The organism is Acinetobacter sp. Tr-809 (assembly GCF_011753255.1).
In the GTDB taxonomy this organism is placed as follows: Bacteria; Pseudomonadota; Gammaproteobacteria; order Pseudomonadales; family Moraxellaceae; genus Acinetobacter.
The window spans coordinates 518,377-576,047 of the sequence record NZ_VWVZ01000001.1 but is presented as its reverse complement, the minus strand read 5'-3'; the positions used below and the strand labels follow the sequence as shown (position 1 = coordinate 576,047).

Annotated in this window: 56 protein-coding genes, 1 pseudogene and 1 riboswitch (2 of these 58 only partly in view); of the genes and pseudogenes, 40 read left to right on the top strand and 17 right to left on the bottom strand. The window is 40.6% G+C overall.

What is annotated here, in order from left to right:
• The 7 genes from F3J02_RS02935 to F3J02_RS02905 form a co-directional block, all read left to right on the top strand.
• A protein-coding gene (locus F3J02_RS02935; RefSeq protein ID WP_167247504.1) for a molybdopterin-dependent oxidoreductase crosses the window boundary here: on the top strand, positions 1-1,904 show its 3' portion. Its footprint begins 376 nt before the window's first position; only the last 1,904 of its 2,280 coding nucleotides appear in the window; its start codon lies beyond the left edge, outside the window; its stop codon occupies positions 1,902-1,904.
• A gap of 292 nt (positions 1,905-2,196) precedes the next feature.
• Positions 2,197-3,228 carry a GTP 3',8-cyclase MoaA gene (gene moaA / locus F3J02_RS02930; RefSeq protein WP_167247502.1) on the top strand — a complete coding sequence of 344 codons (1,032 nt, stop codon included), beginning with the start codon at positions 2,197-2,199 and terminating at the stop codon, positions 3,226-3,228.
• Positions 3,229-3,252: 24 nt separating this feature from the next.
• Entirely contained in the window at positions 3,253-3,504 is a 252-nt protein-coding gene (locus F3J02_RS02925) for a MoaD/ThiS family protein (protein ID WP_167247500.1), read from the top strand.
• A gap of 2 nt (positions 3,505-3,506) precedes the next feature.
• A complete protein-coding gene (locus F3J02_RS02920) occupies positions 3,507-4,046 on the top strand; it encodes a molybdenum cofactor biosynthesis protein MoaE (RefSeq protein WP_167247499.1) in 540 nt (179 codons plus the stop codon).
• Positions 4,047-4,063: 17 nt separating this feature from the next.
• Entirely contained in the window at positions 4,064-4,987 is a 924-nt protein-coding gene (gene moaCB, locus F3J02_RS02915; protein ID WP_167247497.1) for a bifunctional molybdenum cofactor biosynthesis protein MoaC/MoaB, read from the top strand.
• Positions 4,987-6,216: a molybdopterin molybdotransferase MoeA gene (locus F3J02_RS02910; RefSeq protein ID WP_167247495.1), complete on the top strand. Its 1,230-nt coding sequence runs from the start codon at positions 4,987-4,989 to the stop codon at positions 6,214-6,216. Before moaCB ends, F3J02_RS02910 begins: the two co-directional genes overlap by 1 nt.
• 181 nt (positions 6,217-6,397) lie before the next feature.
• Complete coding sequence (locus F3J02_RS02905) at positions 6,398-6,880, top strand: winged helix-turn-helix transcriptional regulator (protein ID WP_005315815.1); 483 nt, start codon at positions 6,398-6,400, stop codon at positions 6,878-6,880.
• 1 nt (position 6,881) lies between these two features.
• Here the strand turns inward: F3J02_RS02905 and F3J02_RS02900 are convergent, their stop codons facing one another.
• Complete coding sequence (locus F3J02_RS02900) at positions 6,882-8,279, bottom strand: PLP-dependent aminotransferase family protein (RefSeq protein ID WP_167247493.1); 1,398 nt, start codon at positions 8,277-8,279, stop codon at positions 6,882-6,884.
• Positions 8,280-8,404: 125 nt separating this feature from the next.
• Here F3J02_RS02900 and F3J02_RS02895 point away from each other — a divergent pair, with 125 nt between their 5' ends.
• Positions 8,405-9,268 (top strand): DMT family transporter, encoded by an 864-nt coding sequence (locus F3J02_RS02895; RefSeq protein ID WP_167247491.1) that lies wholly within the window; start codon positions 8,405-8,407, stop codon positions 9,266-9,268.
• Positions 9,269-9,277: 9 nt separating this feature from the next.
• Here F3J02_RS02895 and F3J02_RS02890 read toward each other — a convergent pair whose 3' ends face one another.
• From F3J02_RS02890 to tusD, 4 genes are read right to left on the bottom strand one after another with little or no spacing between them, the layout of a single operon-like run.
• Complete coding sequence (locus F3J02_RS02890; RefSeq protein ID WP_167247489.1) at positions 9,278-9,589, bottom strand: TusE/DsrC/DsvC family sulfur relay protein; 312 nt, start codon at positions 9,587-9,589, stop codon at positions 9,278-9,280.
• Positions 9,590-9,630: 41 nt separating this feature from the next.
• The gene (locus tag F3J02_RS02885) at positions 9,631-9,906 is read right to left on the bottom strand and encodes a hypothetical protein (protein ID WP_167247487.1); all 276 of its coding nucleotides are present in this window, start codon (positions 9,904-9,906) and stop codon (positions 9,631-9,633) included.
• A gap of 9 nt (positions 9,907-9,915) precedes the next feature.
• Complete coding sequence (locus F3J02_RS02880) at positions 9,916-10,266, bottom strand: hypothetical protein (RefSeq protein ID WP_167247485.1); 351 nt, start codon at positions 10,264-10,266, stop codon at positions 9,916-9,918.
• A gap of 43 nt (positions 10,267-10,309) precedes the next feature.
• On the bottom strand, positions 10,310-10,678 hold the full coding sequence (tusD, locus tag F3J02_RS02875) for a sulfurtransferase complex subunit TusD (RefSeq protein ID WP_167247483.1): 369 nt from the start codon (positions 10,676-10,678) through the stop codon (positions 10,310-10,312).
• Positions 10,679-10,745: 67 nt separating this feature from the next.
• Between tusD and F3J02_RS02870 the strand changes: the two genes are divergently transcribed.
• The 4 genes from F3J02_RS02870 (at position 10,746) to F3J02_RS02855 (ending at position 15,518) form a co-directional block, all read left to right on the top strand.
• Positions 10,746-11,753, top strand: a complete 1,008-nt coding sequence (locus tag F3J02_RS02870) for an NAD-dependent epimerase/dehydratase family protein (protein ID WP_167247481.1) — start codon at positions 10,746-10,748, stop codon at positions 11,751-11,753.
• Between the two features lie 115 nt (positions 11,754-11,868).
• On the top strand, positions 11,869-13,263 hold the full coding sequence (gene fumC, locus F3J02_RS02865; RefSeq protein ID WP_167247479.1) for a class II fumarate hydratase: 1,395 nt from the start codon (positions 11,869-11,871) through the stop codon (positions 13,261-13,263).
• 114 nt (positions 13,264-13,377) lie between these two features.
• The gene (locus F3J02_RS02860) at positions 13,378-13,869 is read left to right on the top strand and encodes a hypothetical protein (protein ID WP_167247857.1); all 492 of its coding nucleotides are present in this window, start codon (positions 13,378-13,380) and stop codon (positions 13,867-13,869) included.
• Positions 13,870-14,004: 135 nt separating this feature from the next.
• A riboswitch (glycine riboswitch) is annotated at positions 14,005-14,094 on the top strand.
• 179 nt (positions 14,095-14,273) lie between these two features.
• Positions 14,274-15,518 (top strand): D-amino acid dehydrogenase, encoded by a 1,245-nt coding sequence (locus tag F3J02_RS02855; protein ID WP_167247477.1) that lies wholly within the window; start codon positions 14,274-14,276, stop codon positions 15,516-15,518.
• A gap of 47 nt (positions 15,519-15,565) precedes the next feature.
• Here the strand turns inward: F3J02_RS02855 and F3J02_RS02850 are convergent, their stop codons facing one another.
• A complete protein-coding gene (locus F3J02_RS02850) occupies positions 15,566-16,213 on the bottom strand; it encodes a hypothetical protein (protein WP_167247476.1) in 648 nt (215 codons plus the stop codon).
• A 98-nt stretch (positions 16,214-16,311) separates the two neighbouring features.
• On the opposite strand from F3J02_RS02850, the gene ispF reads away from it, so the two are divergent.
• A complete protein-coding gene (gene ispF, locus F3J02_RS02845) occupies positions 16,312-16,803 on the top strand; it encodes a 2-C-methyl-D-erythritol 2,4-cyclodiphosphate synthase (RefSeq protein WP_167247474.1) in 492 nt (163 codons plus the stop codon).
• Here the strand turns inward: ispF and F3J02_RS02840 are convergent.
• The 5 genes from F3J02_RS02840 to glnL form a co-directional block, all read right to left on the bottom strand.
• Positions 16,791-17,315 carry a protein tyrosine phosphatase family protein gene (locus tag F3J02_RS02840; protein ID WP_167247472.1) on the bottom strand — a complete coding sequence of 175 codons (525 nt, stop codon included), beginning with the start codon at positions 17,313-17,315 and terminating at the stop codon, positions 16,791-16,793. The two genes, ispF and F3J02_RS02840, sit on opposite strands and share 13 nt — an antisense overlap.
• 144 nt (positions 17,316-17,459) lie before the next feature.
• On the bottom strand, positions 17,460-18,380 hold the full coding sequence (gene argF / locus F3J02_RS02835) for an ornithine carbamoyltransferase (protein ID WP_167247470.1): 921 nt from the start codon (positions 18,378-18,380) through the stop codon (positions 17,460-17,462).
• A gap of 112 nt (positions 18,381-18,492) precedes the next feature.
• Positions 18,493-19,134: a TetR/AcrR family transcriptional regulator gene (locus F3J02_RS02830; RefSeq protein WP_167247468.1), complete on the bottom strand. Its 642-nt coding sequence runs from the start codon at positions 19,132-19,134 to the stop codon at positions 18,493-18,495.
• 145 nt (positions 19,135-19,279) lie between these two features.
• The gene (gene glnG, locus F3J02_RS02825; RefSeq protein WP_167247466.1) at positions 19,280-20,773 is read right to left on the bottom strand and encodes a nitrogen regulation protein NR(I); all 1,494 of its coding nucleotides are present in this window, start codon (positions 20,771-20,773) and stop codon (positions 19,280-19,282) included.
• Positions 20,760-21,869 carry a nitrogen regulation protein NR(II) gene (gene glnL / locus F3J02_RS02820; RefSeq protein WP_167247464.1) on the bottom strand — a complete coding sequence of 370 codons (1,110 nt, stop codon included), beginning with the start codon at positions 21,867-21,869 and terminating at the stop codon, positions 20,760-20,762. The genes glnG and glnL overlap by 14 nt, the downstream gene beginning before the upstream one ends.
• Positions 21,870-22,197: 328 nt before the next feature.
• On the opposite strand from glnL, the gene rimO reads away from it, so the two are divergent.
• The 12 genes from rimO (at position 22,198) to lpxA (ending at position 34,821) form a co-directional block, all read left to right on the top strand.
• Positions 22,198-23,541, top strand: coding sequence for a 30S ribosomal protein S12 methylthiotransferase RimO (gene rimO / locus F3J02_RS02815; protein ID WP_167247462.1), 1,344 nt, complete (start codon positions 22,198-22,200; stop codon positions 23,539-23,541).
• 52 nt (positions 23,542-23,593) lie between these two features.
• Positions 23,594-24,322 carry a UMP kinase gene (gene pyrH / locus F3J02_RS02810; RefSeq protein ID WP_167247460.1) on the top strand — a complete coding sequence of 243 codons (729 nt, stop codon included), beginning with the start codon at positions 23,594-23,596 and terminating at the stop codon, positions 24,320-24,322.
• 340 nt (positions 24,323-24,662) lie between these two features.
• A complete protein-coding gene (gene frr / locus F3J02_RS02805) occupies positions 24,663-25,217 on the top strand; it encodes a ribosome recycling factor (RefSeq protein ID WP_167247459.1) in 555 nt (184 codons plus the stop codon).
• 7 nt (positions 25,218-25,224) lie between these two features.
• Positions 25,225-25,974 (top strand): polyprenyl diphosphate synthase, encoded by a 750-nt coding sequence (gene uppS, locus F3J02_RS02800; RefSeq protein ID WP_167247457.1) that lies wholly within the window; start codon positions 25,225-25,227, stop codon positions 25,972-25,974.
• 2 nt (positions 25,975-25,976) lie between these two features.
• Entirely contained in the window at positions 25,977-26,801 is an 825-nt protein-coding gene (locus F3J02_RS02795; RefSeq protein WP_167247455.1) for a phosphatidate cytidylyltransferase, read from the top strand.
• Positions 26,802-27,998, top strand: a complete 1,197-nt coding sequence (ispC, locus tag F3J02_RS02790; protein WP_167247453.1) for a 1-deoxy-D-xylulose-5-phosphate reductoisomerase — start codon at positions 26,802-26,804, stop codon at positions 27,996-27,998. It begins immediately after the preceding gene.
• A 5-nt stretch (positions 27,999-28,003) separates the two neighbouring features.
• Positions 28,004-29,359: an RIP metalloprotease RseP gene (gene rseP / locus F3J02_RS02785; protein ID WP_167247451.1), complete on the top strand. Its 1,356-nt coding sequence runs from the start codon at positions 28,004-28,006 to the stop codon at positions 29,357-29,359.
• Between the two features lie 34 nt (positions 29,360-29,393).
• Positions 29,394-31,925, top strand: a complete 2,532-nt coding sequence (bamA, locus tag F3J02_RS02780; protein WP_216076261.1) for an outer membrane protein assembly factor BamA — start codon at positions 29,394-29,396, stop codon at positions 31,923-31,925.
• 44 nt (positions 31,926-31,969) lie between these two features.
• Positions 31,970-32,470: an OmpH family outer membrane protein gene (locus F3J02_RS02775; RefSeq protein ID WP_167247449.1), complete on the top strand. Its 501-nt coding sequence runs from the start codon at positions 31,970-31,972 to the stop codon at positions 32,468-32,470.
• A gap of 3 nt (positions 32,471-32,473) precedes the next feature.
• Positions 32,474-33,544, top strand: a complete 1,071-nt coding sequence (lpxD, locus tag F3J02_RS02770; protein WP_167247447.1) for a UDP-3-O-(3-hydroxymyristoyl)glucosamine N-acyltransferase — start codon at positions 32,474-32,476, stop codon at positions 33,542-33,544.
• 6 nt (positions 33,545-33,550) lie between these two features.
• Positions 33,551-34,036 carry a 3-hydroxyacyl-ACP dehydratase FabZ gene (fabZ, locus tag F3J02_RS02765; RefSeq protein WP_004807401.1) on the top strand — a complete coding sequence of 162 codons (486 nt, stop codon included), beginning with the start codon at positions 33,551-33,553 and terminating at the stop codon, positions 34,034-34,036.
• Positions 34,033-34,821 carry an acyl-ACP--UDP-N-acetylglucosamine O-acyltransferase gene (gene lpxA, locus F3J02_RS02760; protein ID WP_167247445.1) on the top strand — a complete coding sequence of 263 codons (789 nt, stop codon included), beginning with the start codon at positions 34,033-34,035 and terminating at the stop codon, positions 34,819-34,821. The genes fabZ and lpxA overlap by 4 nt, the downstream gene beginning before the upstream one ends.
• A 45-nt stretch (positions 34,822-34,866) precedes the next feature.
• On the opposite strand, the gene F3J02_RS02755 is transcribed toward lpxA, so the two are convergent.
• The gene (locus tag F3J02_RS02755) at positions 34,867-35,799 is read right to left on the bottom strand and encodes an AraC family transcriptional regulator (RefSeq protein WP_167247855.1); all 933 of its coding nucleotides are present in this window, start codon (positions 35,797-35,799) and stop codon (positions 34,867-34,869) included.
• 189 nt (positions 35,800-35,988) lie between these two features.
• On the opposite strand from F3J02_RS02755, the gene F3J02_RS02750 reads away from it, so the two are divergent.
• The gene (locus tag F3J02_RS02750) at positions 35,989-37,233 is read left to right on the top strand and encodes an alkane 1-monooxygenase (protein WP_167247443.1); all 1,245 of its coding nucleotides are present in this window, start codon (positions 35,989-35,991) and stop codon (positions 37,231-37,233) included.
• 158 nt (positions 37,234-37,391) lie between these two features.
• Positions 37,392-38,744: a glutathione-disulfide reductase gene (gene gorA / locus F3J02_RS02745; RefSeq protein ID WP_167247441.1), complete on the top strand. Its 1,353-nt coding sequence runs from the start codon at positions 37,392-37,394 to the stop codon at positions 38,742-38,744.
• Positions 38,745-38,807: 63 nt separating this feature from the next.
• Here the strand turns inward: gorA and F3J02_RS02740 are convergent, their stop codons facing one another.
• The 4 genes from F3J02_RS02740 to paaZ all read right to left on the bottom strand — a co-directional run bounded on the left by F3J02_RS02740 (position 38,808) and on the right by paaZ (position 44,055).
• Positions 38,808-40,007: an acyl-CoA dehydrogenase family protein gene (locus F3J02_RS02740; RefSeq protein WP_167247427.1), complete on the bottom strand. Its 1,200-nt coding sequence runs from the start codon at positions 40,005-40,007 to the stop codon at positions 38,808-38,810.
• Positions 40,008-40,029: 22 nt separating this feature from the next.
• A complete protein-coding gene (locus tag F3J02_RS02735) occupies positions 40,030-41,316 on the bottom strand; it encodes an acyl-CoA dehydrogenase family protein (RefSeq protein WP_171526019.1) in 1,287 nt (428 codons plus the stop codon).
• Between the two features lie 270 nt (positions 41,317-41,586).
• On the bottom strand, positions 41,587-41,877 hold the full coding sequence (locus F3J02_RS02730; protein ID WP_167247423.1) for a DUF1330 domain-containing protein: 291 nt from the start codon (positions 41,875-41,877) through the stop codon (positions 41,587-41,589).
• Positions 41,878-41,952: 75 nt separating this feature from the next.
• Positions 41,953-44,055, bottom strand: coding sequence for a phenylacetic acid degradation bifunctional protein PaaZ (gene paaZ, locus F3J02_RS02725; protein ID WP_167247421.1), 2,103 nt, complete (start codon positions 44,053-44,055; stop codon positions 41,953-41,955).
• A 265-nt stretch (positions 44,056-44,320) separates the two neighbouring features.
• Here paaZ and paaA point away from each other — a divergent pair, with 265 nt between their 5' ends.
• From paaA to F3J02_RS02660, 13 genes and pseudogenes are all read left to right on the top strand, one after another.
• On the top strand, positions 44,321-45,256 hold the full coding sequence (gene paaA, locus F3J02_RS02720; protein ID WP_167247419.1) for a 1,2-phenylacetyl-CoA epoxidase subunit PaaA: 936 nt from the start codon (positions 44,321-44,323) through the stop codon (positions 45,254-45,256).
• A 33-nt stretch (positions 45,257-45,289) separates the two neighbouring features.
• Positions 45,290-45,580, top strand: a complete 291-nt coding sequence (gene paaB / locus F3J02_RS02715) for a 1,2-phenylacetyl-CoA epoxidase subunit PaaB (protein ID WP_005188892.1) — start codon at positions 45,290-45,292, stop codon at positions 45,578-45,580.
• Between the two features lie 12 nt (positions 45,581-45,592).
• On the top strand, positions 45,593-46,348 hold the full coding sequence (gene paaC, locus F3J02_RS02710; protein ID WP_167247416.1) for a 1,2-phenylacetyl-CoA epoxidase subunit PaaC: 756 nt from the start codon (positions 45,593-45,595) through the stop codon (positions 46,346-46,348).
• A 16-nt stretch (positions 46,349-46,364) separates the two neighbouring features.
• Positions 46,365-46,865 (top strand): 1,2-phenylacetyl-CoA epoxidase subunit PaaD, encoded by a 501-nt coding sequence (gene paaD / locus F3J02_RS02705; protein WP_167247414.1) that lies wholly within the window; start codon positions 46,365-46,367, stop codon positions 46,863-46,865.
• A 23-nt stretch (positions 46,866-46,888) separates the two neighbouring features.
• Positions 46,889-47,950, top strand: a complete 1,062-nt coding sequence (locus F3J02_RS02700) for a 2Fe-2S iron-sulfur cluster-binding protein (protein ID WP_167247412.1) — start codon at positions 46,889-46,891, stop codon at positions 47,948-47,950.
• Between the two features lie 8 nt (positions 47,951-47,958).
• Positions 47,959-48,732 carry an enoyl-CoA hydratase-related protein gene (locus F3J02_RS02695; RefSeq protein WP_167247410.1) on the top strand — a complete coding sequence of 258 codons (774 nt, stop codon included), beginning with the start codon at positions 47,959-47,961 and terminating at the stop codon, positions 48,730-48,732.
• Positions 48,732-49,523: a 2-(1,2-epoxy-1,2-dihydrophenyl)acetyl-CoA isomerase PaaG gene (gene paaG / locus F3J02_RS02690; protein WP_167247409.1), complete on the top strand. Its 792-nt coding sequence runs from the start codon at positions 48,732-48,734 to the stop codon at positions 49,521-49,523. Before F3J02_RS02695 ends, paaG begins: the two co-directional genes overlap by 1 nt.
• A gap of 2 nt (positions 49,524-49,525) precedes the next feature.
• Entirely contained in the window at positions 49,526-51,064 is a 1,539-nt protein-coding gene (locus tag F3J02_RS02685; protein ID WP_167247407.1) for a 3-hydroxyacyl-CoA dehydrogenase, read from the top strand.
• A gap of 12 nt (positions 51,065-51,076) precedes the next feature.
• The gene (gene pcaF / locus F3J02_RS02680; protein ID WP_167247405.1) at positions 51,077-52,288 is read left to right on the top strand and encodes a 3-oxoadipyl-CoA thiolase; all 1,212 of its coding nucleotides are present in this window, start codon (positions 51,077-51,079) and stop codon (positions 52,286-52,288) included.
• 42 nt (positions 52,289-52,330) lie between these two features.
• Positions 52,331-53,620, top strand: a complete 1,290-nt coding sequence (gene paaK / locus F3J02_RS02675) for a phenylacetate--CoA ligase PaaK (protein WP_167247403.1) — start codon at positions 52,331-52,333, stop codon at positions 53,618-53,620.
• Positions 53,621-53,682: 62 nt separating this feature from the next.
• Positions 53,683-54,642, top strand: a complete 960-nt coding sequence (locus tag F3J02_RS02670) for a PaaX family transcriptional regulator C-terminal domain-containing protein (protein ID WP_167247401.1) — start codon at positions 53,683-53,685, stop codon at positions 54,640-54,642.
• The gene (locus tag F3J02_RS02665; protein ID WP_167247399.1) at positions 54,629-55,231 is read left to right on the top strand and encodes a gamma carbonic anhydrase family protein; all 603 of its coding nucleotides are present in this window, start codon (positions 54,629-54,631) and stop codon (positions 55,229-55,231) included. The genes F3J02_RS02670 and F3J02_RS02665 overlap by 14 nt, the downstream gene beginning before the upstream one ends.
• Positions 55,232-55,443: 212 nt before the next feature.
• Positions 55,444-56,898, top strand: a pseudogene (locus F3J02_RS02660) (benzaldehyde dehydrogenase).
• Between the two features lie 55 nt (positions 56,899-56,953).
• Here the strand turns inward: F3J02_RS02660 and pobR are convergent.
• A protein-coding gene (gene pobR, locus F3J02_RS02655; protein WP_167247397.1) for an IclR family transcriptional regulator PobR crosses the window boundary here: on the bottom strand, positions 56,954-57,671 show its 3' portion. Its footprint extends 98 nt past the window's final position; 718 of the gene's 816 nt are visible here — the last part of the coding sequence; its start codon lies off the right edge, out of view; it ends in the stop codon at positions 56,954-56,956.

Genomic DNA, 57,671 nt, shown 5'->3' with positions numbered 1-57,671 from the left:
TCTACGCCATGAAAAGTTTCTATGCCTACAACTCTTTGGCGCAGGAAAAAACAGGTGATTTCTGGGTCAATGGACGTTTGTTTGGCAGCCAATCCTGTCATACCACTGAAGATGTGGAATATGCAGATTATGTGCTGTTTATCGGAACCAATCCTTTTCAAGCGCATGGCATTCCAAATGCAAGAGATACCTTAAAACATATTAAAAAAGATCCAAACCGAACCATGGTGGTATTTGATCCAAGGGTGACGGAAACGGCTAAACAAGCCGATATTCATGTGCAATTAAAGCCAGGTACCGATGCTTATCTGATGTCCGCCATGATTGCGATCATGCTGAAAGAAGAGTTATATGATCAGCAGTTTATTCAGCAGCATACGCATGGCTTTGATCAGATTAAGCAGGCCTTTCTAGCGATTCCAATCGAAGAATATATTCAGAAAGCCGATGTTTCAGTTGAACTGATTTACCAGATTGTCCGTGATTTTACTCAAGCACAACGTGCGTGTGTCCGGATTGACCTTGGTATTCAACACACCTTAAATACTACTTTAAATGGTTATTTGGAAAAGCTTTTATATTTACTCACAGGAAATTTTGGTAAACAGGGCGGCAATAATTTACATACCATGTTTATTCCGATTTTGACCAATACCGATGAGCGCAATCCAAAGTATCGCCGTACTGTTTATCATAAAATGTTCCCGATTTCTGGTTTCTTTCCACCAAATATCTTGCCCGATGAAATACTAAAAGCAGGTGAGAAACGGGTTCGTGCGGTGTTTGTGGACAGCTGTAATCCTTTGCTTACTTATCCAGATACCGCAGCATATGAGCAAGCATTCCAGTCGCTTGAGTTATTGGTGGTTGTTGATGTCGCTATGACTGAAACAGCACGTTTAGCGCATTATGTTTTACCTGCACACAGTCAATTTGAAAAGTGGGAATTCACGGGGTTTAATTTGGAATTTCCTAAAAATGGTTTCCACTTACGCCATCCACTTTTTAAAGCCCAAGGCAATAGTTTACCTGAGGCCGAGATCTACACACGCTTGCTTGAAGCTATGCAAGTGATGCCGAAACAGTTTCCGATATTGAGTAAAATTGCAGAAAAAGATTCTGCACATACAGCTTATCTCGCTTATTTTGCTGCACTTGGTGCAAATTTTGCGAAAAATAAAAAGTTAATTCCCTATGCGGCATCCATTGTATATCGTACCTTGGGTAAGACTTTGCCAAATGATGCCGCCTCTACCGCCTTATTACTTCCATTGTGTATGCAATATGCAGCTCAGCACTATAAAGCAGTTAAGCAAGCAGGATACGAAGGTAATCGATTTAATCTGGGTGTGAAATTATTCCAGACCATTTTGCAGCAACGTTCAGGTGTGGTGTTGTCGCAACATGACTATGCTGATGTGTGGAGCTTGATAGCCTATAAAGACAAAAAAATTCGGTTGGCGATTCCTGAGATGTTTATCGAATTAGCGCAGTTAAAACAGCAATCTTTGACTTTAAACGATGCATATCCCTTCATTTTGCTTGCGGGTGAACGTCGTAGTTATAACGCTAATCAAATTTATCGTGATCCTGCATGGCGTAAAGTTGATGCCGAAGGACGCTTGAGAATGAATCCTGATGATGCATTGAGTTTTGGCGTTGAAACAGGTCATACGCTGCAATGTATTTCTGAGCATGGCAAGATTCAGGTCATAGTTGAACTGGATGAAGGAATGCGCAAGGGCGTGGTGTCTTTACCACATGGTTATGGCTTACGTTATCGTGGTGGCGAGCCAATAGGACCTCAATTGAATCGTCTGACCTCTACCCAGCATTGTGATCCTTTGTCAAAGACGCCATATCATAAATATGTACCTGTTCGATTGGAACGTTTGAGTACTTAGACGATCGGTGAGTTGATTTAATTAGATATTTGCACCATCTTATTGCATATTAAATAAAACATGCCATGGGATGGTGCAAAGTAATTTGAACAAAAATACTCAGGACAAAACCTATTTTTGTTTATAGATTGAAAGAGTTGCTGGTTTGAATGAATAAGCAGCATCGGCAACACTGATAGGCTAAAACTGGAATAATTATTGCTGTAATAAAAACAATTCACTGTGATGAGTCAAACAAGGACGCACAGAACTTGTGCTAAACCCAGTTCAAAGATTCACAATATGAGTGCATATGATGAAGCATGAAATAGACGACACGAGTATACCGATCTTACAGGATCAGTATGGTCGTATTAAGCGTAAGTTACGGATTTCCGTGACAGACCGTTGCAATTTCAAATGCATTTACTGTATGCCTGAACATCCTGAATGGATGAAAAAACAAGATCTACTCAGTTTCGAGGCACTGTTTATTTTCTGTCAATATATGGTTGGACAGGGCATTGAGAATATTCGTATCACCGGTGGCGAACCTTTGATGCGCCAAGGTGTGGTGCATTTTATTCGTGATTTACAAAGTTTAAGAGCTTTGGGGCTGAAACGTATTTCAATCACAACCAATGCTCATTATTTGGCGAAGTATGCTGAGCCATTGAAGCAGGCAGGTTTGGACGATCTCAATATTAGTCTGGATAGTCTTGATCCGCTTCAATTTAAACAACTGACTAAAAAAGAACTTGCCCCTGTATTTGCCGGTATTGAAGCCGCAACAAAAGCTGGTCTACCGTTCAAAATTAATTGTGTATTGATGCAAGGTCAGAATGATGACCAAATTGTACCGATGGTGAAATGGGCCAAACAGCATAATATTCCTTTGCGTTTTATTGAGTTTATGCCGCTGGATGGTGATCAGCACTGGACAGATCAAGCCGTGGTCAGTGAAGCGGAAATCTTAATGCAGCTCTCAGCGCATTATGACATTCAGGTCTTAGAACAACAACATGAACCTGCGCGCCTTTATCAGCTTGATGGCCAATATAAACTCGGTATTATTTCAACCATTACCCATTCATTTTGTGGGGACTGTGATCGAATTCGACTGACGGCCCAAGGTGAGTTATATAATTGTTTATTTGCAAGACAAGGTCTAAATATAAAACCTGATCTACAACAGGCAATCAAACAAAAAGCTGAACTCAAACCGTTAGCATTTCATCAACTTGATCAAAAAATTAAGCCTTATATTTGGAATAAGGCGCAGGGTTATCATGCAATACAACATCAGCAAGCACGTAAAATTAGTATGCACATGCTTGGTGGTTAGAAAGCAAAGTTGTTTGGAGAAGATATGCAAACCATTGAGATAAAAATAGAAGCCTTTGGCGCAATTGAACGGTTATTGCCCCAAGCACTAGCATTTGAGTTTGCAAAAGATCAAATGGTCAAAGATGTACTATCACATATTACGAGTCTTTATCCAGATGCTAACCCTGCGATGGAAAAATGTGCCTGTGCGATTGGTGAGGATATTGTGACACGTCAAACCGCATTAGATAGATCCTGTACTTTGGTCTTGTTATCGCCAGTGGCGGGAGGGTAAACATGCGTGAATTTGCCCGTATTCAAGATCAGGCTTTAAGCCTTGATCGCTTCGATCCGATTCAATCTTTTCCTGAATGTGGTGGGGTTGATATTTTTATTGGAACTGTCCGTAATCACCACGAAGGGAAAGCGGTTAAAGCACTGAAATATACCTCTTATACGCCTGTCGCAGAAAAGATGATTCGCGCAATTGAACAGGAAATCAAAGATAAATATCAGGTTTCTTATGTACGTGTCATGCATCGGATTGGCTATTTGGATGTCAGTGAAACCGCGATTATCGCGATTGCCTATGCAGCACATCGCCGTGAAGCCTTTCAAGCCTGTGAAGAAGCAGTGGAGCGGGTCAAACATGAAGTACCGATCTGGAAAGAAGAGTTTTTTATGGATGGTACCAGTCAATATGTCGAGGGTTGCTGTATTCGCAAAGATCAAACCGATAATGTTCAAGCGAAAATTCCCCTAAGTCCCCCTTTATTAAAGAGGGATCTACCCGAGCATCATCATGAAAATTGTAGCCATGAGCATACACACGAATAAAGCGTCAGGAAGTTAAAATGAAAAATGTTGGGATGAAACCCGAGAGTTATCGTGTTGCAGAAGCACAAGCGATCTTACATGCACCCGCACATTGCATTCAGTTATTGCGAGACGGTAATACCGAAAAAGGTGATGCCTTAAAAACTGCACGTATCGCAGGTATTTTGGCAGCTAAACGTACCGATGAACTGATTCCACTCTGCCACCCATTACCGATCTACCGCGCTGATGTTGATTATGAACTGCATGATGACCATGTGGTAATTCTGACCACAGTTGAAACCATTGGCCCAACAGGCGTGGAAATGGAGGCTCTTACGGCTGCGAGCCTAGCGGGCTTAACCTTATATGACATGCTTAAACCGCATTGTGAGCCAGAAGAGCTGTGTTTAGATCAATGTAAATTACTGAAGAAAAAGGGTGGGAAATCACACTTTAAACGTACTTTACGCCAACCTGTTTCTGCGGCTGTAATTGTACTGTCAGATACAGTTGCAGCGGGTCGTAAACCCGATACTGCAGGTAAGTCTGTGGTGGATACCTTGACGGAAGCAGGCTTTGATCCGATTCATTATCAAATTTTGCCCGATGAAGCTGATCAGTTAAAAGGCTTAGTCTTAGAGCTGACCAAATCTTATGCATGTATTATGACGGTAGGAGGTACGGGTATTGGCAAGCGTGATATCACTGTGGATACTCTAGAACCACTATTGGAGCGCAAACTCGATGGCTTAATGGAAGCGGCACGTTCTTTTGGACAAAAACGAACCCCATATGCAGCGATGTCGCGTGGTGTTGCAGGCTTTATTGATCGCTCTTTGTTGGTGACTCTACCGGGAAGCCGTGGCGGGGCGAGCGAATCAATGGCGGCAATCCTACCAGCCTTGGTTCATATTTTTGATGTTTGTCGTGATTTACCACATCCGGGAGGTTATGAATAATGTCAGGATGTGGTGCTGAAAAAGGTTTGATCAGTATTGATGAGGCATTAGCGTTGGTACAAACCCAACCGAAAGCTTTAAAAGTTGAGACATTGGCTTTAGCCGATAGTCTTAATCGTTATTTAGCCAAAGCTGTCTGTTCAAATGTGGATCTACCGAGTTTTTCACAAAGTGCAGTCGATGGTTATGCCCTGAATAGTGCTGCTGATCATCTGCAAGATGCAGTCTTTGACGTGATTGGTGAAATTAAAGCGGGGAGTGAATCTGAGTATCTGCTTAAAGACGGACAAGCCATTCGTATCTTTACTGGTGGGAAAATACCTGAAGGAACAACGCATGTTGCTCGACAAGAAATTGTCGTCGTTGAAGCTAATCAAACCATTCGACTGACTGAGCATATTTCAGCCCAAGCTGATATCCGTTTTGTTGGTGAGGAAGTGCAACGTCGTCAGCAATTGGCGGATGTTGGGCAGAAAATCAATATTGGTGCACTGGCCGCACTGAGTATGGCAGGTGTACAAAGCATTGATGTTTTTCCGGCACCTAAAGTGGTTGTGGTCATTACAGGTGATGAGGTTGCTGAAACCCCTGAAGACTTGCAGGCAGGGAAAGTTTTTGATGCCAATGGTCCATTACTGAAAGCTTGGTTGCAAGACTATGGAATAGATGCAGAAATCTTACATATTGCAGATGAAGCTGCAGTGGTAACGCAGAGTTTTGAGCGCTTAAAACAACAATATGATCTGATTATTACCACGGGTGGTGTTTCTGTTGGCGATTATGATTTTGTTCGTCCGTGTGCCTTTGAAACAGGTTTCGAACAAATTTTCTGGAAAGTGAAGCAAAAACCAGGAAAACCACTTTTCTTTGCTGAATACACACAGCATGATCATCGTTGCTATTTGTTAGGATTACCTGGTAATCCTGCCGCTGTATATGTGTGTATGCAAGTCTATGGCAAAGCATTGCTAGATGCCATGCAGAACCAACGTCAACCCTTGCAATGGTTGAGCGGTGTACTAACACATGATTTAAAATCGGATGCGCGGGAACGTTTTTTAAGAATGCATGCTTATTTTGATCAAGGGCAGCTCAAGTTACAAAGCTTGGCGAAACAACAATCGCATATGCTGAGCAACTTAATGCAAGCAAATAGTTTGGTACGTATCCCAGCCAATACGAAATTGGAAGCAGGACAAATCCTTTCAGGGCTATTCATTTACAACTAAATTGTTTTGATGAGTTTATGTAAAATTGCTGAATATTGGTATTTTTAGCCAAGTACCAATATTGCATCTGATGGATAAGGTGGTTTAGTGTATATTTTATATTGTTTAGTTTCTAAACAAGACGGTTCAAGACATAGATGTCTTTCAAATAAAACTTTAAAAAAATGATTAGGTGATAATAATGAAATGGGACGAAATTGGCGACCAGCCATGTTCAGTGGCGAGGACGCTTTCTGTATTAGGTGATCGTTGGACAATGCTCATCTTACGTAATGCATTTATGGGTATACGCCGCTTTGATGATTTTCAGCGTAGTTTAGGGCTTACACGCCATGTACTTTCAGAGCGTTTAAAACGTTTGGTTGAGCATGGAATTTTGACTAAAGTACCGTATGTTGATCGTCAAGAGCGCTTTGAATATCAACTCACAGATAAAGGTTTAGATCTATATCCAATCATTCTCTCAATGGTGCAATGGGCCGATAAATGGATGGATATGGGACTGGGTAAACCTGTTGAATTTACCCATAAAAGTTGTGGTCGGAAAATCAACCCCAAAGTGGTGTGTTCTGAGTGTGATGAACCGATTAAAGCCAAAGATGTTCGTGTCGCGGCTGGGCCCGGTTATTTCGCATTTATAGAGCAAAAAAAGCAAAGTGCCTGATTTATAAATTTTGTCGTTCTGTCTCTTGTTGAATGGCATGAGACAGAACCTCAAAAACTTTGGGTTGTAGTGATTGTGCAACATTAAAACGAATAAAGTTTTTGAAATTCTGGCTTTGGCTAAATGCATTTCCTGGAGCCAAAATCACGCCATTGTCTAAGCAGCGCTGTGCGATACGTGCTGTATCAAAGTGATGTGGTAATTCACACCATAAAAATATCCCTGCAGTGGGTTTAACCCAGATTTTGATTTCCAGTTTCTCAAGTTGTTTGATTGTTGCATCCATAGCTTTAGATAAACGTACCTTCAATTCTTCTAGGTATTTACGATAATTTCCATCTGTTAAAGCGGCATATAAAATTTCTGAAGATAAATTACTTCCTCCAAAGCAAGTCGCGATTTTGATATCCGTTAAATCCTCAATCCATTCCGTTTTGGTTGCAATATAGCCTGTACGGACTGAGCCAGACAAAGTTTTAGAAAAACTGCCGATATGAATGACACGAGATAAGCCATCCAAAGCTGCGAGACGTGGAGCATTATGCAATTCTAAATCGGCAAAAATATCATCTTCAATCACGATCAAATTGGATTGCTCAACCAGTTTTAACACCTGATAAGCTGTTGATGCCGTTAACACAGCACCAGTCGGGTTATGAATGCCTGAGTTGGTAATGTAGAGACGTGGATTGTAGTTTTGGATCGCCTGTGAAAATGCTTCAAGATCAGGTCCAGTTGACATATAAGGCACGCCGATGATTTGTATCTGATGAACTTTGAGTAGGGCATGAAAGTTGAAATAACAGGGGTCATCAACCAAAACCACATCATTTGGTTTAAGGAAATAGCGACAAATTAAATCGATGGCCTGCGTACCTGAATCGGTTAATAAGATCTGATTTGGACGCGCTTCAATGCCTTTGCTCAAGATTCTTCTTGAAAGTAATTCGCGTAAAGGTGCTAGACCTAAGGGTGTTGAGTAATCAGTCAAAATGTTTGGAGAAGCTTTGGATACTTTACGAATCGCTTTGCGGATATTTTCATGTGGCAGCCAGTCATCAGGTAACCAACCACATCCCGGTTTTAGAACACCTTGTTTTGCTTCCAAGGCTTGTCTTGAAATCCATAAAGGATCGATGCTTCGATCAATTTTTGGATGGATTTCAGAGATAGACAAGGGTGCAAGCGGTCCTGCAACAAAAAAGCCCGAACCAGTCTTCGCTTCAATAATCCCTTGAGAGGCAAGACGTTCATAAGCTTCAACAATGGTTGAAACTGATAAGTGAAGTACGGCAGCTAAAGCACGAACTGAAGGTAGGCGAGAACCTGGTAGCAATGAACGAGTTTTGATTTGTTCATGAATGTGCTGTATCACGTAATCAATTTTTGTACTTTTCATCACGATCTACCTTTAAACTGTATGGGTAAATAAGCCAATACAGTTATTTAGAATTGTACTGTACTGTGTATGGTGCTTAAACCATATCACAGTTTAAATTCTTCATATAGATTCGGAGAATTTAAATGAAAACTTTAAGTCGTGGCTGGATGAATGGTCTGATCGGTGTGATTATTTTTGCTGGTTCACTACCAGCCACGCGCGTTGCGGTTATGGATTTCAGCCCTACCTTTTTAACTGCTGCTCGTGCCGCAATTGCGGGTCTTCTTGGTTTGGCATTGATCTTATTATCACGTCAGCAACTTCCTGAAAGAAAAGATTGGTTGCCATTATTTTATGTTGCGATTGGGGTTGTGGTTGGCTTTCCGTTATTTACAGCATTAGCACTTCAGTACGTCAGTGCTGCACATACGATTGTCTTTGTCGGTTTATTGCCTTTGGCAACTGCTATTTTTGGTGTATTAAGAGGTGGGGAAAGACCAAATCTAGTATTTTGGCTATTTGCAGTTTTAGGCGCTTCACTGGTTTTTGGTTATATGTTAGTCCAAACGGGGAGTTGGGCATTTAACTATGGTGACATTTTCATGCTATTGGCAATCGTATTCTGTGGTTTTGGTTATGCCGAGGGTGGAAAATTATCTAAGCATTTAGGTGGCTGGCAAGTAATTTGCTGGGCTTTGATTATTACGTTGCCGATCATGCTACTCATTTCATATCTGTATATGCCTGTGAGCTTTACACAAATTTCAACATCAGCAAAACTTGGATTAGCTTACGTTTCTTTGTTTAGTATGCTGATTGGTTTTTTCTTTTGGTATAAGGGTTTGGCACAAGGGGGAATTGCAACAGTTGGACAATTACAGCTTCTACAACCGATTTTTGGTCTTGTCATTGCCGCTGTGCTATTGCATGAACAGGTTAGTGCTGCGATGTTTGTTGTGACCATCGCAGTGATTGCCTGTGTCGCATGTGCTAAAAAATTTGCATAGTGCAAATCATTATAAGCAATTAGCAGGTTTAGGGACGCCAGCCAAGCGACTTAAATGTCGAGCGACTAAACCTGTATTAAATTTTTGTTGCAATACTGCATTATCAATCTCAGGACTAACGGTTTTCATTAAAAACTTAATCAGCGGACGTGTTGCCGGTGAATGTCCAAACTGTTGATAAAACTGACGTACTGCATAAAGAATCTCAAAATGCCAATCGGTTAACTGCACATCTAAAGACTCGGCTAATTCTTGTGCAACGTCTTGATTCCAGATGGTGTAATCAATTAAATGGCCGTCTTGGTCTAACTCTAACTGCATAAAATAGCCTAAAAAATTTTAAAAAATGAATCGAAATGATTTTACTTCAAAGAAATACAACGTTTGAATTTGAGGATCAAATCAGCAAACTGTGCATAATCGATCGCCTGAATTTGAGTTTTAGCTTCGTCATTAAGCAGGTTGAACTCATTACTTAAACAGTAAATGTTATGGTAAGTCTCTGTAATTGATATAGGCACGAGCACCGCCGCATTACCCATAATCACAATACAGTCATCAGATTGTGCCATTTTAATTAAATCCGACCAGATTTCGTCAGCATTAGATTGCACGAGGAACAGTGTTGTCGCTTGCATGAGGTCGCCTTACCAGTACAGTATATGATCAAATGATTGGATAAACTCAGGACAGAGATCAATAAATTCAAGTTCCTGATCTGTATTTTTAATTATACTAAGCTCTTGATTCTTAGACTCAATTAAAATTGGGGTTAAATCATAGAACTCAAAACTTTCAACCATATTGGCTGCAATTTTAAATTCGTGTAAAAGTTGATTAAATTCTAATTTATTTTCTAATAAGTTAATTGCAGCACATTTTAATAATACTTTGACAGAAATACCAAAGGTTGCTAAAACCATAGTTGCGGACAAGCTTTCATTGATTTGCAAACTTGTTAAGTTAGGTTGGGTTAGAATGACGAGTACAGATTTCACACAATTTACCTTTTCAAAGCAACACTCTAGTAAAGAACTTTAATTAAAATTGAATTAAACGAGAACAGCTTTGTACTGCGTCAGCAAGCTCTCCGAGACCGACAAGTTCAAAGCCACTGGCTAAGTTGTAGTGTTGAAGTGAATGACGTTTTGCATTGTCCGCATCAGTGATGCCCCGAGCAAGGGCTGCACTGACACAGACAGGGAGTCGAATGCCGAGCTTTTGCCATTCTTGTTTTAGGTTGCGTTGATCATCGGGAAGCCACTGTAAATCATTCGCAACCTGAACACCATCTTGGTAAAAGAAGACACGAATTTCTTCATGCCTTTTTTGTAAAGCTTGAGCTAAACCAAAAGCATGCCAAGCCACAATTGAAGTAGGCGAAGAAGTTATTAGTAATAGTGTGCTCATTGAATATTCACTATGGTCATAGTTGGCAAAAAAATGATGGACAGATATAAAGGAAGGTAATTATACAATGATTTTGCTGACAGGTGGTTTAGGCTTTATTGGTTCACATATTGCTTTGAGCCTTTTGGCTCATGGGCAAGAAATCGTCATTGTGGATAATTTAGCCAATTCAACCTTACAAACTTTAGAACGTTTAGAATATATCTCAGGGATGTATATCCCATTTGCAAAACTTGATGTTCGAAATACACCCGCTTTAAATAAAGTTTTTGAACAATATTCAATCGATACTGTCATCCATACTGCTAGTTTTAAATCTTTAGAAGAGTCTGCTTTAAAACCGCTCGAATATTATAATGATAATGTGAGTAGTATCATGAGCCTGTTAAGGGCGATGCAACGCATGGGAGTTAGACAGCTAATCAATCTTTCAAGTTTAGCTGTTTATGGTCAATCTGATGCAGTACTTTCTGAAGATACTGAATTTAATTACAAATATCCGAATCCTTATATTCGATCACAGCAAATGGTTGAGGACATTATTGCCGATACCTACAAAGTAGATCCTGAATGGCGCATAGTGAATCTGCGCTTATCAAATATAGTCGGGGCGTTTGAGCATGGTGTCTTGGGTGAGTTTGTCACTCAGCTTCCAAAGAATATTGTTCCTTTGGCCTTACAAGTTGCAGCAATGCAGAGAGAATATATTGAGTTGCAGAATCAAGCCCCAACGGCTGATGGGACGGTTGAGCGTAGTTTTTTACATGTCTTAGATGCGTGTGATGCTATTTTAATGGCATTGAATTGGTTAAGGTCGCAGAATAACTGTCTAGAGTCTTTCAATATTGCGCATTTAAAATTGACCTCGATTCAAAGCTTATTAACTGAAATTGCAAAAGTGACGCAAACGCGTGTGCATACTCAGCCCGCAGTATTTCAGCATCAAGAGCTTGCGCAGTTAGGTGCATCAATAGATAAAGCTAGCAAGATACTAAATTGGTCGCCAAAGCGATCTTTAACCCAGATGATCGAAGATGAATGGCGGTTTTATTTAAATACCTTAAAAGGTAATTAAGATAATGATTCTTATTTACAATTATATCTGCTTTGATTAGGATAACGGCAACTAGCCAAAGCATCACTTTGCTTCAGCCCGTAAGAACTTTAACCAAATAGAGCAGAGGTTGTTTATGCAAATGCGAATTGAACACGACACAATGGGCGAAATTGAAGTACCTAATGAAGCCTTATGGGGTGCGCAAACGCAACGGAGTTTACAGAACTTTAAAATTGGTCAGGAGCGATTACCGCGTGCCATGATTCGTGCGATGGGTCTGGTAAAAAAAGCCGCTGCAATCACCAATGCTGAGTTGAAGCAATTGCCTGAAGACTTAAGCCAATATATTGTTGGTGCTGCTGAGGAAGTTATTGCGGGTCAATGGGATGCTCAATTTCCATTAGTGGTCTGGCAAACAGGTTCAGGTACGCAAAGCAACATGAACTGTAATGAAGTGATTGCCAATATTGCCAATCAAAAGTTAGGGCAAGTCTTGGGTGCGCAAAAACCAGTACATCCAAATGATCATGTCAATCGTGCGCAATCGACCAACGATTCATTTCCAACCGCAATTCATGTTGCTGCAAGTATTCAAATCAATGAATTACTGATTCCTGCGGTAGAGCAGCTAAAAGCTACTTTACAGCGTAAATCAGAAGAATTTGATGATATCGTCAAAATTGGTCGTACTCATTTACAAGATGCGACGCCTTTGACTTTAGGGCAAGAGTTTAGTGGTTATGTGTCCCAGTTGGAACATGGCTTAAAACGTTTACAGCAAGCGCTTGCAGGTTTATATGAGCTGCCTTTAGGTGGTACAGCTGTCGGTACTGGATTGAATGCACATCCAGACTATGCGGTTAAAGCAGCTGAACAATTGGCCGAGCTTACAGGATTACCTTTTGTTACTGCACCGAATAAATTTGAAGCTTTAGCTGGACGTGATGCTGCTGTGTTTGCATCAGGTGCATTAAAAACACTTGCGGCAAGCTTAAATAAAATTGCCAATGATATTCGTTGGTTGGCAAGTGGCCCACGTTGTGGATTCGGAGAAATTCGTATTCCGGAAAATGAACCTGGTTCAAGTATCATGCCAGGTAAAGTCAATCCAACCCAGAGTGAAGCGATGACCATGGTCGTTGCTCAAGTCTTGGGCAATGACACAACGATTAACGTTGCAGGTGCATCTGGTAATTTCGAATTAAATGTATTTATGCCTGTGATAGCTTATAACTTATTGCAATCGATTCAGTTGTTGGGTGATGCATGTAATAGCTTTAATGATCATTGTGCAGTAGGAATTGAGCCAAATCGCGAGAAAATTGATTATTTCTTGCATAATTCATTGATGTTGGTGACTGCATTGAATCCAGTGATTGGCTATGAAAACTCAGCCAAAGTTGCTAAAACAGCTTATAAGGAAAATAAAACCTTAAAGCAAGTTGCCGTTGAACTTGGTTTAGTGACTGCTGAACAATTTGATGAAGTAGTGAAACCTGAAAATATGGTGTCACCGAATAGCAAATAAGTCTTATAGATGAATGAAAAAATCCTTCTAATCATAGAGGGATTTTTTATGAGTAGTTTTTATAAAGTGAACTGCGTACAATATCCTTTTGATTTACCTGACTGTTGCTTCATTATGCTGAATATCTATTTAACAGATACCCAAACCAACATCCAATTTTCTGATCTTCCAAATGAAAATCCTGTTAAGTTTCTGTTGAATTTAAAGAAAATTTTCCCAAGTACTGCCGATTTATTATTGCCCGTTCTGCCTGAAGATAATAATTTAGAAAATGTAACATGGGAGGCAACATCAAAAGACTTCGAGGTTTTTAAGAAGTTATTAGAAGGTTGGGGGATTATTGAGCTACGTTTAAGCGCGATTACAACTTATAAAGATAAAAACTTTGCCAATGAATTGGTAAAAAAAGCCCAAGTTCGACGTAAGCAAATTGCTCAAGCGCAGCCACAACTTTCATTGATTGCTTTGGATTATGTGTTGATGCATGAAATTCATGCGCTGATCGATGCTGAACTGGTCATGATTGGGGAGAAATTCTATTTACCAACATTGCGTGAACTTTGGAAAGGACGGTTTCCTGAGCAAATTTTGCAATGTAAATTTTAATATTTGAAAGCAGACTCCAGTCTGCTTTTTTATTGCTTAAGTTATTTGAAATAGAACAATTCTTCATCTACAAACAATTACAAGAATTTAGTGTCGGTATTTTTAGGCGGCATATATATTGCTTATAAGGATATAAATATTATTGCGGGAGAGAAGTTCTTCAATGAACTCGCCGAAGGAGCAACGACCCCGGAAACTCTCAGGCAGAAGGACTGTAATAATAGAAATACAATCTGGAGAGCAGTGCTCAACTTGTAGAAATTAACAATTTTTTTCTTCTATGATAAACACTCACCGAAGGGGAAGGCTCAATGATTAATTGGTAATCATCTGCCAAAACTCTCAGGTACCATGACAGATGGGGCTATGCATTAAGAAATGTTATACATTTCTAGGAGTTTGCTATGCCACATGTTGTTGTCATTGGTGCGGGGATTACGGGTGTAACGTCTGCTTATGAATTAAATAAATTAGGCTATGAGGTGACGGTAATTGATCGTCATCTCTTTCCAGCCATGGAAACCTCTTTTGCCAATGGTGGTCAGTTGTCTGCCTGTAATGCCGAAGTCTGGAATCAAAAGGCAACGGTACTTAAAGGCATTAAGTGGATGAGTAAAAAGGATGCACCTTTATTGCTCAATCCATCTTTTAGTGCACACAAATATCGCTGGTTGATTGAATTTTTAACACATATTAAAAACTATAAAGCCAATACCATTGAGACTGTTCGTTTAGCACTTCTGGCGAGACAACGCTTGTTTGAGATTGCAGAAAAAGAAAGTATTTCGTTTGACTTGGAAAAGCGTGGCATTTTACATATGTATCACACTAAGGAAGACTATGAGATTGCCAAAAAGGTCAATGATGTGCTGGTTGAAGGCAAACTGGAGCGAAATGCGATTACACCTGATGAAATGAAAGCCATTGAGCCTACGCTAACAGGTGACTATTTTGGGGGATATTACACGGCTGGGGATGCAACAGGAGATATTCATAAATTCTCTGTTGGCTTGGCTGAAAAAACTCAGCAAAATGGTGTGAAATATCGTTTTGGCTTAGATGTTGTTGATGTCAAATTTACTCAAGACAAAGCAGTTGTTCACTGCAAAAATAGTTCCGAAAATGTCAATCCAAGTGCGGATGGAATTACTGAAATTATTGCCGATTTAGTTTTGGTTTGTGGTGGTGTAGGAAGTTACCAATTAGCCGACATGCTCGGTGATAGTGTGAATGTTTATCCTGTCAAAGGCTATTCAATTACGGTGCAGCTGAAAGATGAGCGTAGTGTAAAAAATGCACCGTGGGTGAGTTTGCTGGATGAAAGCGCCAAGATTGTGACCTCTCGCCTCGGTGCTGATCGTTTACGTATTGCAGGTACCGCTGAGTTTAATGGATATAACCGAGATATTCGTGCAGATCGTATCCAGCCTTTAATTAATTGGGTCAACCAAAACTTTGATATTTCGACTGAGCATGTTGTGCCGTGGGCAGGTTTGCGTCCAATGATGCCGAACATGCTGCCTGTGGTAAAACAGGGTAAGCAACCACGAGTGTTTTATAACACTGGACATGGACATTTGGGCTGGACTTTATCTGCTGCAACAGCGGTATTGATTAGCCAAGAGATTGCAGAAAAATTCCCAAGCTGAATCAAAAAAGCCGATGTGAAAACATCGGCTTTTAAATGTTAAAACTATTAATCGTACAAACGATAGATTCCAGTAAATCTGCCGCAATCTTTCTGTTCCGATTTAATAATCAATAAGGCTTTTTGAAAATCAAACTGATACTGGCATTTTTTTTCATTATCGATGATTTGGCCTTTTTGTTCAGGTGTGCTATATGCCAATAAAGACAATGTTTGAGTTTCTAGACGATTGTTAGGGTTGCGGTATGCTGTGCCTTCTATTTTGAGTTTATCCTTATCCAGCTGGTGGATCTGTAAATGCACAGGTTGAGTTGCCAGTTTACCGTGTTCATATTTCAAATAATGCTGTGTTAAGGTTTGGTTCATTGAGGTATAAAAATTCAAATCATCCAAACGTGCATCAAATTGCTGCTGATAGCAGTTTTTAGTTTTACATTGCTGTACTTGATTCAGCCAGAGTGTCTGGGTGTCATGTAATAACTGTAACGGGGCATCGGTCACCAAATAAGCAGTTAAAAATTTGGCATTGAGCTTCAGGCGCTGCTCTTTATATTGCTTGGAGCAGATTTTTTGAGCTGCCAAATCCTTGCTGCTGCAGTCAATGGATTCTGCATAGGCAAATGTTGAGCAAAAACAACTCAATGTGATGATGTAGCCAGATTTCTTTAATTGATTTCTTACAGTGTTAAACAGCATAATCACTTATACTTTCAGTCTAATTTGCTCAACGTACTATAGCGAAATAGAAAGCCTGAATACAAGATTTGTTCGGTATATTGTAAAAGGAAAATCATATGGTTGCTCAAATTCGGATTGGACAAGGGATGGATGTGCATGCGTTCGAAGAAGGTAATTTTGTTACTTTGGCGGGTGTTCAAATTCCACATACGCATGGTTTAAAGGCACATTCGGATGGGGATGTGGTCTTACATGCGCTGAGTGATGCTTTATTGGGAGCTTTGGCACTTGGGGATATTGGACAGCATTTTCCAGATACGGACCCTGAATACAAAGGTGCAGATAGTCGTTTATTACTTAAACATGTTTATCAATTGATTTTAGATCGTGGTTATCAGCTCAACAATGCAGATATTACGGTTGCTTGCGAACGCCCTAAATTAGCAAAGCATAATTTAGAGATGCGTCAAAGTATTGCAGATGTTTTAGATGTTGATGTGACTCAAATCAGTATTAAAGCCACAACAACTGAAAAATTGGGATTTACTGGTCGTCAAGAAGGTATATTGGCGACCGCAACAGTGTTAATTTCGCATCAAGCAAAATGATTGCTATTAATTAATGATTGTTCAAGTTCTTGTGTTGCTTTACGGCCTTGCAGTTGTAAAGTAATGCTATGAATTAAGCCTGTCCAAGTTTCGTTCGGTTCCCAAATTTGGTGTAAAAGTTCTTGGGCAGTTGGTAGGTCAATATTCATATAGAACTGGCGGTAGAGATACATCAAACTGCTGACACGCATATTGTCATCACAGTGTAGCCAAATAATTTCATTTTGAACCAAATGATCTATGAGATCCAAAACAAAGAGACATTGTTCAGAGCAAGGTATATCCCATCCGATTGGAATATGAATGTAGTTTAATCCCAAGTCTAGACAGATCTGATCCTGCTCAGATAGATGGTTATCTGATTTGCTGGTCGCAAGATTAATGACAGTACTGCAACCATATTCTTTAATCTGTTGTAATTGCTCAGCAGTTGGTTGAGCAGAGCTAAACAGATGCTCATGCACCAATGAGAAACTTGGTATTTGAGATAAGGCTTGTTCTAGTGAGGTCATAACGTACGCTGCGTATTGAGTGAAGTTCTCATATCTTGAGAAACTTAATCTAATGGGCTTGTCTTACTATAAGTGTTTTTATTTCAGTGTTCAATTTAGAACGCACAAATAAAAACAGCATCGAATGATGCTGTTTTTTTTAACTTAGTCTTTTTTTAGATTCTCATTCAGTAAGAATTCCATCAACGCTTTTTGAGCATGCAAACGGTTTTCTGCTTCATCCCAAACCACAGCATTTTTGTGGTCTAGCATATTTTCTGAAATTTCTTCACCACGGTGTGCAGGCAAACAGTGCATGAATAAGCAATCAGGGTGCGCTAAGTCCATGAGTTTTTCATTGACTTGGAAATCTGAGAATGCTTTTTCGCGTAACTTCTGTTCTTCTTCCTGCCCCATGCTTGCCCATACATCAGTCACGATGAGGTCCGCATTTACAGCAGCATCTTCGGCTTTATTAAACACTTCTACACAGTCGGCAAACTCAGCGAGGAATCTTGCTTGTGGTTCATAACCTTCTGGCGATGCGATTTTAAGCTTAAAGCCCATCATATGTGCTGCTTCAATATATGAATTACACATATTGTTACCATCGCCAATCCAAGCCACAGTTTTGCCTTCGATGCTACCACGGTGTTCTTGGAAGGTTTGCAAATCTGCAAGGAGCTGGCAAGGGTGGTGATCATCAGTCAGACCATTGATCACAGGAACAGTTGAATAAGATGCAAAGCGTTCCACAATATCGTGACCGAAAGTACGGATCATCACAATATCCAGCATACTCGATATTACACGTGCAGAATCTTCAATCGGTTCACCACGACCTAATTGAGTGTCGCGAGGTGAAAGGAAAATAGCGCTACCACCAAATTGACAAATGCCAGCTTCAAAAGAAATACGTGTACGTGTACTCGATTTCTCAAAAATCATTCCCAAAACTTTACCCGCAAAAGGTTGGTATAGCGTATTGCTATGTTGCATGCGTTTAAGTTCTTGTGCGCGATCTAAAATGCGTTGCAGTTCTAATGAAGATAGGTCACGTAAAGTTAGAAAATGCCGAAGCGCCATAGCTACTCCCACAATAATTATTGAATAAAAACAATAATTAATTGCTGTTTGACGAGTGGTGGATAAAAAAGAATTGAATACTATACTATACGTTCAAGAAAATGCAAAAGAATTAGACTTTTTGATGAGCCTTTAAGAATAAATCTATAGAATAATTAATATAATCAATAATTTCAGCATCATCAGCTGGTACGTCTAAACCCATTAAATTGCGCCACTCGACATCGCGTAAAATGCCAAAATACATGGTCGAAGAAAATTTTGGTTTCGTGCAATAAATCTCACCACTGTTATGTGCATGCTCAAGGGCAAAAGCAATGGTATTTTGAATATTAAGTGCACATTGATCGTAGAAATAATGCGCCAGTTGTATGTCTTTTTGGGTTTGCTCGGTAAACATCCGCATAAAAGCGATATTTTCAGGTTGAATAATGTGGTGGTAAAAACGTTGAAGGGTTTGTGTGAGGTAGCTTCTTAAATCAGGTTTTTCAGGTGTATAAGGGAAACAAACGCCTTTAAAGAAAACTTCTCGACGATAATCACAAATCGCAGTAAATAAGCCTTCTTTATTGCCAAAATACTTATAAATGGATGTTTTTGAGCCCCCCGCATGATTGACGATATCATCCAAAGACACGGCTTCATAACCTTTCTCTAGGAATAAATCGGTTGCGCACAATAATAGGGCAAGGCGACGTTCTTCTCCGCGGCGAGTTTGAGGTTTAGCACAGCTTGGATAGCAAATATCAGTCATTATCTACTTGAGGATCGTTGGGTTGCTTCTAGTATAGCAAAAACCATATCTATTGTATGGCTATGAAATTGATGAGTGTTTCAAAACATCTCAATTTAAATAAAAAAAGCGAGTCTCTAGTACTCGCTTTTTTTATTGCTTTTCACTATGCAGAACGGATTTCGTCGTCTTCTTCGTCATCGCTGGAATCCATGCCAAGCTCTTTGAGCTTGCGGGTCAAGGTATTGCGTCCCCAACCCAAAAGTTCAGCAGCATGGCGTTTACGTCCGCGAGTTTGTTGTAGTGCAGCATTAATCAACGTGCGTTCAAACATCGGTGTTGCGATGTCTAGAAGTTTCATTTCACCATTTTTAAGCTTTTGGATCGCCCATTGCGCCAATAACTCATCCCAATGATGAACAGCAATGCGCTCAACCAAAGCTGGGCTGGTGTTTGAAGCTGCTTGAGCATCACTGTTCTTATGTACAGAGGCTTGCTTAAGCTCAGCAGGCAGATCTTCTGGATAGACTTCACGACCCGTGATCATCACCGTCAACCAGCGACAAGTATTTTCCAACTGACGTACGTTACCCGGCCAAGGCAGTTGTTGCATATAGTCTGTGGTTTCAGTGCGCAAGATTTTTGGACTGACTCCAAGCTCTTTGCCCGCACGTGCCAAGAAGTGCTGAGCAAGCATTGGGATGTCTTCACTGCGGTGTGACAGCTTTGGAATATGAATACGAATGACGTTTAGACGATGATATAAGTCTTCACGGAAACGTCCTTCATTCACCAGTTTTTCCAAATCCTGGTGGGTTGCCGCAACGATACGTACATCCACTTTAACTGGGATATGTCCACCGACGCGGTAGAACTCACCATCTGCTAAAACACGAAGCAAACGTGTTTGCGTTTCAAATGGCATGTCACCGATTTCATCAAGAAATAAAGTACCGCCATTGGCTTGTTCAAAACGGCCTTGATGCTGTGTATTTGCACCGGTAAATGCGCCTTTTTCATGTCCAAATAACTCAGTTTCAATCAAGTCTTTTGGAATAGCTGCCATATTCAGTGCAATGAACGGTTTGGCACGACGAGGTGAGTGTTTATGCAGTGCATGGGCAACCAACTCTTTACCTGTACCAGATTCACCATTAATCAATACGGTAATGTGTGATTGTGATAAGCGACCAATTGCACGGAATACTTCCTGCATTGCAGGTGATTCACCAATAATTTCGGTCGATTGTAAGGGTGAAGCGGTTTTGGTTGCTTCTTGTTGTTGTAATTTATTGATATGCAAAATTGCACGATTGACCAAGGCCAGTGCTTCATCAATATCAAAAGGTTTTGGTAAATATTCAAATGCACCAGTTTGATAGCTTGATACGGCAGACTCTAAATCTGAATGTGCCGTCATAATGATCACGGGTAGGTCGGGATGCGTGTTCTTCACCTTGGATAAAAAGGTCAAACCATCAATGCCCGGCATACGGATATCCGTTAAAATCACATCGGGCGCATCATCATGTAAGCGTTCAAGTGCAGTTTGTGCTTCTTCAAAGTTGGTGACGTCAAAACCTTCTTCTTTAAAGGTTTTTTCAAGTACCCAGCGCATGGCACGATCGTCATCTATTACCCAAATTTTATTTCGTGACATGGTTTAACTCCCAAGGTAGATATAGGCTAAATACGGTTTTTCCTGGAACTGATTGACACTCAATCATTCCGTTATGTTGATGCATAATATTTTGAGCGATACTGAGACCCAGTCCTGTACCTTTGGCACGGCCTGTAACCAGTGGATAAAAAACTGACTCTAGAATGCTTTCTGGAACACCAGGGCCATTGTCTTCAATGTCAATGCGAACTGTTGAGCGATTTAGAACACCATTAATGGTGACAAGACGCTGGATTCGGGTTCTTAAAACCAGCTCTGGTTCTGAGTCGATAAAAAAGTCTTTATTCTCGGTCATGGCTTGTACCGCATTGACACTGATGTTGAGCATGACTTGAATCAGTTGGTCTCGATCCGCCATGACATCAGGTAAGGACAAGTCATAGTCCCGTGTGATCTTAATTTTCTTCTTGGTTTGATTTGCAATGAGAGAACGAACACGTTCCAAAGGTTCATGCACATTGACATGTTCATAGCTTGGTAACTGACGTGAGCCGAGCATGGTGTCAGCCAAGTTGGTAAGACGATCGACTTCGCTAATAATGATGTCAGTAAATTCACGATAGCTTTCATCATTTAAACTACGTGCAAGTAATTGAGTTGCACCACGAATACCTGCGAGTGGATTTTTAATTTCGTGCGCTACACCGCGGACCAATTGTCGAGCGACTTGATGTTGTTGAACTAGGTTTTCTTCCTTGGAAATTTTCAACATACGATCGATAGGATTGAGTTCAATTAACAGCAACGGGTGATAGCTTTTGCCTGCATTCAATTGAGAGGCTGTGTAATCGACATGGATCGGTTTAAAATTTACATTGATTACTGCTTCACGACGCGTGTAGTGTTGACCACTTTCTAATGTATTTAATAGGGCTTCATGTGTATTGAAAGTATCATCATGCGCATGCAGCAAATTTAATACAGGCTGACCGGAAGCACGGAGCAAGCTGATATCAAATAATGCTTCACAAGCAGAATTTAAATAAAAAATATTAAGCTTACTATCGACCAATAAAATGGCAGTGCTCAGATTATCTACTAAGAGTCGATAGTCGATAGTGTTCTGTTGATCCATTTGTGAATCGTCCTGTTTTAAAATGGCGCAATAAATATAAATTTTAATGAATAGCCATTAACTTCTAAAATGTACTTTATGCAAAATACAAGCCAACTTTGTATTAACTAAATTTCAAACACTTAATTCTGAAATAAACGATTTATACGGTATTTTTCACATACATCTGCTTATTTCAATATTTTATTATGTCCCAAATTGGTGCGTTGTTGGATTTTGTTTAAAATTTTGGTTGTATTTTGGTGCATTACACAAAGAGATGGCATTGCAGCTATGCGTAGACAAAGAAAAGTCATACAATACGCCGATTCAAGTGGAGCGCAGATTCATGAAGACCCCCAAAGTCGGTTTTGTATCTTTAGGTTGTCCTAAGGCATTGGTAGATTCTGAACGAATTTTAACTCAGTTAAAGACTGAAGGTTATCAAGTTGCATCAGATTATGACGGTGCAGATTTGGTTGTTGTTAACACCTGTGGTTTTATTGAATCTGCAGTGCAAGAGTCTTTAGATGCCATTGGCGAAGCCATGAGCGAAAACGGTCGAGTGATCGTTACTGGTTGTTTAGGTAAAGACGAAGATAAAATTCGCCAAATGCACCCAAATGTTCTTAAAGTAACAGGTGCGGCAGCGTATCAAGATGTAATGGAAGCAGTGCATGAGTATGTACCTGCACCGCCAAAGCACAATCCATTTATTGATTTGGTTCCTGAGCAAGGTGTTCGTTTAACACCCAAGCATTATGCCTATTTAAAAATATCAGAAGGTTGTAATCACCGCTGTACATTCTGCATTATCCCAAGCATGCGTGGGGACTTAGTGTCTCGCCCTGTAGGTAAGGTGTTAGATGAAGCTGCAGCACTCAAACGTGCTGGTGTAAAAGAAGTCCTCGTGATTTCTCAAGATACCTCTGCATATGGTGTAGATACTAAATACAAGCTGGACTTTTGGAATGGTCAACCAGTAAAAACCAAATTCTATGACATGTGTGAAGCACTTGGTCAGCTTGGAATTTGGGTGCGTTTACATTACGTTTATCCGTATCCGCATGTGGATGCTGCGATTGATCTGATGGCTCAGGGCAAAATCCTACCTTATTTAGATATTCCTTTTCAGCACGCCAGTCCGCGCATCTTAAAATTGATGAAGCGACCAGCTCATAGTGAAAATACCTTAGAACGCCTTAAATTATGGCGTGAAAAATGCCCTGAATTGGTGATTCGCTCAACCTTCGTGGTTGGTTTCCCTGGTGAAACAGAAGAAGATTTCCAAATGTTATTGGAATGGTTGAAAGAAGCTCAACTTGATAGAGTTGGTTGTTTCACTTATTCACCAGTCGAAGGCGCTACAGCAAATGATCTGCCTGATCATGTGCCAGAAGAAATTAAGCAAAATCGCTATGAACGTTTTATGGAAGTTCAGCAAGAGATTTCTGCTGCAAAATTGCAAAAACGTATTGGTCAAACCATGACCGTGTTGGTGGATGGTCTAGAGGATGAATTCCCAGTAGCAGTTGCACGTTCATATGCAGATGCGCCTGAAATTGATGGTAACGTTTTTGTTGAAGATATTGATAAGAGTCTGATTAAAGCTGGCGATTTGCTGGAAGTCGAAATTACCGATGCAGATGAATATGATTTGTATGCAAAGTTAATTCGGATTAAATCTGCTTGATATTGAATTAAATTTAAGAAAATTTTGAGATTGGTCGGTTTGGAGTATAGGTATGTCAGCTTCTAAAAATCCACGTTATGCACGAATTTTGCTAAAGCTTTCTGGTGAAGCTTTAGCAGGAAATAAAGATATGGGTATCGATGCCCAAGTATTAGATCAGATGTCACTTTCGATTGCACATTTGGTTGGTTTGGGTGTACAGGTAGGTATTGTTGTTGGTGGCGGTAACTTATATCGCGGTAGCCAATTGCAGAAAGACGGTCTTGTTGGCCGTGTTACTGGCGACCAAATGGGCATGCTGGCGACTGTGATGAACGGTTTGGCACTGCGTGATGCATTGGTACGTCGTAATATCAAAACACGTTTAATGTCAGCTTTATCGATTGGTACAGTGGTTGAATCTTATTCAAGCCGTGATGCCATTCGTCATTTAAGCCAAGGCGAAGTATGCGTATTTGTTGCAGGTACAGGTAATCCATTCTTTACCACGGACACAGCTGCTTGCTTGCGTGGTATCGAGATTGAAGCAAACTTAATCTTGAAAGCAACTAAGGTTGATGGTGTTTATAACAAAGACCCGAGCAAATATGATGATGCCATTAAATATGACCATTTAACTTTCGATCAGGTGCTTGATGAGAAACTTGGTGTAATGGATCTTACGGCAATTTGCTTATGTCGTGACCATAATGTTCCATTGCAAGTTTTTGACATGAACAAATCTGGTGCATTACTTTCTGTAGTAATGGGCGAAAAAGAGGGTACTCACGTTACTAATTAGAGTTCGTTAAGATTTCACCCTGCACTGTGTTATAGACTAAAACAACACAAACTAGGCATGAAGCGTAAATAATGGCGATAACCTTGTTGAGTTTCATTGCGGTGTTTGTGGATGTTTTAGTCAGAAGTCTGAGGGTAAAAGATTTTTGGCGCTACTGCGTTATGTTTAATTTATTTAGAATGGCTAAATTTCATAAAACATGCCTTGTATTGTCTAAAAAATATTCTCTGTCACAATCATCAGTGAAATGTTAATAAACCGTCATGTACGTGAGCCATAAAGCTCTTTATACTACTGTCTAAATATTTTGTAATACCTATGAATAAGTAAGGAAGATCATATGATTAACGATCTCAAAAAAGATAGCGAACAGCGTATGCAGAAATCGCTTGACTCGTTAGAGTTGGGCTTTGCTAAAGTTCGTACAGGTCGTGCGCACCCATCTATTTTAAATGGTGTGATGGTTTCTTACTATGGTTCTGATGTTCCATTGAATCAAGTGGCAAACGTTGGACTTGAAGATTCGCGTACACTATTGGTACAACCATTCGAGCGTTCTATGGTTGCTGCGATTGATAAAGCGATCCGTGAAGCAGGTTTAGGATTGAATCCAATTACTGCTGACGCAATCCGTGTACCAATGGCTGCGTTAACTGAAGAAACTCGTCGTGATATGCAAAAAGTTGCACGTGCTGAAGCTGAAAATGCCAAAGTTGCGATTCGTAACATTCGTCGTGATGTGTTGGGTGATATCAAAGCATTATTGAAAGAAAAAGAAATTTCTGAAGATGATGATCGCCGTGCGTCAGATGAAATCCAGAAAATTACAGATAAATATGTTGCAGAGGTTGATAAGCGTCTTGCAGCGAAAGAAGCAGAGTTGATGAAGGTCTGATATTACTATGACCTTGCAAGAAGAACCGCTTCTTCCTCAACATGTTGCCATCATCATGGATGGCAACAATCGTTTTGCCAAAAAAAAGCAAATGCAAAAAGGCGATGGGCATCGAGAAGGCAAAAATGTCTTGGATCCTATTGTTGAGCACTGCAAAAAAGAAGGTATCCGTGCATTAACAGTTTTTGCATTTTCAAGCGAAAACTGGAATCGACCACAGTACGAAGTCGACCTGTTAATGAGATTGTTAGAAGAAACAATTCATGAGCAGTTGCCTCGTATGGAAAAATTCAATATCGCGCTTCGCTTCATTGGAGATCGTTCTCGGTTGTCAAATGATTTGCGTGATTTAATGCAATACGCAGAGCAGAAAACAGCAGCTTTTGATTCAATGACGCTCACCATTGCCATTAGTTATGGTGGTATGTGGGATATGGCGCATGCAGCAAAAGTAATTGCGCAAGAAGTGCTCGCCGGAAAACTTCAAGCAGATCAGATAAATGTTGATTTATTTGATAAATATGTCAGTCTAAATGATCTACCTGCTGTGGATTTATTAATTCGTACAGGCGGAGATTACCGATTATCCAACTTCTTATTATGGCAAGCTGCGTATGCAGAGTTGTATTTTACTGATACCTTGTGGCCAGAATTTACTATAGAAGAGTTGGATCACGCATTTCGTGTTTTTTCAGGACGTGAAAGACGCTTTGGTAAAACTTCAGAACAGATTCAACAAGCGAAAATAGAGAATTAATAATGTTAGAGCGGATTATTACCGCATTGGTGTTAGTTGCTGTTGTTTTAAGTTGCATGTTTGCAACGCAATCACATTATCCAATGTTTGTGCTTATGATTTTAGCCGCGGGGGTTGCAGGTTATGAGTGGTTTAAGCTTATGCCTCGAATTACATCGCCTGTGTCAAAACCTAAAGCTTGGGTATATGGTGGATGTGTGGCAGCAGTATCAACACTGGCATTATTTTTTGATGATGTAGCTCTTTTGCTGTGGGCGGCATCCATTCTCACTTGGTTGGGCAGTATCTATTGGGTTAAGAATTTCCCAGAATCTGATAGCTGGTACAACGTCTCATTACATGTCGTTGGATTTATTCTGATTTCTGCTGCAGTGACAGCACTTTATGGTGTATGGCATAGTTCACCATGGTGGCTGATGTATTTGTTCCTGCTGGTATGGGGGGCTGATAGTGGTGCTTATTTTGTTGGGCGTAAATTTGGTAAGAAAAAACTTGCACCTTTTGTAAGCCCAAATAAATCTGTCGAGGGTTTGTATGGTGGTATCGCGACAACCATTATTATTATGTTGGTTGTACAGTATTTCTATCTCAATCTAAGTGTTATACAACTTATTTTATTCTTAATTCTTTCAATTATTACCGTGTTTGCTTCGGTGTTGGGTGATTTGTTTGAGTCAATGATTAAACGCCGTGCTGGAATTAAAGATTCTGGTCGTGTCCTTCCAGGGCATGGTGGTGTATTAGATCGTATTGATTCTTTATTGGCAGCGGCACCAATTTTTGCAACAGGTATGTATATATTAAAACTTATTGGTGTAGATCTTTAAATGACTCAAGCTGTTTGTATATTGGGTGTTACGGGTTCAATTGGACAAAGTACTTTAAAAGTATTGGAACAACACCCAGACCAATACACTGTATTTGCAGTCTCTGCATATAGTCGTTTAGATGAACTTTTAGAAATTTGTAAAAAATATCATCCGAAAATTGTTGTTGTACCGAATGAAAAAGCATTTGAGTTGCAACAACGCTTTAATCAAGAAAATTTAAAACAAATTGAAATTTTAACTGATGAAGCAGGCTTGATCACAATTGCTGAACATGTAGATGTCGATATTGTGATGGCAGCGATTGTGGGTGCGGCTGGTCTGTTGCCAACGCTCGCTGCTGTAAAAGCAGGTAAGCGTGTTTTATTAGCAAATAAAGAATCATTAGTGATGTCTGGCGACATCATGATGCAGGCTGCAAAAGATAATAATGCGCTGTTATTGCCGGTAGACTCTGAGCACAATGCAATCTTCCAGTCGTTACCACATAATTATCTAAACGCTGAAAGAACGGGACAACCACAATTGGGTGTCTCGCAAATTCTACTAACAGCATCTGGTGGTCCTTTCCTGAATCACAGCTTAGAACAATTAAATGATGTAACACCGCAACAGGCATGTAAGCATCCAAATTGGTCTATGGGGCAAAAAATCTCGGTGGATTCTGCAACTTTAATGAATAAAGGCTTAGAATTGATCGAAGCTTGTCATTTGTTTTCAATATCAGAACATTTTGTTACAGTTGTTGTTCATCCACAAAGTATTATTCACTCCATGGTGCAATATGTGGATGGGTCAACTTTGGCACAAATGGGTAATCCTGATATGTGCACGCCGATTGCACATGCATTGGCGTGGCCAGAACGTTTGACAACACATGTTCCTGCATTAAATTTATTTGAGACGGCTCAATTAAATTTCCAATCGCCCGACCTTGTTAAATTTCCAGCATTGGACTTAGCACGTCAGGCGATGCGCGCAGGTGGTTTAGCACCAACCATTTTAAATGCGGCCAATGAAATTGCAGTTGCGGCATTTTTACAACAAAGAATTCGATTTACTCAGATTTCTCAAGTTGTCGAAAATACTTTGCAAACTGTACAAAATGCTAAAGCAGAAAATATAGACATCATTTTGCAGACTGATATGATCGCAAGACGAATTGCAGAAAAGTATATTGTGGGTATAGGAGGCTAAATCGTATGAATGCACTGTTTATGATTGTTGCAGCGATTTTATTGCTTGGCCCTCTGATTGCAATCCATGAATTTGGTCATTATTGGGTTGCTCGCAAATTAGGTGTTAAGGTTTTAGTCTATTCCATTGGTTTTGGACCAACTTTGCTGAAATGGAAATCTAAAAAATCAGGCATTCAGTATCAACTTTCTGCATTACCGCTTGGTGGTTATGTCAAAATGTTGGATGAGCGCGAAGGGAATGTTGCTGAGCAAGATTTACCTTATGCATTTAACCGTCAATCTCCATGGAAACGGATTGCGATTGTTGCTGCAGGCCCATTGATTAATCTAATTTTTGCTGTATTTCTGTTTTGGATTTTATTCTTACCCGCACAAGAGCAACTGAATACCCGTATTGGTAAAGTGATGCCGAATACGCCAGCAGCACAAGTCGATTTGCATGTTGGCGATAAAGTATTGATGGTTGATGGTCAAACAACATCAACATGGGAAAAGTTGAATTATGCTTTGGTCAATCGAGTGGGTGAGACTGGACAGGTTTCAATCATTGTTGATCGTGCTGGGACTGAAAAACAATTTAGCTTACCAATCAAAGAATTTTTAAAAGATCAAAGCCAATCTCCATTAGATGTACTTGGTTTCCTACCATATCGTCCCGTTATTCCTGCAATTGTGAAAGAGCTAAGTGCGGATGGCGCGGCAGTGCGTCAAGGCATGAAGGTGGGCGATCAAATTGTTGCAATTGATAATGTTGCAATGAAAGATTGGTTTGATGTAGTGGATGTTGTTCAAAAGTCACCCGAAAAGCTCTTGAATATTGATGTGTTACGTCAAGGCCAAATTGTGCATTTACAAGTGATGCCTCAAGGGCAGCGCGATAATATGGGCAATACCACAGGTATGCTTGGTGTGAAAAGTGATGCAGGTAAAATCACGATTCCGAATGATTACAAGCAAACCATTCAATATTCACCAGTTGAAGCACTTGTTGTTGCATTTGAAAAGACCACACAGCTTTCGGGTATGATTTTCAACTCCATCATTAAAATGGTGCGTGGACTGATAGGTCTGGATAATTTATCTGGCCCAATCACAATTGCCAAAGTTGCTGGTCAAAGTGCGGAAATGGGGTGGCAAACCTTTATTTCATTCATGGCTTTGATGAGTGTAAGTTTGGGGATTCTAAATTTATTGCCGATTCCTATGTTGGATGGTGGTCATTTAGTTTATTACTTTATCGAAGCAATTCGTGGTAAACCTGTTTCTGAACAAATACAGATGTTTGGTCTAAAAGTTGGTATGGTACTGCTCGGTAGCATGATGCTTTTGGCTTTATTTAACGACTTCATGCGTTTATAACAACGCAAACGGAATTTAACTTACTGGAAAATATATGGGCATGCGTCACACACATTTATTAATGCCTTTGGCACTGGTTAGTGCGATGGCAGTGGTACAACAAGCATACGCAGCAGATGAGTTTCTTGCACGAGATATACGAATTGATGGCTTAGTGCGTTTAACACCTGCAAGTATCTATTCTATGTTACCAATAAATAGTGGCGATAGAGTCAGTGATCCTATGATTGCTGAGGCGATCCGTACTTTATATGCCTCAGGTTTATTTGACGATATTAAAACCTATAAAGAAAAAGATGTCCTGGTGTTTAGAGTTGTTGAACGTCCAGTGATTTCAAAATTGGAATTTAAAGGTAATAAACTCATTCCGAAAGAAGCCTTAGAACAAGGTTTAAAAAAGATGGGTATTGCTGAAGGTGAAGTGTTTAAGAAGTCTGCGCTACAGACTATTGAAACTGAGCTAGAACAACAATATACACAGCAAGGTCGTTATGACGCTGATGTGACGGTTGAAACTGTTGCACGTCCAAATAACCGTGTTGAGTTAAAGCTGAACTTCAATGAAGGTACAGCGGCTAAAGTATTTGATATCAATATTATTGGTAATACTGTTTTCAGTGACAGTGATATCAAACAAGCCTTTGCAGTGAAGGAAAGTGGTTGGGCCTCTATTGTGACCCGTAATGACCGCTATGCACGTGAAAAGATGGCTGCAAGTTTAGAAGCTTTACGTGCCCTCTATTTAAACAAAGGCTATATCAACTTTAATATCATCAACTCTCAACTGAATATCAGTGAAGATAAGAAGCATATCTTTATTGAAGTGTCTGTAGATGAAGGTAGTCAATTTAAGTTTGGCGAAACGAAATTCTTGGGTGATGCACTGTATAAACCTGAAGAGTTACAAGCGCTTAAACTGTATAAAGATGGCGAAACCTATTCTCAAGAAAAAGTAAATGCGGTTAAGCAATTATTACTACGCAAATATGGTAATGCTGGTTATTACTATGCCGAAGTGAATGTGGTACCAGATATTAATAATCAAACAGGTATTGTTGGTTTAAATTATTACATCAATCCTGGTCAACAAGTAACAGTGCGTCGTATTAACTTCACAGGTAACAGTAAAACTGCGGATGAAGTGTTACGTCGTGAAATGCGTCAAATGGAAGGCGCATTGGCAAGCAACGAGAAAATTGACTTATCGAAAGTTCGTTTAGAGCGTACGGGCTTCTTTAAAACGGTTGATGTGAAACCTGTTCGTGTTCCAAACTCACCTGATGAAGTTGATTTAAATGTCAATGTTGAAGAACAACATTCGGGTACGACCACACTTGCAGTAGGTTACTCGCAAAATGGTGGTGTAACCTTCCAAGCAGGTTTAAGCCAAACCAACTTTATGGGTACGGGTAATCGTGTTGCGATCGACTTGTCACGTTCTGAAACGCAAGATTACTATAACTTAAGTGTTACTGACCCGTACTTCACCATTGATGGTGTTAGTCGTGGTTATAATGTTTATTACCGTAAAACTAAGCTCAATGAAGACTATAACGTTAACAACTACGTCACCGATAGTATTGGTGGTAGTGTAAGTTTTGGTTATCCAATTGATGAAAACCAAAGCTTAAGTGCCTCTTTAGGTATTGATCAAACTAAAGTAAGAACGGGTCCAAGTGTTTCGACTTATATCCGTGACTATTTATTGGCGAATGGTGGTAAGCAGACAGCAGAATCAACTTGGTGTCCATCAGGCAAGCCAGAAACTCAGCCAGATCCTAAAGATCCTACTAAAACGATTGAAGTACCTGGAACTTGTGATGGTGGATTCCGACCATATGGCAGTGCATTCGAAGGCACTTTCTTGACCTATAACTTGAACTTGGGTTGGTCATATAACACATTAAACCGTCCAATTTTCCCGACATCTGGTATGTCACATCGTGTTGGGCTTGAAATCGGCTTACCAGGTAGTGATGTTGATTATCAAAAAATGACTTATGATGCGCAAGCATTCAAGTCACTCTGGGGCGGCTTTGTACTTCGTGGTTATGGTAAGTTGGGTTATGGTAATGATTTACCATTCTATAAGAACTTCTATGCGGGTGGTTATGGTTCAGTCCGTGGTTATGACAACAGTTCTTTAGGTCCAAAATATCCAAGTGTAATTTTCCAAGAAACTAAACAAAATGACCTTGATCCAGAAGAAGTGGGCGGTAATGCACTCGTTCAATTCGGTACAGAATTAGCACTTCCTTTACCATTTAAGGGTGATTGGACTCGTCAAGTACGTCCAGTGCTGTTTGCTGAGGGTGCTCAAGTGTTTGATACTCAGTGTGATGTACCAAAAGGTAATGTCACAATTGATGGTAAGGAAGTTGATATTAAGCAATATTGTAAAGATAACAATAAGTTAGATTTTGGTAATATGCGCTATAGTGTTGGTGTCGGCTTCACATGGATTACCATGATTGGTCCATTATCACTCAGTTATGCATTCCCGCTGAATGATAAAAAAGGCGATGATACTAAATCTATCCAATTCGAAATCGGTCGTACTTTCTAAGTACGACCTTGTTTAGTGCTGTAAAATATATAAAGGAAGTCATAATGAAAACATTAACAATGCTCGTGTTAGGTTTGGGATTCACGGTTTCTGCATCTGTAAATGCTGCAGGACTTGGCGTAGTTGATTTAGCGAAAGTTGTTGAAAGTAGCACTTATCTAAAACAACAAAATGCGAGCCTAACTCAGTCTGTTAAACCAACTTCGACTCGACTGGAGCAATTGGGTAAAGAGTTAGAATCTTTACAACAGAAAGCACAGACTGATGGTCAAAAAATGAATCAGGCTGATATTCAAAAACTGACTGCTCAATATCAGTCAAAGTTAAGTGAATTCAACTCAACTCAACAAGGTTTACAAACTAAAGTTCAGTCAAGTTTACAGGCGATGAATACAACTTTTGAGTCACGTGTGAAGCAAGCTGCTGAACAATTGCGTAAAGAAAGTAACTTAGACTTTATTTTGAATAAAAATTCTACGATTGCCTCTGACGCTCAATATGATTTAACTGATAAAATGATTCAAAAGGTTAACGCAATTAAATAATCAATGAATAGACGTACTTATCGTTTAGAAGAAATTGCTCACTTTGTCAAAGGTGAGCATTTCGGTGACAAAGATTTCCAAATTTCTTATTTGGCTAGCTTAGAACACGCAGAAAAACAGCATATTTGCTTTGTAAATGGTGAAAAATATTTAGCACAAGCAGAAGCGAGTCGGGCTGGCGTATATATTGTGACAGCATCACTTAAACAACAGCTTGCAAGCAAACAAAATTTTATCGTTGTTGATAATCCTTATTTGGCATTTGCCACACTTACACATTTATTTGAAAAAAAGATAACCCTATGCGGTATCGAGAGTACTGCACGAATCCATCCTTCTGCAATTATTGCTGATGATGCTTATGTAGGCCATTATGTTGTCATCGGTGAAAACTGCGTCGTGGGCAACAACACGATTATCCAAGCACATGCATTTCTTGATGATGATGTCGAAATCGGTAAAGATTGCTTTATTGATGCACATGTCACCATAACAGGTGCAGCAAAATTAAAAGATCGTGTTCGTATCCACGCCAATACGGTGATTGGTACTGAAGGTTTTGGTTTTGCACCTTATCAAGGCAAGTGGCATCGTATCGCGCAACTTGGTTCAGTTCGTATTGGCAATGATGTCCGTATCGGTTCAAATTGTAGTATTGATCGCGGTGCACTCGATGACACAATTTTAGAAGATGGTGTCATTATTGATAATCTTGTGCAAATTGCTCACAATGTTCAGATTGGCGAGAACACCGCTATTGCTGCCAATTGTGGAATTGCAGGAAGCGCGAAAATTGGCAAAAACTGTATCATGGGTGGTGCATCAGGCGTGGTTGGACACCTTGAAATCACAGATAACGTGACACTTACAGCAATGTCAATGGTCACAAAAAATATTTCTGAAGCTGGCACGTATTCTTCTGGCATGGGACTTTTTGAAAATAGTCACTGGAAAAAGACGATTGTGCGCTTAAGACAATTAGCAGATGTGCCATTGACCCAAATCGCCAAAAGGCTTGATCATATGCAAGCTCAATTAGAGTCCCTTGAATCAACCCTTAAGTTACGTAAATAATTTATTATGACTGAGTCTACATTACCAGCATTCACAATGCCTGAATTACCTATGGATATTCTTACCATTCGTGAATATTTACCACATCGTTATCCTTTTTTACTCGTTGATCGTGTTACTGAAGTAACTGAGAATAGCATTGTCGGTTATAAAAACGTCTCGATTAACGAAGAGTTTTTGCAAGGGCATTTCCCAACTTACCCAATTATGCCGGGCGTATTGATTATTGAAGCTTTGGCACAAGTCTCTGGTATATTAGGTTTTGTACTTACAAATCAAAAGCCAAAAGCAGGTTCATTGTTCCTGTTTGCGGGTGCTGAAAAAATCAGGTTTAAAAAACAAGTTGTTGCAGGTGACCAGCTTATCTTAAAATCTGAACTTGTGATGCAAAAACGTGGCATTTACAAGTACAATTGTACCGCTAGTGTCGATGGTAAGGTTGCCGCGACAGCAGAGATTATTATTTCCCACCAGAAAATTGAGCAGACATGAGTAGTCAAAATTTAATACATCCTACAGCAATTATTGACCCGTCTGCAGAAATCGCATCTGATGTACAAATTGGTCCGTATTGTATTGTAGGTCCAAATGTAAGTATTGACTCTGGTACAAAATTACATTCACATGTTGTTATTGGTGGTTTTACCCGAATTGGCAAAAATAATGATATTTTCCAGTTCTCAAGTATTGGGGAAATTTGCCAAGATTTAAAATATCAAGGTGAAGAAACTTGGTTAGAAATTGGTGATGATAATAAGATTCGTGAACACTGTACTCTACATCGAGGAACAGCTCAGGATCATGGTGTTACTAAGATTGGTAGTCACAACCTATTAATGGTGAATACACATATTGCACATGACTGTGTAATTGGGAACCATAATATTTTTGCCAATAATGTGGGTGTCGCTGGGCATGTGCATGTTGGTGATCATGTGATTGTCGGTGGTAATGCAGGCATTCATCAATTCTGTAAGATTGATTCTTACAGTATGATCGGTGGGGCCGCTTTAATTCTTAAAGATGTTCCCGCTTATGTGATGGCGTCTGGAAATCCAGCGCGTGCATACGGTATGAATATTGAAGGCATGCGTCGTAAGGGCTGGTCTAGAGATACTATTCAGGGTCTAAGAGAAGCCTATAAGCTGATCTATAAATCTGGTCTTACTACCGAGCAGGCAATTGAACAGATTCGTAGTGAAATTTTAGTGAAAACGCCAGAAGCGCAATTGTTTATTGATTCTTTAGAACAATCAACTCGCGGGATTGTGCGTTAATTGCTAGATTGAAAAAAAAGACACTCATGTGTCTTTTTTTTATGCCTAATTTTCCTGTTCCACAAATTGTTGTCGATACTGTTTCGGCGAATGCTCAAAAGTACGCTTAAAAGCCTGACTAAATGCAGTTTCTGATGAGTAACCCACTTTATTGGCAATTTGCTGTACAGAATAATTACTTTTACGTAAATATTGGCTTGCTAAACGCATACGGTGTTGTTGTAAATAGGCAAGCGGGGATTCTCCGATTACTTCGTGGAATAAACTTGCGAATTTTGAGCGTGACATACAACACTGTTCAGCAAGAGACTCAACCGTCCAAGCATCTTCAGGATGATTGTGAATTGCGGCCAAACTGTTGCTGAGTTCTGGATGGTTTAAAGCACTAAGCCAGCCATGTTGGCTAGAAATTTGCTGAATATGGTCTCGAATGCATTTGATCAATAAGATATTGACCAAATGATCGATAATAATATCGCGTCCTGCTTGAATATTCTGGGTTTCAAGAGCCAGAAAATGTAATCCGATTTGTAACCATTCAGGTGCATTGGTATCGCCATGTTGGAGATGGATGATTGACGGTAAAGCCTGAATAAAAGGACGAGCCATGATTGTATCAATCTGGCAGCGTACGGTCAGGATGAGATTTTTTTCTGATGAATGAGTACCGAATTCGATGGCATCTTCTTTGTGACCATCGAACAGTTTTGAAATATCAACGGCATCGACTAGCTTAGTAATGGCATTATCTGCACCTGTATGCGCCTTTCCTGATGGAATTACTATAATTTCACCCGCATGTGCAGTTAAACTATTCTGCGCGTCAATTTGAATAAAAACAGAACCCACCAAAACAATATGAACGATTAAAGCGGTTTGATCCTGGCAGATAAAACTCCATTCTCCTTGAGTTTTCAAATAGATATATTCAGTGTGATTTAAATGAATATCAGCAAATATTTTACTTAAAGCATCCATATGATTTTTTAATGACGTATTCATTTAAATTATAGAGAGCTCCGCTAATAACTCAATATGTGTTTATAGGACAAAAACAGGGAGGATGATGCCAAAGACTTTGACATAGCTTTTTTGGACGCTTGCAACTGTCATGAATTCGATAATTCCTCAAAATATACTTATATATACAAAGACATGGATTCGATGATGAATGCGCCAGTAAATGTTGAGCAAGAACTTACGCCAGTAAGCATTCCAAAGTCAAAAACTCAGTTGGATCGTAAACGTTATTTATGGGCCATTAGCCCGGCTTTACCTGCAATCGGGATAGGTATTTTAGCAGGTTATCAATTTGCACCACGTCCATTGAAAAAAATCTTTGCTTTAGGCGGACCAATTGTTTTACATATCGTCATTCCGACGATTGATACTATTATTGGAAAAGACGCCAATAATCCAACAGATGAAGATATTAAACTGTTAGAAAAAGACCCTTATTACTCTCGCTTGGTGAAAAGCTTTATTCCCTTGCAGTATGCAGCTAATGTATATGCATGTTATTTAACTAGCCGTAAAGAAACATCGTTCATTGATAAGATTTTTTTAGGGATATCAATGGGTGCAATCAACGGAATTGCGATTAATACAGCACATGAACTCAGTCATAAACATGATCGTATTGATCATATTCTGTCGCATTTAGCGCTTGTGCCAACAGGCTATAACCATTTCCGAATTGAACATCCTTATGGCCACCATAAACGTGCTGCTACACCTGAAGATCCTGCATCTTCACAAATGGGTGAAACATTCTATGAGTTCTGGCCGCGGACAGTAGTTGGTTCTTTTAAATCTGCAATTGAAATTGAAACCAATCGTTTAAAACGTAAAGGTAAAGAGTTCTGGTCAACTGAAAATGAATTATTGCAAGGTTGGGGCATGAGTGCTGCTTTTCATGCATCGATGGTCGGTTTGTTTGGTAAAGGCGTCATTCCTTATTTAGCGACTCAAGCATTCTATGGCATTAGCTTGTTCGAGATTATTAACTATATCGAGCACTACGGTTTAAAACGCCAGAAAGACAAGAATGGTAAGTACGAACGTACCATGCCAGAACATAGCTGGAACAATAATAATATTGTGACCAACTTATTCTTGTATCAATTGCAACGTCACTCAGATCATCATGCTTATCCGACACGTCCGTTCCAAGCATTACGTCATTTTGATGAAGCACCTGAATTACCAAGTGGTTATGCAAGTATGTTATTGCCTGCTTTGATTCCACCTCTATGGTCAAAAATGATGGATAAGCGTGTATTTGATCACTACAAAGGTGATTTGAATAAAGCCAATATTTTCCCAAAACGTCGTGCAAAACTGTTTAAGAAATTTGGTGTGGTTGATCAGTCTCTCATTGAAGTTTCTACAGAGACAGCAACTACAGCATAATCTAAACTGCTTTCCCAAAGCAGGGCACTGATGAGCAATCGTCAGTGCCTTTTTATTTTCTTGTATAAAAAGCTTAACCAAGTACAGATTTTGAATATTCTTACTGTATATCTATGTATAACTTAAAAATAATCTTGTAATTGGTTTATGAGGCAAAGATGACAAAACATTATGATTATATTGCGATTGGTGGTGGTAGTGGTGGCATTGCATCAGTGAATCGTGCTGCGATGTATGGAAAAAAATGTGCCTTAATTGAAAAATCTGAAATAGGCGGGACTTGCGTCAATGTTGGTTGTGTTCCTAAAAAAGTGATGTGGTATGCCGCCCATGTCGCTGAATCGATTCAGAAATATGGTCCTGACTATGGTTTTAATACTAAAGTTGAGTCATTTGATTGGCAGGTTTTAATCAAAAATCGGCAGGCCTATATTGATAGAATTCATCAATCTTATCAAAATAGCCTAAGTAAAAATCAAGTTGATCTTATTCAGGGGGCAGCTTATTTTATTGATAAAAATACCATTGAAGTTAATGGTGATCGCTTCACAGCAGATCATATCCTGATTGCAACAGGTACACAGCCTTCACTACCTAAGATAGATGGGGTGGAATATGGAATAGATTCGAATGGCTTCTTTGAATTAAGTGCTTTACCAAAAACTACCGCAGTGATTGGTTCAGGTTATATTGCGGTTGAGTTAGCGGGTGTGTTGAATGCTTTAGGTTCTCAGGTTGGATTATTTATTCGTAAGGATTTACCTGTAAGGCGTTTTGATTCTTTTTTAAGTGAAACCTTAGTTGAAGTGATGCAGACAGATGGGATTGCTGTGCATACGCAAGCTGTGCCTCAAAAAGTTACAAAAAATGCTGATGGTAGTGTTGTACTGCATTTGGAGAATGGTGAAAGCCACACGGTTGATTGTTTGATTTGGGCAACGGGTCGAGAGCCAAATACTGCGAATTTAAATCTGGAGAAAGCCAATGTCCAGCTCGACGAACGAGGCTATATTCAAGTCGATAAATTTCAGAATACATCCCAAATGGGCGTTTATGCGGTAGGTGATATTACTGGAAAAATGGAACTTACACCTGTCGCGGTGGCTGCTGGGCGCAGATTGTCCGAACGATTATTTAATCATAAACCAGAAGAGCATTTGGATTATGACAATATTCCAACCGTGGTGTTTAGCCATCCTCCAATCGGAACGGTGGGGATTACTGAGCAGGAAGCCATTGAGCAATATGGTCAGGAGGCGGTAAAAGTGTATAACTCATCATTTACCGCGATGTACAGTGCGATTACTCAACATCGTCAACCGACCAAAATGAAATTGGTCTGTGTAGGCGATAATGAAAAAATTGTTGGTATTCACGGCATCGGCTTCGGTATGGATGAGATTTTACAAGGCTTTGCCGTTGCTTTAAAAATGGGAGCAACCAAGAAAGACTTTGATAATACTGTTGCAATCCATCCAACTTCTGCGGAAGAATTTGTGACTATGCGATAAGTGCTGGTTTGGTAGTAAAAAGGACGTTATTGCAACGTCCTTTTTATTTTTCGAATTAATTTTTTACTTCAATTCGCTTGATGATTTACCGAGTTCACGACGCGCAATAATCAATTGCTGAATTTGCTGTGTCCCTTCAAAAATATCCAAGATTTTTGAATCACGTGCCCATTTTTCTAATAACTCATCCTCAGCATAACCAACACTTGCAGCAAGTTCGACACATTTCAGTGTGATCTCATTGCATACTCGACCCGCTTTTGCCTTAGCAATTGATGCTTCTTTAGAGTTTGGCTTTTTATTGTCCGCCATCCACGTGGATTTGATTGTTAACAAGCGGGCCGCTTCCCATTCAGCTTCCATGCGGTAAATCTGTGCAGCAAGGTTTGATGTCTGTAAATATGGTGTTTTGTAGTCTGCATCAAGCTGATCTTTAAAGATTTCTTTGATACGCTCCAAAGAGGCTTTGGCACAACCGATCGCCATTGCTGCAACCAGTGGGCGAGTATTATCAAAAGTTTCCATCACGCCAGCAAAGCCTTTGGCAACATCGATTTCAGCATTACCCAATAAATTAGCAGCAGGAACGCGACAGTCGATAAAGCTAATCACGGCCGTATCTGAGGCTTTAATCCCCAGTTTATGCTCAAGTCGTTCGACTTTCATTCCTGCTGTGCCTTTTGGCACAACAAAAGATTTGATTGCAGCGCGACCTAGTTTTTTATCCAAAGTTGCCCAAACCACCACAGAGTCTGCACGCTCACCTGAAGTGACAAAGATTTTCTCACCGTTGAGGATGTATTCGTCGCCATCTTTGGTCGCAGTGGTACGAATTGCCGCAGAGTCAGAACCACAACCAGGCTCAGTAATTGCCATGGCTGCCCAAGTACCCTTGAAGCGTTCTAACTGCTCATCGTTGGCGACAGCGGCAATAGCAGAATTTCCAAGACCTTGGCGGGGCATACTCAATAATAGGCCTGTATCGCCATAGCACATTTCAATCACACCCAGTGCGGTTGACATATTGTTGCCATTCTTATTGCCAGATTCCGTTTCGCCTCGTTTGCCCACTGCTGCACCAGCATTAATACCTTCACCACCTTCATTCATACCATCAATTAATGATGCAAGCATGTCGAGTTCTTTAGGGTAGGCGTGTTCAGCTTTATCATATTTGCGTGAGATTGGGCGGAGCACATTCAATGCAACTTCATGTGCTTGATCGACCATCATTTTGAATTTTTTAGGACTTTGTAAGTTCATTGTATTCTCCTAGGATCGTCAATTAAGCATGTAAGCCTGAGTGTAAAACGGCAGTTGCACGTAGATCACGGTACCAGCGCTCAACAGGATGTTCTTTGGTAAAGCCATGACCACCTAAGATCTGTACACCATCTGTACCGATTTTCATTGATTTTTCTGCACAGAGTAAGCGGGCCAAATACGCTTCACGGTGGAACGGTTTGCCAACTTCTGCCAAGCTTGCTGCATTGAGTACCAACATACGCATGGCATCGATTTCAATCGCCATATCGGCAATCATAAAGGCAACACTTTGACGGTGCGAGATCGGTTCACCAAAGGCAGTACGTTCATTGGCATATTTGATACAGTAGGCTTTGATTGCTTCACAGGTCCCAACAGCCATGGCACACCACATCAGATTACCGAGATCAACAAATGCAGTGTAATCGAAGTCTGAGTCACCTAAACGTAAGGCAGGAGTCTGATTGAACTGTAGTGTTGCTGTTTCTGCAGCTTTTAATCCCATTGCAGGATTGGCTTTAATGGAGATGCTTTCATTGGATTGCACCACGAAAATATCAGGCTGACCATTAAACTCTGCACTCACAAGGAATACATCCGCAGTATCACCTAGAAGCACCAAGGTTTTTTCACCTGTGATATAGAATTGTCCATTAGCTTCGGTTGCTGTGGTTTTTAACTGGAATGGATTGAAGGCAGGGGTAGCTTCTTGAAAGGCAAAGCTTGCAGTGACATCGGGATCTTCTGCAAACACAGGTAAATACATAGATTGGACTTGGGTTGAACCCCAACGCGTAATCGCATTGATGACACTGAAGCTGCTGAGTAGGCCGGCGGTTAAACTAAAATCTCCCTTGGCCAGACTTTCAGCAATCAGAATATTACTAACAATATTTTGTTCAGCCGCAACACCACCTAAAGCTTCTGGTAAAGCATAGTAATTCAAGCCTAAATCGACTAGGTGCTGCCATAGTTCTTCTGGAAACTGAGCATGATGATCTGCATCATGCGCCAAAGCATATAAAACTTCTTCCGCAAATTGTGACATCGCGTCAACCGTCATTTGCTGTTCTTCAGTCAGACTGAGATCAAACAGATTTTTATTGACCTGATTTGGGAGGCGTTGTTTATCTATCGCTTGAGGCTTAAATGCTTTTTGTGTTTTTGTAAGTACCTTAAAGCCCGTTTTTGAACCTTGATATAATGATTTCTCTACAAATTTTCTTAATTTGAGTTGATCAAGTACTTCGCTTCCCGCGATTTTTGTGATCAAAGATAGCCCAAATCCTTGCGCTTTATTCATCATATTCGACATGGTTTTATCCTGGAGGATGGTTGTAAAATTATGCTGACATGCTCCAATGAAAAAAACTATGTCTTCTTTGACGTCGATAATTGATAAAGATAAAGGGTGGTTTTAGTAATTTTATTGTTTTATCTATCTGTTTTTTAATATTTTAAAAAAAACTATAAAAAATAGAATAAAAAAAAATTGACCAAAATGACAGAGGCTTAGCTTCGTTAGAATCGCTTTGTCATTCAGTCTTCTGAATCTGTTATTTATTTACCAACACGATTAATCTAAACCTTCCGTCAAAATCACCATATATTCACCTGCCAAATCTCGGTGTTTTTTTGCTTCTTGGTAGGCATCACTGTGATACCAATTTTGAGCTTCCTGCATGCTGCTAAATTTAATGATGGCAACGCCGTCGCTTTCAATATTTTCCAAAGCAATCGACTGACCATAAAACACAATCGGCTCAGCTGAAAAACCTTGGCTGGCTTTGCGTGCTAAGGATGTATAGGTTTTCATCTCATCTTTATTTTTTAATTCTTTACGAATCAAAATAATATATGCGCTCATTGGATTTCCTGATTGATAGGTACTAGATTTTGATTGGTTGATGGAGACGATCACGTATCCATCAACGCTGATCTATTAAGCTGCACGAGCAACCAGTGTTAAAATATCATAGGTGGCAACCAATTCGTCACGCTGGTTTTTGACTTTGATATCCCATACCACCACGCCATGTGCAGGTTGTGATAAGTCTTTTTGTGGTTTTGGTGTTTTTTGCTTGCAGGTCAGTTCAACACGGATCGAATCACCAATTTTTACTGGCTCAACAAAACGTAAATTGTCCATGCCATAGTTGGCAATCACGGGGCCTTGTGCGGCATCGACAAATAATCCTGCTGCCGCTGATACGATAAAATAGCCATGCGCGACACGTTCACCAAAGAATGAATCTGCTGCTGCAATTTTGTCAGTATGTGCATAGAAATAATCACCACTTAAGCAGGCAAAATTGACAATATCTGCTTCGGTAACTGTACGACGCGCTGTCAGTAAACGCTCACCAATGACCAATTCATCAAAATCCTTTTTAAAAGGATGTACGCGGTCTTGCTGGATGTCAGAGCCTGCTGTCCATGAGTGGGTAATTTGAGTCAAACTATTTGGTGAACCTTGGATCGCAGTCCGTTGCATATAGTGTTTTACCGCTCTAATTCCACCAAGCTCTTCACCACCACCAGCACGACCAGGACCGCCGTGCACCAAATGAGGCAGTGGCGAGCCATGACCTGTACTTTCTTTAGCAGACTCTTCATCCAGAATATGAACTCGACCATGCCAAGGTGCTATTTTCTGAATAATCTGCTCAATGTTTTCATGAGTATTTTTAACTACGGAGGCAACCAGACTACCTTCACCACGTGCCACTAGATCGGCAAGTTCATCAATGGATTGATATGGCATAAGCGTACACACTGGACCAAAGGCTTCGGTGATGTGTACATGCGTGGCTTGCAAGGGTTGTTCACAGAGAAGAAGTGTTGGTGGGAAGAATGCGCCTTTTTCAGGGGTATCTGTATTAAATTTAAGATTTGTTGTACCACCAAAAACAATTTTTGCATCTTTAGCTAGTTCTGTAACTTTGTTTGCAACATCCAGCTTTTGTTTAGGGCTGGCTAGTGCTCCCATGGTGGTGTCTTGTTTCTGTGGATCGCCTACAATCACTTTTTCTAGTTTGGCAATCAGCTTTTGCTGTACTTGCTCAAGTTGTGCTTGTGGCACAAAAGCTCGGCGGATGGCAGTACATTTTTGTCCTGCTTTGGTGGTCATTTCTCGGAAAACTTCACGTACAAACAGATCAACCGTGGTTTCATCCGCTTCAGGGCTTAGGATGGCACTATTGACAGAATCAGCTTCCATACTAAAAGGAATTGAATATTTGTTGAGGTGTGGGTGGTTGCGTAGCTTTTGGCCTGTATAAGCTGACCCTGTGAAGGTTACACAATCTTGCGGGCCAAGATAATCAAAAAGATCATCAATTTGTCCGCAGATTAATTGTAGTGATCCTTTCGGTAGAAGTTGCGTATTTTCAATCGCTTTAACAACTGCTTGGGTGAGTTGAGCACCGTCAGTTGCAGGTTTAACAATACACGGCACTCCAGCCAATAGCGTCGGGGCAATTTTTTCTAACATCCCCCAAATGGGGAAGTTAAATGCATTGATATGAACTGCCACACCCGCTTTCGGGCTTAAAATATGTTTGGCACCAAAAGTGCCATTTTTTGAGAGTTGAATCCAACTGTCTTCCGTAATAATTTTTTCATCATTCAGCTCTCTGCGTACCAGACTTGAGTAGGCAAATAAGGTCTGAATTCCACCTTCAATATCAATCCAGGCATCTTTACGCGTTGCGCCTGTCGCATAGGCAAGCTGATAAAAATCTTCTTTATGCTCAAGTAAATGCTGTGCAATTTGCTTTAAAGCATTGGCACGTTGATGGAAGGTCCAGTTTGCCAGTGCTGTACCATTCTGTTTGGCATATTCAACAACCTGTTGCATGTCTATGCCATGACTGCTGACAGTATAGATCGGCTCATTGCTAATGGCGTGAACAACAGTACGTGCATCTTCATGGCTTGAATGCCACGTTCCATATACAAAAGATCCAAGCTGAACCACTTTTGATACAGGCTGTTGTTCTGCTGCTGATTTAGATGTTCCTTCTAATAGTGTTTGATCAAGCATGAGTAAACTCCATTTTTATCTGATACATCAATTTTTGAAATACTAAAAATATGATTCATAATTTCACGCTGATTAAGCAAAATGTCAACTTAAATTTATAAGAAAGAAATCATTTTAATTTTTATTTGTTAAATATATTTAATTAAAACAATTTCTTAATGCTAAATTCCAATCTTGTTATTATATGATACATAAAATGTTGTTGACTTTATTTTTAATGTATCGAAAAATAGATTTAAGGCTGAGACCTAACGGAAATTGACACATGGAAAATAAGTATCAGAAATTTGAACACAATATTGCCAATGACATCACGATAGAAGCAAAAGATGAAATGCCAGATGCTTATCGTAAAACGTTGATTCGCCAAATTGGGCAACACGGTCATTCTGAAATTGTTGGCATGTTACCTGAGGGAAATTGGATTACGCGTGCACCGACTTTAAAGCGTAAAGCGGTTCTACTCGCAAAAGTTCAAGATGAAGCAGGGCATGGACTTTACCTTTACAGTGCTGCAGAGACATTAGGTGCTGACCGTGATCAGATGATGGAAAAACTGATTGATGGAAAAATGAAATATTCATCAATTTTCAATTATCCGACGGTGACGTGGGCCGATGTTGCTGCGATTGGCTGGTTGGTCGATGGTGCAGCGATTGTGAATCAGGTGGCGTTGTGCCGTACCTCTTATGGCCCATATGCACGTGCCATGGTACGTATCTGTAAAGAAGAAAGCTTTCATCAACGTCAAGGTTTTGAAGCCATGATGGTACTGGCTGCTGGAACACCTGAACAAAAACAAATGGCACAAGACGCTGTAAATCGTTTTTGGTGGCCAGCACTGATGATGTTTGGGCCGAGTGATGAACATTCTCCAAACAGTGCGCAAAGTATGGCTTGGAAAGTTAAGCGATTCAGTAACGATGATTTACGTCAAAAGTTTGTCGACAACACGGTTCCTCAAATTTTGCAGCTTGGTTTAGAAGTTCCAGATCCTGATTTGAAGTGGGATGAAGAAGCGGGACGTTATATTCACGGTGAAATCAACTGGCACGAATTCAATGAAGTGATTGCTGGTCGAGGTCCATGTAACCACGAGCGTATAGAAGCACGACGCAAAGCTTGGGAAAACGGTAAATGGGTTCGAGATGCAGCTGTTATCTACGCTAAAAAGCAGCAAGCCCTAACACAAGTCGCCTAAGTAAAATTTATGGACAAAATTGAGGACATCAAAATGGAAGATAAAAATAACTGGTCGCTTTACGAAGTATTTATCCGTAGCAAACAAGGTCTCAGTCACCGTCATGTCGGTAGTTTAAGAGCATCTGATGATGAAATTGCATTGCAACATGCACGCGATGTGTACACCCGTCGTAATGAGGGAATCAGTATTTGGGTGGTTCGTTCTGAATTGATTAAGTCATCACAGCCAGATGAAAAAGCTGAATTTTTCGAACCAGCGCTAGACAAAGTTTATCGTCATCCTACGTTCTATCATATTCCTGATGGCATCGAGCATATGTAAGGGAGTATGGAAATGAATAATCCTATTTTATCTAAGTTCTTATTACATATTGGCGATAGCCAGTTGGTGTTGGCGCAACGTTTAGCAGAATGGTGTGGTCATGCGCCAGAGCTAGAGATTGATATTGCCTTGGCGAATATTGGTCTGGATCTGCTTGGACAATCCAGAAACTTTTTAACTTTAGCTGGGCAATATGAAGCAGCACAGCGAGATGAAGATCAGTTGGCTTACTTCCGTTCAGAACGTGAATTTCTCAATTTATTGTTATGCGAACAGCCAAACGGTGATTTTGCTCAAACCATCGTACGCCAATGGTTAATGGATCATTATCACTTGTTATTAATGACGTCTTTAAGCAAAAGCAGCGTAGCAGAGATTGCCGCGTTGGCAATGAAATCATTGAAAGAAGTGAAATACCATATTCGCTTTTCAACCAGTTGGATGGAGCGTCTGAGCTTAAGTACAGCAGAAGCACATCAACGTGTACAGGTCGCATTAGATAGCTTGTGGCGTTTTAGTGCAGAGTTGTTTGAATTGACGGCTGAAGAATATGTACTGGTTGAGCAGGGTTTAATCAGTGACTTGTCTAATGAAAAAGCACAATGGGACAAGACAATTGCTGAAGAATTAAAACGATTTGAGCTGACAGTTCCTGCAAATGGTGCTTATCGCCGTGGTGCCAAACAAGGTCTACATACGGAACATTTAGGATATTTGCTGGCTGAAATGCAAGCCATTCAACGCACTTATCCTGAAATGACTTGGTAAGACAAGGAGTTGAACCATGCAAATGATTCGTCATTGTATCGATCAGTGTTGGGATGTTCTGCAAACGGTGAGTGATCCTGAGATTCCTGCTTTATCTGTAGTGGATTTGGGCATGATTCGTGGGGTGGAACTGAATGATCAGCAAGAAATTATTGTTCGATTAACACCAACCTATAGTGGCTGTCCTGCAACGGATTTATTAAAAGTGCAGATTGTCGAGGCTTTAGCCACAGAAGACCTTATCCCTGCGAAGGTGATCGTTGATTTATCTGAAGCATGGACAACCGACTGGATGTCTGAAATAGGCAAGAAGAAGTTACAAGACTATGGTATCGCGCCACCAGAGGGTTTAGCTCATCAGTGTGGGACACACGTTCATTTAAAAGATGGTGTGGTGTGTCCGCGGTGTAAAAGTCTAAATACCAAGCTGCTCACGGAGTTTAGTTCGACCGCGTGTAAGGCCTTGTACAAATGTCAGGACTGTCTTGAGCCCTTTGATTATTTTAAATGTATTTAAAGTTTTAGATAAGGAAATCAGCCATGAGCCAATTTATTCCCTTAAAAGTAAAAAGTATTACGCCTCAGACAGATCAGGCCATTTGTATTTCCTTTGATCTTGTATCTGAGCAACAACAACAATTTAAATTTCAGCCAGGTCAGCATTTAACGATTCGTCATTTAACTGAGGCTGGTGAGATTCGTCGTTGCTACTCAATCTGTAGTTATGCACCGAAAGAAGATATCAGTATCGCGGTGAAAAAGATGGATCAAGGTCAATTCTCAAATTGGGCCAATGATTTTTTAAAAGTTGGCGATGTTCTTGATGTGATGCCACCACAAGGCGTGTTTTTTCAGAAGGCTGCCAGAACAGGTGGGCAAGCTTATTTAGGTATTGCTGCGGGCAGCGGGATTACTCCAATTTTGTCGATTATTAAACAGGTTTTGTTTGAACAATCGACATCGAATTTTACCTTGCTCTACGGTAATCGTTCATGGAAACAAACCATGTTTGCTGAGCAAATTATGGATTTGAAAGATCAATTTAAAGAACGGTTTCAGTTGATCAATATTTTTTCCCGTGAATTCAATGACAGCGAGCTGCTGAATGGCCGTATCGATGAAAACAAGCTCAAGCAATTATTTGAGCATGAGGTGTTAGAAAGTAATTTTGACCATGTTTTTGCATGTGGTCCAGATGAAATGATGGACACAGTCGAAAGCCTGTTACCGACCTATGGTTTAAGTAAAGACAAGATTCATACTGAACGTTTTAATACCGGTCATGTCCGTAAACGAGTAGTCGATGCCGATGCAAATCGTAAGGAAGAGCAAATCAATATTGTACTGGATGGTCGTGAACTGATCGTGTCAGTGTCTCAGGACGATGAAAGCATTTTAGATGCAGCATTACGTGCAGGTGCAGATTTACCTTATGCATGTAAAGGCGGTGTATGTGCGACCTGTCGTTGTAAGGTGCTCTCTGGTGATGTTGATATGTTCTTGAACTACAGTCTTGAAGATGACGAAGTCGAAAAAGGCTATGTGCTGAGTTGCCAAACTTTACCTAAAAGCTCAAATGTCCGTTTGAGCTTTGATGAGTAGAGGTAGCTATGCAAGAGCTGATCAAAACCGAAATAACAATTGATGGTGTGATGCTATTAACCCTCAATCGTGCTGAAAAACGGAATGCTTTAAATAATGCGACTTTGCAATATTTATGCGAATTGCTTGAACAGGCAGAACACAATGCCCGAGTCAAAGCCATTGTTCTAACAGGCAATCAATATTGTTTCGCAGCAGGTGCAGATATTGCTGAGTTAGCCGAAATGGATACTGTAGCTTTACAACTCGATATCCGTCCAAAGCTATGGCAGAAGATCGATGCGTTCAGTAAACCAATTATTGCAGCTGTGAATGGCTATGCCTTGGGCGCGGGATTTGAACTGGTTTTACACGCAGATATTGTACTGTGTGGTGAAAATGCAAAATTTGCATTGCCTGAAATTGGTTTGGGTATGTTACCGGGCGCTGGTGGCACACAGCGTTTGGCGCGGTTGGTTGGGCAACAATTGACTATGCGTTGGGCGATGACAGGGGAAATGATCTCCGCCAAGCAAGCACAGCAGCATGGTATCTGTAGCGAAGTGGTACCAACTGCACTCACGGTGGAATATGCCATGCAACTGGCAAGCAAAATTGCCAAGCAAGCACCCTTGGCGATTCGGGTAATTAAACAATCGATTAAAAGTATTCACGAAATTACATTAAGTCAGGGATTGAAATCCGAACGGCAAAACTTTGTCTGGTTGGCGGCAACTAAAGATCGGAATGAAGGCATTAATGCATTTTTTGAAAAAAGAAAACCAGTGTTTAGAGGTGAGTGATGGACTATAACAATATTATCGTGGAAGAAAAAAATGCTGTTGGTTATTTAACCTTTAATCGACCAAAAGCACTGAATAGTTTTAACGTGGAGATGCACCACGAGGTGGCCGAAGTTCTGAATCTTTGGAGCAAGAAACAGGAGGTTCGCTGCATCGTGATTAGTGGCGAAGGCCGTGGTTTCTGTGCAGGTCAAGATCTTGGCGATCGTGTGGTTGATCCAAATGCTGCAGCACCTGATTTGGGTTATTCGATTGAAACTTACTATAACCCGTTGATTAGAACCATTGTGAATATGCCGAAGCCCGTGATTTGTGCGGTGAACGGAGTAGCTGCAGGCGCTGGTGCAAATATCGCTTTGGCTTGTGATTTAGTTGTAGCAGCGAAATCTGCCAACTTTGTACAAGCATTTTGTCGTTTAGGTCTGGTTCCTGACTCAGGTGGGACATGGTTTCTGCCGCGTGCGGTAGGTCAAGCCCGTGCAATGGGCTTGGCGTTGTTGGGAGATAAACTTCCTGCTGAAACTGCAAAAGAATGGGGCATGATATGGGATGTTGCCGAAGATGCCGAGCTGAAATCAAAAGTCACTGAACTAGCAGAACGTTTAGCCAAACAGCCGACCTTTGGCCTGTCACTGATCAAAAAAGCCATTCACCAATCCAGTAATAACAGCTTTGATGAACAGATGTTCTTGGAGCGAGATTTACAACGTATCGCAGGTCGCTCAGAAGATTATCGTGAAGGTGTGCAAGCTTTCATGAATAAGCGTGAGCCTGACTTTCAGGGGCGCTGAGTATGATGAATCTAGATTTGTCTGATGCCAAAATTGCCGTGATTGGCTCTGGAACAATGGGGATCGGTATTGCTCAATTGGCAATGGTCAATGGTCATTCGACTGTTCTCTACGATCTCGATCGTGAAAAGACCCAACAGGCGGTTGATGGATTGCATCAGACTTTCGCAAAGTTGACAGAAAAAGGCAAACTGACCTCTGAGCAGGTACAGCAAGCACTTTCACGTTTGAGCATTGCTGATCAAATGGAAGCACTGGCAAATGTTGATTTAGTCATAGAAGCTGTAGTTGAAAAGCTGGAAGTGAAGCAAGCATTGTTTAAACAGCTTGCAGGTATTTGTTGTGATCACACTATTTTTGCCACCAATACCTCATCTATTTCAGTGACAGCAATTGCATCTGCTGTTCCGCATCCTGAGCGAGTGGTTGGACTGCATTTCTTTAATCCTGCACCAGTGATGAAACTGGTGGAGATTGTACAAGGCTTAAAAACGCCAATTGATTTATGTCAGGCCTTAAAAGCCTTGATGCTGGCTTGGAATAAAATTCCTGTACTGACCAAATCAACACCAGGCTTTATCGTCAATCGGATTGCCCGTCCGTTTTATGCAGAAGCATTTCGTGCCTTGCAAGAACAGGTCACAACCTATGACCAGCTGGATTATGCCTTAAAGCAGTGTGGTGGTTTTGCGATGGGACCGTGTGAGTTAACTGATTTAATTGGGCAAGATGTTAATTTCTCAGTCACTCAAAGTGTTTATGAAGCCTTCTTTTATGAGCCGCGTTATCGTCCAAGCCTGATTCAGAAAGAATTGGTAGATGCAGGTACGTGGGGCCGTAAATCAAAGCAAGGTTTTTATCGCTATGATGAAAAAAAACAGTATGCGACTTTTCATCCTCAGCTTATTACGGCGCCGTCTTTTCATGCTGATGTTCAAGTCAAAGGTACATGGGCTCAATGTCCGCATGTATTAGAACGTCTCGGCTTAAGTCGTACTTTAGCAAGCAATCAAAATATTATCCAAATTGATGATGTTGATTTGCGTCTAAGTCAGGGAGAATCTGCCAATATCGATTATCCAAATCGTAAAACGATATTGATGGATTGGCATCATCATTTTGAACAGGCACAGGCGGTGGTTCTTAGTCATAACCACCTTTGCCAAGCTGAAGATCTGGCAAAAATAGAAGCATTTTTTGCTCAACAACAGATCAAGGTACTTTGGATTAGCGATCATCCCGCACTGTTAACTTTACGTACCATTGTCTTGTTGATCAATGAAGCCTGTGAAGCCAGTCTGCATGGGATTGCCACTATGGAAGATATTGATAATGCCATGAAATATGGAGTGAACTATCCTAAAGGACCGTATCAATGGATGATGCAATTGGGCGCTGACTATGTCTTGGCAACGTTAAACAATTTATATGCCATCTACGGCGAAGAAAAATATCGTGCAAGTCTTTATCTCAAGCAATACGTGGCAAAGCAGCAAAGTGTGATTGCTGACTATTCAAAAAATTTAACAGAATGTGCATAAGCAGGAGCGATCATGGAAGACGTTTTAATTTGTGATTTTATTCGTACCCCAATTGGACGTTATGCAGGGTCATTGAGTTCGGTGCGTACTGATGATCTTGCGGCATTGCCAATCAAACATTTAAAAGAAAAATATGCGCATCTACCTTGGCAAGATTTAGATGAAGTCTATTTAGGCTGTGCCAATCAAGCGGGTGAAGATAACCGTAATGTGGCGCGTATGGCAACCTTACTAGCGGGTTTACCTGAGGCAGTTCCTGCAATGACGGTGAATCGTCTCTGTGCCTCTGGTTTAGATGCTGTCGGCTTGGCTGCACGTTCAATTAAATCGGGCGAATCTCAATTTGTACTGGCAGGTGGTGTGGAGTCAATGAGCCGAGCGCCCTTTGTTCAAGCAAAGCCAACCGAAGCTTTTGGACGCAGTCCGGAAATATTTGATACCACCATTGGCTGGCGTTTCGTTAATAAAAAGATGAAAGCTGACTATGGCACAGACAGCATGCCCGAAACGGCTGAGAATGTGGCTGAAAAATTCAAGATTAGCCGACAAGATCAGGATGAGTTTGCGATTCGTAGTCAACAGAAAGTGGCAGCGGCGCAACAAAATGGTTTTTTTAGAGATGAAATTTTGCCCGTTGAACTGGTCGATCGTAAAAAGAACATCACCATTTTTAGTCAGGATGAGCATCCAAGAGCAGAGACGAGTCTAGACGGCTTGGCAAAACTCAAAGCGCCATTCCGTAAAGAGGGCGGTTCAGTCACTGCGGGAAATGCATCTGGTGTCAATGATGGTTCGGCCTGTGTTTTATTGACCAATCGCCAGTTTGCAGACACGCACGGATTAAAGCCTTTGGCACGTGTGCTCGCGATTGCAAGTGCAGGTGTTGAGCCAAAATATATGGGCATTGGACCTGTTCCAGCTGTTCAGAAACTTTTAAAACAAACAGGTCTTCGCTTAGATCAAATGGATGTGATTGAGCTAAATGAGGCATTTGCAGCCCAATCTTTAGCATGTATGCGTGAGTTAGGTCTCAAGGATGATGATGCGCGTGTCAATCCGAATGGTGGTGCGATTGCACTTGGACATCCCCTAGGTATGAGTGGGACTCGTTTGGTAATTACTGCGACTAGAGAATTAAAAAGACGTGGTGGGCAATATGCACTGTGCACCATGTGTGTTGGTGTTGGTCAAGGTGTGGCCCTTATTTTAGAAAATTTAAATTAATTTAGACGGTTCTCGTGAAATAACGATATAGGAGAGATGGCAGTGGATAGCCAAATTATAGAAAATGTAGAAAAAATCACGCTAGCGGAGTTGCGAGCACTTCAAACCAAACGGTTAAAAGAAACATTGACCTATGTCTATGCCAATAGCCCTGTGTATAAGAAAAAGTTCGATGATGCTGGTGTACATCCTGATGACTTTGTAACGCTGGATGACCTCGCAAAGTTTCCATTTACCACCAAACAGGATCTACGAGATAACTATCCATTTGGTATGTTTGCCGTACCGCAGGAACAGATTGTCCGTTTACACGCCTCATCTGGCACAACTGGGAAACCCACTGTCGTTGGTTATACCCAAAAAGATATTCATACTTGGTCGGATATCGTTGCGCGTTGCCTACGTATGGCAGGTTTGAGTGCCAAAGATATGATTCAGGTCGCCTATGGTTATGGTCTGTTTACTGGTGGTTTAGGCGCACATTATGGTGCTGAGCGTTTAGGCGCAACCGTAATTCCGATGTCTGGTGGGCAGACTGAAAAACAGGTGCAATTGATTCAGGACTTTAAACCGACTGCGATTATGGTCACACCATCGTATTGTGTCAGTATTATTGAAAAACTAGAGCAACAGTTGGGTAGTGCACGAAATACCTCTTTAAAAGTTGGTATTTTTGGTGCTGAACCTTGGTCTAAGGAGTTACGCCGTGAGATTGAAGACCGTTTAAATATCAAAGCACTGGATATCTATGGCTTATCGGAAATCATGGGGCCAGGGGTTGCGATGCAATGTCTGGGCGAAGGTGAAGGACTGACCATTTGGGAAGACCATTTTTATCCTGAAATCATTAATCCTGAAACAGGTAAGGTGTGTAAGGATGGTGAATTAGGCGAACTGGTATTCACCACGATTACCAAAGAAGGTTTGCCGATTATTCGTTACCGTACTCGCGATTTGACCCGTTTATTGGCAGGTCAGAACATGGCGATGCGTCGTATGGACAAGATTGTAGGGCGTAGTGACGACATGTTGATTATTCGCGGAGTCAATGTATTTCCGACCCAGATCGAAGAACAGATTTTGCAAGTACCGAGTCTGGTGCCGAATTATGAAATTCTGGTCGCAAAGAAAGGGCATATGGATACTTTGCATATCCGTACCGAAATGTGCCATAACTGTGACAAGCAGGCACAGCAATTGGCTCAGCAGTTGATGCAGCGGATTAAAACCATGATTGGGATTTCAGTTACGGTGGAAGTGGTGAATGAATTGACCTTGCCACGTTCTGAGGGTAAAGCAAAACGCGTCATTGATATGCGTCAGATTGCTTAACATTATAATCATTCAGGGTATAGTATTCCCTATATCCTGAATCTAAATGCCAAGATAAAAGTATGAGTGTAAAGTTACAGCAAATTATTGATTCAATTATTCAGAATGAACCCTTAAGTGGTACCTCATTGATTTCGACTATTTTTGGCGATTCAGTATTGCATCGAGGTGGAAATATCAGTCTTGCCAGCTTGATTCAGTTAATGGAGTTGTTTGATTTTAATGATCGTGCTGTACGAACTTCTGTTTTTCGTTTGGTCAAAAATGACTGGCTTGGTTCAGATAAAATTGGCAGGACCAGTTTCTATCGCATTACGGATGCCAGTCGTTCCAAATACTTGCAAGCTGAGCAACGGATTTATAATGATCAGATGAAAGAGTGGGATCATTCTTGGGATCTGATTTTGATGTCGAGTCTGGATACAGACAATAAGGCGTTTTTAAAGAAAGAACTGGAATGGTTGGGTTTTGCCAATATTTCTACCAATCTCATGGCTTATCCAGGTTCAAATCGTTTACAACTGCAAAAGCTACTGGTTGACTTAAATATGAGTGAGCAGGTGGTGGTGTTTAAAGCTGAAACTTTACAACTGTTTAATAACTCTACCGAAACGATTGGTCGTATGTTAGAAACCAATTGGCCGATTGATGAGTTACGTCAACGCTACCTGCAGTTTTTGGATATGTTTAGAGAAATTGGCGTGATTTTGATGCAGGGCGACGAAAGCATTGAACCGATTCAAGCCTTTCAGATTAGGACCTTACTGATTCATTATTATCGTCGTATTTTACTGAAAGATCCTGCTTTGCCCTTAGAGCTATTATCCGCGGACTGGCCTGCGGTCAATGCCCGTACATTGTCCATGAACATCTACAAAAAAGTCTTTGAAGCGGCAGATGACTATTTCTTATCGGTTGCGGCAACATCGGAAGGGCCAATGCCGAATGCAACTGCGCCTTTCTGGCGTCGTTTTGGTGGCTTAACCCAAAGTAATGAGAGATTAAGTCATGCCTTGCTATAGCATTGATGGGGTGATTCCTGTGGTTCACCCCAGTGCATTTGTGCATCCCACAGCAGTTTTAATTGGTGATGTGATTATTGACGCTGGAGTTTATATTGGTCCTTTTGCTTCATTGCGAGCGGATTTTGGCCGTATTCATATCAAAGCAAATGCCAATGTACAGGACAGTTGCATCATTCATGGCTTTCCGCAAAGTGTCACCCTTGTTGAAGAAATGGGACATATTGGTCATGCTGCGACTTTACATGGTTGCCGTATTGGTAAAAATGTGCTGATTGGTATGAATAGCGTCATTCTGGATTATGCCGAGATTGGTGAAAATAGCATAATTGGCGCAAATAGTTTGGTCAAAAGCGAAGATCAAATTCCTGCCAATATACTGGCAATAGGAAGCCCAGCAAAAGTTGTGCGAGATTTAACAGAACAAGAAAGCGCATGGAAAATAAAGGGCACTCATGAATATATCCACTTGGCGCAGCGTTGTTTAAACAGCATGATAGAAGTCCTGCCTTTGATTGAAGATTCACATGATCGTAAGACCTATCAGGATTTTCAGTCAGATCACCAAATCAAGCCAACAAAAGCATAAATAGAACATTTGAGCTGATCAATTTTTTAAACTTCCGCGATAACAAGACATCAAAAAGCAACAGTTTGTTTTTAAATATTAGTTGATGATGGAGTGTAAATTTTTCTACTTCTTGGTCAGAAAAATACAGGCAAGCATTTGCCAGTACATTTTTGGATATAAATCCCTCTAAAAATGAATGCTTTATTTAAGGAAATACAACGAGGTTAATGATGTCTATTTTAACAAAAGAAATTTGGGATCAAAAATTATTTCGTGGTACATGGCAATCTGCCAAAAACGGTTATCAAGTGGTTGAAGTTGCGACTGGTGAGCCCTTAGGGCAGATTGGATATGCAGATGCATCTGATGTGGTCGATGCAGCTCAGCAAGCCAAGATTGCACAAAAGCAATGGTGGGCACTGAGTTATCAAGAACGTCAGGTAGTTTTTGAGCGCGCAGTTCAGATCCTAACGGAGCATCAGGCTGAAATCATTGAATGGCTGGTAAAAGAAAGTGGTTCGCTACAATTAAAAGCAGGTTTTGAGGTTAATATCTCGATACAGGTATTAAAGCATTGTATTGGATTACCAGCGGCTGATCAGGGGACGCTATTGCCGACTTCTCAAGGGAAATTAAGTCTAGCAAGACGTGTTCCTCTAGGCGTCGTTGGTGTGATTTCACCGTTTAATTTTCCGTTGTATCTTGCGCTACGTGCGGTTGCACCAGCCTTAGCCCTTGGAAATGCGGTTGTGCTTAAACCCGATGAGCGCACCGCTGTCTGTAGTGGTTATGCAATTGCCCGTATTTTTGAATTGGCTGGTTTACCACAAGGACTGCTACATGTACTGCCAGGTGGTGCTGAAGTGGGTGAAGCACTGACCTTGGATAAAAATATTGCCAGTATCCAATTTACTGGTTCAACCCATGTAGGACGTATTGTCGGTGCCAATGCAGCCAAGACACTCAAAAAGGTTTCTTTGGAGCTTGGTGGTAAAAACTCACTGATTATTCTGGACGATGCTGATATTGAGCTTGCAGCAGAGAATATCGCGTGGGGGGCTTTTTTGCATTCAGGTCAAATTTGTATGACCTCTGGAAAAATCTTGATTCAGGAAAAGATCTATCATCAAGTCAAACAACGTGTGATTGAAAAAGTTAAGAGTTTTGTGGTGGGTAATCCATTGAATGCGGATGTCACCATTGGACCTTTGATTAATGCCAAGCAGTCACAACGGGTTGAGCAGTTGGTCAATGATGCAATTGCGTATGGTGCAAAATTGGAAGTTGGTGGACAAGCCAATGGTGTTTTCTTTGAACCAACGGTATTAGCTGATGTAAAGCAAGACAATCCGATTTTTACAGAAGAAATTTTCGGTCCTGTTGCCGTTCTGATTCCTTTTAGCACCGATGAACAGGCAATTGAACTTGCAAATGAAGGTGATTATGGGCTTTCCGCGGGGATTATTACTGCTAATGTTGGTCGTGGTATGCAACTTTGACAACAATTAAATGTTGGTTTATTACATATCAATGATCAAACCGTGAATGATGAAACCGTGAATCCTTTTGGTGGATTTGGAGCATCTGGCAATACTACCCGGATTGGCGGGCCTGCAAATGCGGATGAATTTACCCAATGGCAATGGATGACGATTCAGGCGCAAGCGCCACATTATCCATTTTAAGTAGGGTTAACAAATTCCTTGTGATTCGTCCCTAAAACTCTAGGGACAAATACTTTTAAATCACATTGCGTAACTCATTGGCGGTGTTACGTAACAGCGGTAAAATTTGCTGAATCAAATAGTCTTCCTGTACACGATTGGTCTGTGACATGCAGTTTAGAGCAGCAATCGCTTTTCCTTGAGCATTGATCACAGGCACGGCAATTGCGATGACACCGAGTTCATGTTCTTCTTTGGAGAGGCAATAATCTGCTTGTGAAATACCTTTCAGTACCTCAAAGAACTTACTTTCATCCGTTATGGTAAAGGGGGTTAAACGTCTTAAACCGAAGGTTTTTACCCAGTCGTGTTGAGCAGCTTCAGATTGGGCGGCCAATAATACTTTACCTGTTGACGTTGCGTGTGCAGGTAGGCGATTGCCTAAATGCATGCCATAAGGGCTCACCCTGAGATTATCTTGTTGAGGCAGATAACTACGAGCGATCGGCACCACCTCGTTATCATCTAAGACCACCAGGGAAAAGGTTAATGACGTTTGTGCAGACAAAAGATTAAGGAAGGATTGGGCAATTTTAGGCAGATGTGCTGAACTTAAATAAGAACTCGACAAACGTAACACACGATAGGTGAGCCAATAATAATGTTCGTCTGTGTCTAAATAGCCTAAGTATTTTAGAGTTTTAAGATAGCGCCGCGCTGCTGTTCGGCTGATTCCAGTCCGTTCAGCCACTTGCGTGACATTTAAACGTTGTCGATCAACACCAAAAGCCTCC

Excerpts from the sequence above, each read along its gene's own strand:
- F3J02_RS02695 (WP_167247410.1), top strand. The coding sequence starts at position 47,959 with ATGCAAGAGCTGATCAAAACCGAAATAACAATTGATGGTGTGATGCTA.
- F3J02_RS02890 (WP_167247489.1), bottom strand. The coding sequence starts at position 9,589 with ATGCAGTTAGAGTTAGACCAAGACGGCCATTTAATTGATTACACCATC.
- F3J02_RS02855 (WP_167247477.1), top strand. The coding sequence starts at position 14,274 with ATGCCACATGTTGTTGTCATTGGTGCGGGGATTACGGGTGTAACGTCT.
- F3J02_RS02910 (WP_167247495.1), top strand. The coding sequence starts at position 4,987 with ATGTCAGGATGTGGTGCTGAAAAAGGTTTGATCAGTATTGATGAGGCA.
- F3J02_RS02730 (WP_167247423.1), bottom strand. The coding sequence starts at position 41,877 with ATGAGCGCATATATTATTTTGATTCGTAAAGAATTAAAAAATAAAGAT.
- argF (WP_167247470.1), bottom strand. The coding sequence starts at position 18,380 with ATGGCGCTTCGGCATTTTCTAACTTTACGTGACCTATCTTCATTAGAA.
- F3J02_RS02685 (WP_167247407.1), top strand. The coding sequence starts at position 49,526 with ATGATGAATCTAGATTTGTCTGATGCCAAAATTGCCGTGATTGGCTCT.
- F3J02_RS02740 (WP_167247427.1), bottom strand. The coding sequence starts at position 40,007 with ATGAACTTACAAAGTCCTAAAAAATTCAAAATGATGGTCGATCAAGCA.
- paaG (WP_167247409.1), top strand. The coding sequence starts at position 48,732 with ATGGACTATAACAATATTATCGTGGAAGAAAAAAATGCTGTTGGTTAT.
- F3J02_RS02850 (WP_167247476.1), bottom strand. The coding sequence starts at position 16,213 with ATGCTGTTTAACACTGTAAGAAATCAATTAAAGAAATCTGGCTACATC.
- F3J02_RS02900 (WP_167247493.1), bottom strand. The coding sequence starts at position 8,279 with ATGAAAAGTACAAAAATTGATTACGTGATACAGCACATTCATGAACAA.
- fabZ (WP_004807401.1), top strand. The coding sequence starts at position 33,551 with ATGACTGAGTCTACATTACCAGCATTCACAATGCCTGAATTACCTATG.
- F3J02_RS02670 (WP_167247401.1), top strand. The coding sequence starts at position 53,683 with ATGAGTGTAAAGTTACAGCAAATTATTGATTCAATTATTCAGAATGAA.
- rimO (WP_167247462.1), top strand. The coding sequence starts at position 22,198 with ATGAAGACCCCCAAAGTCGGTTTTGTATCTTTAGGTTGTCCTAAGGCA.
- F3J02_RS02775 (WP_167247449.1), top strand. The coding sequence starts at position 31,970 with ATGAAAACATTAACAATGCTCGTGTTAGGTTTGGGATTCACGGTTTCT.
- F3J02_RS02830 (WP_167247468.1), bottom strand. The coding sequence starts at position 19,134 with ATGACTGATATTTGCTATCCAAGCTGTGCTAAACCTCAAACTCGCCGC.
- F3J02_RS02750 (WP_167247443.1), top strand. The coding sequence starts at position 35,989 with ATGAATGCGCCAGTAAATGTTGAGCAAGAACTTACGCCAGTAAGCATT.
- F3J02_RS02700 (WP_167247412.1), top strand. The coding sequence starts at position 46,889 with ATGAGCCAATTTATTCCCTTAAAAGTAAAAAGTATTACGCCTCAGACA.
- F3J02_RS02905 (WP_005315815.1), top strand. The coding sequence starts at position 6,398 with ATGAAATGGGACGAAATTGGCGACCAGCCATGTTCAGTGGCGAGGACG.
- paaC (WP_167247416.1), top strand. The coding sequence starts at position 45,593 with ATGAATAATCCTATTTTATCTAAGTTCTTATTACATATTGGCGATAGC.
- moaCB (WP_167247497.1), top strand. The coding sequence starts at position 4,064 with ATGAAAAATGTTGGGATGAAACCCGAGAGTTATCGTGTTGCAGAAGCA.
- F3J02_RS02885 (WP_167247487.1), bottom strand. The coding sequence starts at position 9,906 with ATGCAAGCGACAACACTGTTCCTCGTGCAATCTAATGCTGACGAAATC.
- paaB (WP_005188892.1), top strand. The coding sequence starts at position 45,290 with ATGGAAGATAAAAATAACTGGTCGCTTTACGAAGTATTTATCCGTAGC.
- moaA (WP_167247502.1), top strand. The coding sequence starts at position 2,197 with ATGATGAAGCATGAAATAGACGACACGAGTATACCGATCTTACAGGAT.
- fumC (WP_167247479.1), top strand. The coding sequence starts at position 11,869 with ATGCAAATGCGAATTGAACACGACACAATGGGCGAAATTGAAGTACCT.
- paaA (WP_167247419.1), top strand. The coding sequence starts at position 44,321 with ATGGAAAATAAGTATCAGAAATTTGAACACAATATTGCCAATGACATC.
- F3J02_RS02755 (WP_167247855.1), bottom strand. The coding sequence starts at position 35,799 with ATGGATGCTTTAAGTAAAATATTTGCTGATATTCATTTAAATCACACT.
- lpxD (WP_167247447.1), top strand. The coding sequence starts at position 32,474 with ATGAATAGACGTACTTATCGTTTAGAAGAAATTGCTCACTTTGTCAAA.
- F3J02_RS02860 (WP_167247857.1), top strand. The coding sequence starts at position 13,378 with ATGCTGAATATCTATTTAACAGATACCCAAACCAACATCCAATTTTCT.
- pcaF (WP_167247405.1), top strand. The coding sequence starts at position 51,077 with ATGGAAGACGTTTTAATTTGTGATTTTATTCGTACCCCAATTGGACGT.
- F3J02_RS02795 (WP_167247455.1), top strand. The coding sequence starts at position 25,977 with ATGTTAGAGCGGATTATTACCGCATTGGTGTTAGTTGCTGTTGTTTTA.
- glnG (WP_167247466.1), bottom strand. The coding sequence starts at position 20,773 with ATGTCACGAAATAAAATTTGGGTAATAGATGACGATCGTGCCATGCGC.
- F3J02_RS02920 (WP_167247499.1), top strand. The coding sequence starts at position 3,507 with ATGCGTGAATTTGCCCGTATTCAAGATCAGGCTTTAAGCCTTGATCGC.
- glnL (WP_167247464.1), bottom strand. The coding sequence starts at position 21,869 with ATGGATCAACAGAACACTATCGACTATCGACTCTTAGTAGATAATCTG.
- F3J02_RS02840 (WP_167247472.1), bottom strand. The coding sequence starts at position 17,315 with ATGACCTCACTAGAACAAGCCTTATCTCAAATACCAAGTTTCTCATTG.
- frr (WP_167247459.1), top strand. The coding sequence starts at position 24,663 with ATGATTAACGATCTCAAAAAAGATAGCGAACAGCGTATGCAGAAATCG.
- gorA (WP_167247441.1), top strand. The coding sequence starts at position 37,392 with ATGACAAAACATTATGATTATATTGCGATTGGTGGTGGTAGTGGTGGC.
- tusD (WP_167247483.1), bottom strand. The coding sequence starts at position 10,678 with ATGAGCACACTATTACTAATAACTTCTTCGCCTACTTCAATTGTGGCT.
- ispF (WP_167247474.1), top strand. The coding sequence starts at position 16,312 with ATGGTTGCTCAAATTCGGATTGGACAAGGGATGGATGTGCATGCGTTC.
- paaD (WP_167247414.1), top strand. The coding sequence starts at position 46,365 with ATGCAAATGATTCGTCATTGTATCGATCAGTGTTGGGATGTTCTGCAA.
- ispC (WP_167247453.1), top strand. The coding sequence starts at position 26,802 with ATGACTCAAGCTGTTTGTATATTGGGTGTTACGGGTTCAATTGGACAA.
- rseP (WP_167247451.1), top strand. The coding sequence starts at position 28,004 with ATGAATGCACTGTTTATGATTGTTGCAGCGATTTTATTGCTTGGCCCT.
- F3J02_RS02735 (WP_171526019.1), bottom strand. The coding sequence starts at position 41,316 with ATGATGAATAAAGCGCAAGGATTTGGGCTATCTTTGATCACAAAAATC.
- F3J02_RS02895 (WP_167247491.1), top strand. The coding sequence starts at position 8,405 with ATGAAAACTTTAAGTCGTGGCTGGATGAATGGTCTGATCGGTGTGATT.
- F3J02_RS02665 (WP_167247399.1), top strand. The coding sequence starts at position 54,629 with ATGCCTTGCTATAGCATTGATGGGGTGATTCCTGTGGTTCACCCCAGT.
- pyrH (WP_167247460.1), top strand. The coding sequence starts at position 23,594 with ATGTCAGCTTCTAAAAATCCACGTTATGCACGAATTTTGCTAAAGCTT.
- lpxA (WP_167247445.1), top strand. The coding sequence starts at position 34,033 with ATGAGTAGTCAAAATTTAATACATCCTACAGCAATTATTGACCCGTCT.
- paaZ (WP_167247421.1), bottom strand. The coding sequence starts at position 44,055 with ATGCTTGATCAAACACTATTAGAAGGAACATCTAAATCAGCAGCAGAA.
- F3J02_RS02870 (WP_167247481.1), top strand. The coding sequence starts at position 10,746 with ATGATTTTGCTGACAGGTGGTTTAGGCTTTATTGGTTCACATATTGCT.
- F3J02_RS02925 (WP_167247500.1), top strand. The coding sequence starts at position 3,253 with ATGCAAACCATTGAGATAAAAATAGAAGCCTTTGGCGCAATTGAACGG.
- uppS (WP_167247457.1), top strand. The coding sequence starts at position 25,225 with ATGACCTTGCAAGAAGAACCGCTTCTTCCTCAACATGTTGCCATCATC.
- bamA (WP_216076261.1), top strand. The coding sequence starts at position 29,394 with ATGGGCATGCGTCACACACATTTATTAATGCCTTTGGCACTGGTTAGT.